The organism is Marisediminicola senii, assembly GCF_011057645.1.
Lineage (GTDB): Bacteria > Actinomycetota > Actinomycetes > Actinomycetales > Microbacteriaceae > Marisediminicola > Marisediminicola senii.
The window spans coordinates 1-57,671 of the sequence record NZ_JAALGE010000007.1 but is presented as its reverse complement, the minus strand read 5'-3'; the positions used below and the strand labels follow the sequence as shown (position 1 = coordinate 57,671).

Genomic DNA, 57,671 nt, shown 5'->3' with positions numbered 1-57,671 from the left:
TGCCGCGAGACCCAGGGACGCTGCACAGGCGCGACGAGGTGCTCGATCATCGGGGTCGATGCCGAGAGTGAACGAGCCTCGTCCACGACTTCGGCGTCGTACCCGGTGGTGCGGGAACTGTGCTGGCTCAGGTGCTCGCGCCACGACCCGACCGTGAACACTTCGACCATGATGCCCGGTCGCTCACGGTCGTCGTAGAGGCTCCAGCGGCGTGCTCCCGTGCGCCGCCGACTCTTCTCGATCCGGCGCATGATCTCGAAGAACCGAGCCCGGTCATCGAGGCCGATCTCGTACCGCACGATCACCATAACGGCTCCGCCCGGGTCGAGCGACTGCTCCCCCACCGTCCGGTCGGTCGAGTCCTCGGTCAGTGGCATGGGGGCGCTGACGCGGCTCTTGTCAGCCGTCGACAGCAGCGGTCGAATCCATAGCAGGACGGCACCGGCCACCAACAACACCGCGCCCGCATACGTCATAGTCGTCTCGACGCCGACCACGCTCGCAAAGGCACCGCTCAGGGTGGCGCCGGCGGCGGTGCCGCCGAACAGGACCAGCTGATAGAAGGAGAGCCCGCGTGCGCGCACCCACGGGGGCAGGAACTTCTGCACCGTACCGTTCAGGGGGGCGATGACCCCGATCCACGCCATGCCGACGACAACCAGTACAGGGAGGACAACCAGTACAGGGAGGATGACAGGAATGAATACCGTGGCAGTGATCGCCCGGAGACCGGCCCCATAGGCCGCGCTGCTCCAGAGCACCAGCCGACTCGTGCCCCACCTCCTCCGCACCCGAGGGATGATGAAGACCCCGCAGACCGAGCCGATGCCCAGCGCGGCGAGTAGCAGTCCGTAGCCGTTCGAGTCGAGCCCGAGTCGTCCGCTGGCCAGGACGGGCAGCAATGCCCAGAGCGCGTTGACCGGAACAATGAAGACGAGCAGCTGCCCGTAAAGCCGGCGCACCACGCCTGCGTTGACAACGTAGCGCAAGCCCGCCCGCGTTGCCGCGCCGAACGGTTCGGGGTCGACCGACGGCTGCCGGTAGCCTCGCCAGAAGGCCAGTACGAAGAGCATTCCCGTGAAACTGGCCGCGTTGAGGGCGAAAACGACAGGGATGCCGAGCATTCCGATGACCACGCCCGCGATGGCCGGGCCGAGGGCTCTCGCCACGTTGACCGCGATCGATGACAATGACGTAGCCCCGACGATCAGGCGCGAGGGTACGATCTCGGGAACGATCGCCTGGTAAGCGGGAAGTTGCACGGCTGCGGCGGCCCCGAGCAGGAAGGTGAGCGCCAGCAGCAGGAACGGAGTCAGCGCGCCTGCGGCTGTCAGCAGAGCGAGGGTGAGCGCGAGGACCACCTGCACCGCTTGCACGCCGATGAGCAGAAGGCGACGGTTCGCGAACTCCCCCAATACGCCCGCGGGTATGCCGAACAGGAGGACAGGGGCCGCTGCCGCGGTGGAGACCAGCGTGATGACCGCCGGCGACGCATCCTGCTCAATCAGGAACCATTGGGCGCCGACGGTCTGCATCCAGCTGCCGATATTGCTGGGGAGCCCCGCGATCCACATTCATCGGAAGAGAAGAACACCCGGTGGCGCGAACGCTCCGACTGCCGGAGCCGCCGCTGCTGCGCATCTGTCGGCCCTGTCAGGGCGGGTCTTTGAGCGGTCGTCACCACGAATACAGAATCCGCGGCGTCGCGCGGTCAGGCCGGCATCGAGATCAGGCCATGCCGTGTCGGGAGCGGAGCTGGGCCTGCTCTGTGTGCGGCTCGTGCCGAGCTGCGGCTGGACTAGGAGCTCACCGAGGCCACCGCCGATTCGATGACGTCGACGACCTCGTCGGGCTTCGCCAGCATGGCGAGGTGCGGTGCGGTGCGTCGACCTCGGACACCGCCTCGAAGTGGGCGCGCTCGTATCCGAACCGCTCGACGTCAGGGTTGACGGTGCGGTCTGCCCGCAACACCAGCCTCCAGCCCGGCCTCGACTCCCACGCGGCAACCGGTGCCGCCTCCTCGAAGGCGACGGCGGCGAGCGGGCGCTGCGCGACGGCCAGCAGTTCTGCGGTCTCGCGGGGTATTTCGCCTGCGTATCCGGAGACGTACACGAGACCGACCACGTTTTCGGCGGCTCCGGCGACAGTGATGACGGCACCTCCGCAGGAACGTCCGACCAGGACCCGAGGGAATATGAAAGGGCCAGCCGACACGGTGATCCGTGCCGTCTGGCCCTCGCGTTGCGCGCCTAGCGGGCGAAGTTGCCCCGGTAGTACTCGAACATCCACCCGACGAGGGCGATGACGGTGAGACCCGCGCCGATGAATGCGATCCAGACACCAACCGCGATCCCGACGAACAACAGGCTTGCACCCGCTGCGAGCACGATGGGCCACCAGCTCCACGGGCTGAAGAACCCCTGCTCGGCGTCGCCGTCATCGATGTTGGAGTCGAGACGGTCCTCGGGCAGTTCCGCGCCCTGTGCCTTGTGCAGGCGGCCAAGGTAGAACGCGATCAGCGCAGCGAGCGTCGATGACAGGAGCAGGCCGATGGACCCGACCCACTCGATGCCCAGCTCGTTCTGCAGCTCACTGGGAGCGTCGGCGTAGTAGACGTACGACCAGATTGTGTACGCGATGGATGCGACCAGGAAGAAGCCACTGAGGACCCAGAAGAGACGTGTGTTGGCGATCATGTGGCGGCTCTACTTCACTGTGTTGTCGGAGGCGTCGTACACCGGGGCATCCGGCGCATCCTTGAGCGGTCCGACTCCCACGGGTACGCCGGCCTCGGGGTGAGCGAGGTCGAAGGCCGGGGACTCGGAGCGGATGCGCGGAATCGAGGTGAAGTTGTGACGCGGCGGCGGGCAGGACGTCGCCCACTCGAGCGAGCGGCCATAGCCCCACGGGTCGTTGACCGTGACGAGGGGTGCGCGGCGGGCGGTGATCCACACGTTGTAGAAGAACGGGATCATCGAGATACCGAGGATCATCGAGCCGACTGTCGACAGCTGGTTCATCCAGGTGAACCCGTCTTCGGGCTGGTAAGTCGCGTAACGACGCGGCATGCCCATGACACCCAGCCAGTGGTGGATGAGGAAGGTCATGTGGAACCCGATGAACAGCGTCCAGAAGTGGATCTTGCCGAGGCGCTCGTCGAGCATGCGTCCGGTGAACTTGGGCCACCAGAAGTAGAACCCGGAGAACATCGCGAACACGACCGTCCCGAACACGACGTAGTGGAAGTGCGCCACCACGAAGTAGGTGTCAGAGACGTGGAAGTCGAGCGGCGGCGAGGAGAGGATGACGCCGGTGAGGCCACCGAAGGTGAAGGTGATCAGGAACCCGATCGCCCACAGCATCGGGGTCTCGAACGTGACGGATCCCCGCCACATGGTGCCGATCCAGTTGAAGATCTTCACACCGGTGGGCACCGCGATGAGCATCGTCATGAGGGCGAAGAACGGCAGCAGCACCGAACCCGTGACGTACATGTGGTGGGCCCACACCGTGACCGACAGTGCCGCGATGGAGATGGTCGCGTAGACGAGGGTCTTGTATCCGAAGATGGGCTTGCGGCTGAAGACCGGGAGCACCTCCGAGATGATTCCGAAGAACGGCAGCGCGATGATGTACACCTCGGGGTGGCCGAAGAACCAGAAAAGGTGCTGCCAGAGGATGGCACCGCCTGCCTCGGGGTTGTAGATATGCGACCCCAGCACCCGGTCGGAGCCGAGGGCGAACAGCGCTGCAGCCAGTACGGGGAACGCCATGATCACGAGGATCGAGGTCACCAGGATGTTCCAGGTGAAGATCGGCATGCGGAACATGGTCATGCCGGGGGCGCGCATCGTGATGATCGTGGTGATGAAGTTGACGGCACCGAGGATGGTTCCGAAACCACTCATCGCGAGGCCGAACACCCAGAGGTTGCCGCCGATGCCGGGAGAGAACGTCGTGGTGGAGAGCGGCGTGTAGGCGAACCAGCCGAACGATGCAGCACCCTGCGGGGTGAGGAACCCGGAGACCGCGATCAGCGATCCGAAGTTGAACAGCCAGTAGGCGAACGCGTTGAGGCGCGGGAACGCGACGTCGGGCGCGCCGATCTGCAGTGGCATGAGCACGTTGGCGAAGCCGGCGAACAGCGGCGTCGCGAACATCAGCAGCATGATCGTGCCGTGCATGGTGAAGAGCTGGTTGTACTGCTCCTTGGTGGCCAGCAGTTCGAGGCCGGGCTCAAAGAGCTGGGCACGAATGACCAGCGCCATCACTCCGCCGAGGCAGAAGTAGATGAACGAGGTGATCAGGTACATGTACCCGATCTTCTTGTGGTCAGTCGACGTCACCCAGTTGACGACGATGTTGCCCTTGCTGATGGGGCGACCGACGTTCGGCTCACTCGATGAGGGACCGGTGGTGGTGGGGCTCTGCGTTGCTGTGCTCATCTGGATGGACCCTTAGTCGGTTTCCGAAGCTTCGGTGCCTGGCTGGTTCTGGTTGACGATGTAGTCCTCGCCCAGCGTGCCGGTCTGGCCGGCATCGACGAGGCTCTGGATGTAGTCGTCGTATTCGTCTTGCTCGACGACCTTGACCTGGAACAGCATCAGCGAGTGGTACTCCCCGCAGAGCTCGGCGCACTTGCCGATGTAGGTGCCGGTCTTGAGGGGCGTGAAGTACATGTAGTTCGTCTTGCCGGGAACCATGTCCTTCTTGTACAGGAAGTCGACGACGAAGAAGGAGTGCAGCACGTCGCGGGTATGGATGTCGATCTGCACCTTCTGGTCTACGGGAAGGTAGAGCACCGGAAGGGTGTCGTAGTTGATGGTCTCGGGGCCATCGGTCTCCTCGGCCTGGATTCCGGGCGAGAAGACGCCGTCGCCGCCCGGGCCCTCGTTGAGGTAGTTGAAGTCCCACGCCCAGCGCTTGCCGTAGACCTCGATGGTGACGTCGGGGTCGCCCGGGTCGCTTTCGATGGCGTCCTGGTCGCGCGCGGTGAAGGCGAAGAAGCCGAGCACCAGGATGAGCGGCACGATCGTGTAGAAGATCTCGATCGGTAGGTTGTAGCGCAGCTGCACGGGGAGGCCGGTCTGGCCCTTGCGGCGGCGGTACGCGATGGCGGCCCAGATGATGAGGCCCCAGGTCAGGATGCCGACCACGAGCAGCACGATCCACGACGTGACCCAGAGGCCGGTGACGCGGTCGGTGTGGTTGGTGACACCGGGCTCGCCCGGCATGAAGCCGCGGAGCTGGGCCTGCGTGCATCCCGCGAGAACGACGACCATGGTCGCGGCAATGGGAATGGTTGCCCATCGTAGACGGCGGTTAGAGCGCACCGGGAACCTTTCGTGGAACTCGCGACTGCATCGAATCACAGTCACTTTGACCGTCTCAGCCTACCCGGAAGGAGGGGCGGGTTCCGACAGGAGGAGGGGGCCGTTCGCTCCCAATCAACCGTAAAAAAGGGAACCGCCCGGAGGCGGTTCCCTTTTCTGTACGTCTGATCGACGAACGCCGTCAGCCAGGTGGTAATCCCGGCCGGGCCAGCGGTTATCCGGCTAGTGGAACGAGTCCCCACACGCGCAGCTTCCGCCGGCGTTCGGGTTGTCGATGGTGAATCCCTGCTTCTGGATGGTGTCTTCGAAGTCGATGCTCGCGCCGTCGAGGTACGGCACGCTCATCTTGTCGACGACGACCTCGACACCGTCGAAGTCGACGGTGGTGTCGCCGTCGAGGAGGCGCTCGTCGAAGTAGAGCTGGTAGATAAGTCCGCTGCATCCGCCCGGCTGCACTGCCACGCGCAGGCGCAGGTCGTCGCGACCCTCCTGCTCGTAGAGGCTTCGGACCTTGGTCGCGGCGGTATCGGTGAGGCTCACGCCGTGGGTGGGGGCTGCGGTCTGGCCGGTGGCCGCCGCGAGCATCTCCTCGCCGGTCGGAACGCCGGTCGTCGAAGAATTGGTGACTGTTGTGTCGGTCATGAGCACTCCCTGCCTCGGTGATTCCTTCGTGAAGTGTAATCCCGCAGCCCGGGAAAACCTTCCCAACCGGTCGCGCTCGACCGGGTGGCGATCAGCGCGGGGACCTGCGGGCCCGTCAGGCGGAGCGCTCGTTGAGCCGGGCGAGGAGCACGGCCTCGGTGAGGACCGCGCGGTGGAATACCCCGAGGTGCAGGGATTCGTTGGGGCTGTGCGCCCGGGTGTCGGGATCTTCTACCCCGGTGACGAGGATCTGCGCGGCGGGGAACTTCTCGACGAGGTCGGAGATGAAGGGGATGGAGCCGCCGATACCGGTTTCGACCGCGGCGGTGCCCCATGCATCCGTCATGCTCTGCTTGGCCTCGGCGACCGCCCAGCCCGAGGTGTCGACCGAGAACGGGTTGCCCTGGTCGACGTCGCTGATCTCGAGGTGCGCACCGAACGGGGCCAACGCTCGCAGGTGCGCCTCGATCGCGGCGTAGGCGGCTGCGGCGGTCTGGCCGGGGGCTACCCGAACGCTGATGCGGACGGACACCGAGGGCAGCAGGGTGTTGGAGGCGTTGGCGACGCTGGGTGCGTCGATGCCGGTGATGGTGATCGCGGGCTTGCTCCACAGCCTGCTCAGGATGGACCCGGAGCCTACCGGCGTGACGCCGTCGAGGAGCCCTGCCTCGTCGCGGAACCTCGCGTCGTCGTAGGGCAGGTCTGCGGCCTCTCCCCCGGTGAGGCCGGCGACCGCCACCGATCCGTCGTCGGCGTACAGCGACGACAGCAGCGTGACCATGGCCATCATGGCGTCGGGGGCCGCGCCGCCGAACATGCCGGAGTGCGAGGCGTGGGCGAGGGTCGAGACGGTGAGGCGGAAGGTCACGTTGCCGCGCAGGCCGACCGTGAGGGCGGGAGTTGCGGTATCCCAGTTGTCGGAGTCGGCGACGACGATCACGTCGGCGGCGAGCTCCGCCTCGTGCTGCTGGAGGAAGTTGGAGAACGACCGCGAGCCGAACTCCTCCTCGCCCTCGATGAACAGGACGAGCCCCAGGTCGAAGTCGGTGCCGACCTCCTCGACGAGAGCACGGATGGCACCGATGTGGGCCATCACTCCCGCCTTGTCGTCGGCCGATCCGCGCCCGTACAGCCGGTCTCCGCGCACGGTCGGCTCGAACGGCGGCGAGTCCCAGTCGGCGTCGTCGCCGGGGGGCTGCACGTCGTGGTGGGCGTACAGCATGATGGTCGGCTTGCCGCCCCGTGCCGCACGGGTGGCGAGCACGGCGGGCTGGCCCATTTCCTCGCTGTCGCCCTGGGGTGCCCTGGATACCTGCACGGAGTCGAACACGCCGAGCCCGTCGGCGAGGGCGGCGACCGCAGCGGCGCTGCGCTCCACGGCCTCGGGGTCGAATGCCGACCACGACACGGAGGGGATGCGCACCAGGCGGGACAGGTCGGCGATGGTCGACGGGAGACCCACCCGCACGGCCTCGGAAAGGGAGGCGAGTAATTCCGGACGTGTGGCTGGCGCAAAAGACATGGAGGTAATCTTAAGCGGACTTCTAAGGCAGGGATTTGATTATGGCCACCTCACCATCCGGCAAGAACGACAAGGTCGTCGTCGAAGACGAAATGGAGCTCGCGGCAGGCAAGGGACGCCCGACGCCCACCCGTCGCGAACGCGAGGCGGCGAACAAGCGCCCGCTCGTGTCGAACGACCGCAAGGCCGCGAACAAGGAGGCGCGCCAGAAGATGGCCGCCGCCCGCGAGAAGGCCCGCATCGGCATGGCGAACGGCGAGGAACGCTATCTCCCGGTCCGTGACCGCGGTGCGCAGCGTCGGTACGTGCGGGACTACATCGATGCGCGGTTCTCGGCCGGCGAGGCCCTCATCCCGCTGATGTTCGTCGTCATTCTCTCGACGTTCGTGCCCCAGACCGCCGTCTACGCGTTCGTCGCCCTGTGGGCCCTGTTCATCATCGCGATCCTCGACTGCGTGATTCTCGGCTTCATTCTCAAGAAGAAGATCGCAGAGCGCTTCGGTGCCGACAACGTGCAGGGCGGCACTCGCTGGTACGCGGCGATGCGTGCGCTGCAGCTGCGACCGATGCGGTTGCCGAAGCCGCAGGTCAAGCGCTGGAAGTACCCGGCCTGATCCCTCAGCGGTGCGGGGTCGCTGCCTAGCGGCGGACGGACCGCAGTTTGAGCAGGCCACGGTTGACCTGGCGGGCCCAGAGCGGCCCGCGGTAGAGGAACCCCGTGTAACCCTGCACCAGCGTGGCGCCGGCGTCGATGCGCTCGGCGACGTCGGCCGCGGTCTCGACTCCCCCGACCGAGATGACGCACACCTCGGCTGGCACGACCGAGCGGATGATGCGCAGCACGTCGAGTGATCGTGTGGCCAGCGGTGCGCCGGACAGCCCGCCCGCGCCGATGCGCTCGACCTCGGTGTCGGCGGTGACGAGGCCTGTGCGGCCGAGGGTGGTGTTCGTGGCGATGATGCCGGGAAGGCCGAGCTCGACGACGAGCGCGGCGATGCGGCGCACCTCGTCGTCGTGCAGGTCGGGGGCGATCTTGACCAGCACCGGGGTGTCCCCCGCCGCATCCCGCACGGCCGCCAGCAACGGGGCGAGCTTGTCGATCTCCTGGAGCCCGCGCAGGCCGGGGGTGTTGGGTGAGCTGACGTTGACCGTGAGGTAGTCGGCCACCGGGGCGAGCAGACGCGTGCTGACGAGGTAGTCGTCGATGGCGTCATCCACGCCGACGATGCGGGACTTGCCGATGTTGGCGCCGATGATGGGGCGGATGCCGCTGGCCATCTGGCGCGCGAGGCGCGGGGCGACCGCGGCTGCCCCATCGTTGTTGAAGCCCATGCGGTTGATGACGGCGCGGTCGGCGACGAGCCGGAACAGGCGGGGCTTCGGGTTGCCCGGCTGCGCGATCGCGGTGACGGTGCCGACCTCGATATGCCCGAATCCGAGGTCGTACAGCCCGCGGATGCCCTCGCCGTTCTTGTCGAAGCCGGCGGCGACCCCGAACGGCGAGTCGAAGCGCAGGCCGAGGGTGTTGACGGCGAGGGAAGCATCCGGCCTGGTCATGCGGCGGAGCACACGTGCGGCGACGGTGCCGGGAATGGCCTGGATGACCCGGAACGCGAGGTGGTGCGCCTGTTCCGGGTCGAGGCGTCGCAGGACCACGGAGAACAGGAGGGGATACACGCTGGGCGGCCTCAGTCGGTCGGCGACGTCTGGTGCTCGACGCGCAGCAGCGTGATCGCGGCCTCGAAGTCGTCGAGGGAGTCGAAGCCCTGGTAGACGCTGGCGAACCGGAGGTAGGCGACCTCGTCGAGTTCGCGCAGCGGGGGCAGGATGGCGAGCCCGATCTCGTTGGCGTCGATCTGCGATGCGCCGGTAGCGCGGATGGTCTCTTCGACCCGCTGGGCGAGCAGCGCGAGGTCGGTGTCGGTGACGGGCCGGCCCTGGCAGGCCTTGCGCACGCCGGTGACGATCTTCTCGCGGCTGAACGGCTCCAGCACGCCGTTGCGCTTGACGACGTTGAGGCTCGCGGTCTCGGTGGTCGTGAAGCGGCGCCCGCATTCCGGGCACTGGCGACGGCGGCGGATCGACATTCCGTCGTCACTGGTGCGCGAATCGACGACGCGCGAATCAGGGTGGCGACAGAACGGACAGAACATGGTGCTCTCAGGATAGGGCAGCCGGCGGCGGCGCGGCGCCGGGGCTACGAGTCGGCGAACCGCGCCGTCACGGCATCGCCGTGTGCTGGCAGGTCCTCGGCGACCGCGAGGCTGACCACGTGGTCGCTGACGTCGCGCAGGGCATCGCGCGTGTAGTGCACGACCTGCTGCGGGCGCAGGAAGGTGAACGCGCCGAGGCCGGATACGAACCTGGCCTGTCCCCCGGTCGGCAGCACGTGGTTCGAGCCCGCGAGGTAGTCGCCGAGGCTCACTGGCGTGTTCGTTCCCATGAAGATCGCGCCGGCGTCCTCGATGCTGTCGAGCATCGCGCCGGGGTCGGCGGTGTGGATCTCGAGGTGCTCGGGGCCGTAGGCGTTGCTGAAGTCGGCGGCGACCCCCATGTCGTCGACGAGCACGATGGCCGACTGGATGCCGTCGAGCGCGATGCGCACGCGGGCGCTGTGGTGGGTGCTGGTCGCGAGTGCGGCGACGGACTCCCGCACGCGCTCGGCGAGCTGTGGCGAGTCGGTGACGAGCACGGCCGCGGCCAGCTCGTCGTGTTCTGCCTGGCTGATGAGGTCGGCGGCGACGATGGATGCGTCGGCCGAGGCATCCGCGATGATGAGGATCTCGGTGGGGCCGGCCTCGGAGTCGATGCCGACCTGGCCGAGCACGGCGCGCTTGGCGGCGGCGACATAGACGTTGCCCGGGCCGGTGACGACCTGCACGGGCTCGAGTCCGAGCGACGGGATGCCGTAGGCGAGGGCTCCGATGGCGCCGGCGCCGCCCATGGCGTAGACCTCGTCGATGCCGAGGAGGCCCGCAGCGCCGAGGATCGTCGGGTGGATGCTGCCGCCGAACTCCTTCTGCGGGGGCGAGACCAGCGCGATCGACGACACGCCGGCGACCTGCGCGGCGACCACGTTCATCACGACGCTCGACGGGTAGACGGCCTTGCCGCCCGGCACGTAGAGGCCGACGCGGCGCACCGGGGTCCAGCGCTGGGTGACGGTGGCGCCCGCACCGAGCTCGGTCACGACCGGCGCGGGAACCTGCGCGCGGGATGCCGCCCTGACCCGGGTGATGGCTTCCTCGAGCGCCGTCCTGACCGCGGGGTCGAGTGCCGCCATGGCGTCGGCGATCGCGGTGGCGTCGACGCGTACGCGCTCGGGGCGGACGCCGTCGAACCGCTCGGCCTGGTCGAGAATCGCCTTCTCGCCCCTGGCGCGCACGTCGGCGATGAGGGCGGTGGCGGCATCCGTCGCCTGCGAGACGTCGGTGTGCGATCGGGGGACTATCGAGAGGAGTTCGCTGCGGGTGGGCGTCTGGCCGCGGAGGTCAATGGTCTGCATCATGGCGCATCAACATTACCGGCGCGCGCACCCTGATCCTGTGAGTGCGCGCACCGCGAGCGGGCGGTGCTGCGCGTCGGCAGCGGGGAAGGCTCAGCTCAAACAGTTGGGCCCGAGCAGCGACTTGAGCTCGCCGAACAGGTCGGCGGTCACGGTGACCGGGAACGGGATCTCGAACAGCCGCGCGGTGTCGCCTTTGATCAGCTTGAGCCGCACCTCGGTGTCGCCCGCGTGCCGGATCAGCGAGTCACTGAGGTTCGTGACCACCTCGGTCGTCGCGCGGTGCTCGGGCATGCTGATGACCAGCGGGCCAGACCCCAGGCTCTGCCCGAGGTCGGGGGTGAACATGCTGACGGCGTGCAGGTTCATTCCGTCGTCGCGCAGGCTCACCCGCCCGCGGATCACCACGACCTGGTCGTTTGCGAGGGCGGGCGAGAACTCCTGGTAGGTCTTGCCGAGGAACATCACGGTGATCTCGCCGCCGAAGTCCTCGATCTGCACGAGCCCGTACTGGTTACCGGAGTTGCGGGCGGTGCGGTGCTGCACGCTCGTGACCAGCCCGGCGACGTTCACCGTCTCGCCATCCATCGACGCATCGCTCGTGAGGATCTCGGCGATGCTCGCCGAGGCGTGCTTGGCGAGCTGCAGTTCGAGGCCGGCCAGCGGATGGTCGGACACGTACAGGCCGAGCATCTCGCGCTCGAAGGCCAGCTTGTCGCGCTTCGACCACTCGGGGCGCTCCGGCACCGCGACCGCGGAGACGGGGTCGTCCCAGAGACTGTCGAAGTCGAACCCGACCTGGCCGTGTGCCTCGTTGCGCTTGACCGAGACCGCCGACTCGACGGCATCTTCATGGATCTCGAGCAGGGCGCGGCGGGTGGAGCCGAGGGAGTCGAACGCCCCGGCCTTGATGAGCGATTCGGCGGTGCGCTTGTTCGCGGCCGTGATGGGCACCTTGGCGAGGAAGTCGTGGAACGACGTGAATGCGCCCTTTTCCTCCCTGGATGCTCGAATCTGGTCGACCACGGCGAAGCCGACGTTGCGCACGGCGCCGAGCCCGAACCGGATGTCATCGCCGACGGCCGCGAAGAAGCCGATTGATTCGTTGACGTCGGGGGCGAGCACCTTGATGCCCATGCGCCTGCACTCGTTGAGGTAGATGGCGAGCTTGTCCTTCGAATCCCCGACGCTGGTGAGGAGCGCCGCCATGTACTCGGCCGGGTAGTGCGCCTTGAGGTAGGCGGTCCAGTACGAGAGCACCCCGTACGCCGCGGAGTGCGCCTTGTTGAAGGCGTAGTCGGAGAAGGGCAGGAGGATGTTCCAGAGCGTCTGCACTGCATCCATCGAATAGCCATTGGCCTGCATGCCGCCGGAGAAGCCCTCGAACTGCTTGTCGAGCTCCGACTTCTTCTTCTTGCCCATCGCGCGGCGCAGGATGTCGGCCTGGCCGAGCGAGAAGCCGGCGAGCTTCTGCGCGATCGACATGACCTGCTCCTGGTACACGATCAGGCCGTAGGTGGTGCCGAGCACGTCGGCGAGGGCCTCGGAGAGCTCGGGGTGGATGTAGTCGACCTCTTGCTGGCCGTTCTTGCGGAACGCGTAGTTGGTGTGCGAGTTCGCGCCCATCGGGCCCGGTCGGTAGAGCGCGCCGACCGCGGAGATGTCCTCGAAGTTGTCTGGCCGCATCAGGCGGAGCAGGGAGCGCATCGGTCCGCCGTCGAACTGGAACACGCCGAGCGTGTCGCCGCGGGCGAGCAGGGCGTAGGTGAGCGGGTCGTCGAGTTCGAGCTCTTCGAGCACCGGGGTCTCGCCGCGGTTGGCCTTGATGTTGTCGAGCGCGTCGTCGATGATCGTGAGGTTGCGCAGCCCGAGGAAGTCCATCTTGATGAGGCCGAGGGCCTCGCACGCCGGGTAGTCGAACTGGGTGACGATCTGGCCGTCCTGCTCCCGCTTCATGATCGGGATAATGTCGAGCAGCGGTTCGGACGACATGATCACGCCCGCGGCGTGCACGCCCCACTGGCGCTTGAGGTTCTCGATGCCGAGGGCGGTGTCGAACACGGTGCGCGCGTCGGGATCGGAGTCGAGCACCGCGCGCACGTCTCCTGCCTCCTTCCAGCGCGGGTGGTCCTTGTCCATGATGCCGGTGAGCGGGATGTCCTTGCCCATGATGGCCGGGGGCATCGCCTTGGTGAGCTTCTCCCCCATACCGTAAGGGAAGCCGAGCACGCGGGACGAGTCCTTGAGAGCCTGCTTCGCCTTGATGGTGCCGTAGGTCACGATCTGCGCGACGCGGTCGTCGCCATACTTGTCGGTGACGTAGCGGATGACCTCGCCGCGGCGACGCTCGTCGAAGTCGACGTCGAAGTCGGGCATCGACACGCGGTCGGGGTTGAGGAAGCGCTCGAAGATCAGCCCGTGGCGGATCGGGTCGAGGTCGGTGATGCCCATCGCGTAGGCCACCATGGAGCCTGCGCCGGAGCCGCGGCCGGGGCCGACCCTGATGCCGTTCTTTCGAGCCCAGCCGATGAAGTCGGCGACGACCAGGAAGTAGCCGGGGAACCCCATCTGCGAGATGACGCCGATCTCGTAGGCCGCGCGCTCGTGCACCTCGTCGGGGATGTCGCCACGGTAGCGGCGGTCGAGGCCGGCCTCGACCTCCTTGGCGAACCAGGTCGCCTCGGTCTCGCCCTCGGGGAGCGGGAACACCGGCATGAAGTTGGCGTTCTCGTCGAATGCCACGTTGCAGCGCTCGGCGATGAGCAGGGTGTTGTCGCACGCCTCGGGGTGGTCGCGGAACAGGTGCCGCATCTGCTCGGCGGTCTTGAGGTAGAACTCGTCGGCGTCGAACTTGAACCGGTTGGGATCGTCGAGGGTGGTGCCGGACTGCACGCAGAGCAGGGCAGCGTGCGAGGTGGCGTCATGCGCGTGGGTGTAGTGCAGGTCGTTGGTGGCGACGAGCGGCAGGTCGAGCTGCTTCGCGAGGCGCAGCAGGTCGCCCATCACGCGGCGCTCGATGCCCAGGCCGTGGTCCATGATCTCGCAGAAGTAGTTCTCGCGGCCGAAGATGTCACGGAAGTCGGATGCCGCCTGCACGGCTTCGTCGTACTGCCCGAGCCGCAGGCGTGTCTGGACCTCGCTGCTGGGGCAGCCCGTGGTGGCGATGAGTCCCTTGGCGTATTCGCCCAGCAGTTCGCGGTCCATTCGGGGCTTGAAGTAGTACCCCTCGAGCGACGCGCGTGACGAGAGGCGGAACAGGTTGTGCATGCCCTCTGTCGACTCCGAGAGCATCGTGAGGTGGGTGTATGAGCCGGCACCCGACACGTCGTCCTGTCCGCCGTTGCCCCAGCGCACGCGGGTCTTGTCGCCGCGCGCGGTGCCGGGCGTGAGGTAGGCCTCGGTGCCAATGATGGGCTTGATGCCGGCGCTGGTGGCCGACTTCCAGAAGTCGTACGCGCCGAACACGTTGCCGTGGTCGGTCATCGCGATGGCGGGCATGCCCTGCTCGGCAGCGGCCTTGACCAGCGGGGTGACCCGCGCCGCGCCATCCAGCATCGAATACTCGCTGTGGACGTGGAGGTGGACGAACGACTTGGTGCTGGCGGGCAATATCTCTCCGACGAACGAGGGTGGGTGGCTCGACTTCCAGCCTACGACTGGGGCGGTGTGATCAGGGTGCGGGTCGGCGCTGGATGCGCGCGTCAGTCGCCGCGCAGCACGTCGAGCGCGTGCTGCAGGTCTGCCGGATATCTCGTGCTGTACCGCACCCGCTCACCGGTGCCGGGGTGCACGAAACCCAGCTCGAGGGCGTGCAGCCACTGCCTGGACAGCCCGAGCCGGGCGGAGATCGACGGGTCGGCCCCATACATCGCGTCGCCGACGCAGGGATGTCGCTGTGCGGCCATGTGCACGCGGATCTGGTGGGTGCGCCCGGTCTCGAGCTGCACGCGCAGCAGCGACGCACTGGGGAATGCCTCGAGGGTCTCGTAGTGCGTGACCGAGTCCTTGCCGCCGGCGACGACCGCGAACTTCCAGCTGGAGCCGGGGTGACGCCCGATGGGCGCGTCGATGGTTCCGGCGAACGGGTCGGGGTGGCCCTGCACGACCGCGTGGTAGACCTTGTCGACCTCGCGGTCGTGGAATGCGCGCTTGAGGGCGCCGTATGCCCGCTCGGACTTCGCGACCACCATGAGGCCGCTGGTTCCGGCGTCGAGGCGGTGCACGATGCCTGCACGCTCGGATGCCCCGGAGGTGGCGACACGGAACCCGGCGCCGGCCAGGGCGCCGAGCACGGTCGGACCCGTCCAGCCGACTGAGGGATGCGCCGCGACGCCGACGGGCTTGTCGATGACGATGATGTCGTCGTCGTCGTGCACGATCGTGAGGTCGGGCACGATGACCGGCACGATGCTCGGCGCGACCTTGTCGGTCCAGGTGACCTCGAGCCAGCTGCCGGCGCTGAGCCGGTCGGACTTGCCGAGCACGGTGCCGTCTGCGGTGACCCCGCCGGCCTCCGCCACCTCGGCGGCGAAGGTGCGCGAGAATCCGAGCAGCTTGGCCAGCGCGGCATCCACCCTGTCGCCGGCGAGGCCGTCGGGTACGGGCAGGCTGCGGGTCTCACTCATCGGGAATCCCCGTGGGTGGCCGTGTCGTCGGCATCGTCGGGGGTGGATGCTGCCGCGGTCGCCGTGGGCCGTGGCACGTCGCGGGTGCCATCGAGGTTGACCCCCCGCAGCGTGAGGATGATGAACAGCCCCATACTCGCGACGATGAACGAGTCGGCGATGTTGAAGATCGCCGGGAAGCCCGCGACCTGAATGAAGTCGACGACGTGGCCGAGGCCAAAGCTCGGTTCGCGGAACAGCCGGTCGGTGAGGTTGCCGACGGTTCCACCGAGCAGCATGCCGAACAGGATGGCCCAGCTCATGGACCGGATGCGACGGGCGAAAATGATGATGAACACGGTGACCGCGGCCGCCGCAATGGAGAAGATCCAGGTGTAGCCGGTGGCGATCGAGAACGCCGCCCCTGGGTTCTCGACGAAGTAGAACTGCAGCACCGTGCCGAGAACCTCCACCGGCTCGCGCAGGGGGAGGTTCTCGACGACGAGGTACTTGGTGAGCTGGTCGAACGCGTAGACACCGATGGCGATCGTCGCGAGCGTGATGAGCGCGCGAACGCTGACGGGGGCTGGTGCGACCGGGGTCGGGCTGGCCGCGGGCGTCGGGTCAGTTTCCGCCAAAACCCTGGCCGTTACTGCCGGTGGAGGAGCTTCCGCTGTCTCCGTCGACCAGGTCCAGCTCGCGGAGCTGGCCTTCGATGTAGCCCTTCAGCTTCTGGCGGTACTCCCGCTCGAAGGTGCGGAGTTCGTCGATGGTCGCCTCGAGCGCGATGCGCTCGTCGTCGAGCTTGGCGAGCTCGACCCGCTTGGTCTCCTCGGCCTCGGTGACGAGGCGGTCGGCGGTGGCCTGCGCTTCGGCAACCAGGCGGTCGGCCTCGGCGCGGCTGTCGCCGACGAGCTTCTCCGCAGTGGATTCCCCCTCCGCGACGGCCTGGTCGGCGGAGGCGCGGCCCTCGGCGATGAGCGAGTCGCGCTTCTGGATACCGTCGCGAACGTGCTCTTCGTGCAGGCGGCGCGCGAGCTGGAGGAGGTTGGTGGTGCTGGCTGCCTCGTCGTCGATGTCGCTCGATGAGCTGGTCGGGGTGACGGTCGGCGCACTGACGGTGGGTGCGGATGCCACGACCGACGGAGCGGATCCGGTCGAGGTGTCGGGTTCCGTGTCGACGTCGGGTTCGACGACCGGCTCCGGCTCGATGGCCGGTTCGGTGTCGGGCTCGGGTTCCGGCTCGACGATGAGCTCGTCGTCGTCCACGACCAGTTCGTCGGCAACCGGCTCGGCGTCGGCGACGGGGATGACCGTGTCGGACCCGGTGCCCCCGGTGCGCTGCAGCTCGCTGATGCGCGACTCGCCCGCGACGAGGCGCTCACGCAGCTCCTCGTTCGCCTGGTTCAGGCGGCGCAGTTCGACGACGACCTCGTCGAGGAAGTCGTCGACTTCGTCCTGGTCGTAGCCCTCGCGGAACTTGGTCGGCTGGAAGCGTTTGTTGACAACGTCTTCGGGGGTCAGAGCCATGGGTCACCTCAGGGTGTTCTGGCCGGGCACTGGCGCGCGCGGCGTGGTTGTCGAAGGGACTGCCGGGATGTACTGCCGGAAGCTCGACGTCAGTCGACGCCTCGGATCAGCGTACAACCCGGGCTGGTGTCACCGGAGCGCCTGCGCGACCGACATCAGGATCAGCACCGCGAGGAACACCACGGTCCAGGCGAGGTCGAGAGCGATGCCCCCCAGGCGGATCGGCGGGATAACGCGCCGAACCGCCCGGATGGGTGGATCCGTGATCGTGAAGACGAACTCCGCGACGATAAGGATGACCCCGGTGGGGCGCCAGTTGCGTGCGAAGGTGCGGGCGAGATCCAGGATGAAGCGGGCCCACATGGAGAGGAAGAACAACAGCAACGCGAAGTACGCGATGGTTGCTACGAGAGAGACGATCACGAAATCGACGTTAGCCCATCGGGGCTGGGCGTCAGTTCTGGGCGAAGAAGGATGCGTCGACCTCGGGCTCGGTCTCGGCCTGGTCTCCGCTCACGACCACGTGCGCGGGCGAGAGCAGGAATACCTGCTTGGTGACGCGCTCGATCTTTCCGTGCAGGCCCTGAGAGAGCCCGCTGGCGAAGTCGATGAGGCGTCGTGCGTCTGGCTCGCTCATCTGCGAGAGGTTGATGATCACCGGCACGCCTTCGCGGAAGCTTTCGGCGATGACCTGGGCGTCCTTGTACTGGCGGGGGTGGACCGTGAGGATTTCATTCATGTCGGCAGCCGATGCATTCTGGGTCGGTGTTGGCGTGGCCCGGCGGAGCGGGGTGACGGGGGCGCGGCCGGCAGCGGTGGCTGCGGGCGCGGTCTGTGCTGCGGGGGCCTGTGCTGCAGCGGCCTGCTGCTGCTGCGGCGCGTTCTTCTGCTGCGCGGACTCGTCGGGTTCGATCTCTTCGTCGGCGAGTCCGAGGTAAACCATGGTCTTGCGAAGCGGGGAAACCATTTCGTGCCTCTCGTGTAAATCTTCAGTGCTCAGATTAACCGGGGTCCGGCCGGTTACCGGTTATTGCAGAACCTATGCGGAGGTGTGTCGCGCCCTCGAGGATGGCCTCGCGGAAGTCGCCCGACATGCCGGCAGAGATGTGTGTCGCGGTGGGGTCGAGGCGGGTCACCCGCTCGGACATGGTGCGGAGCCTGGCGAACGCCGGACGTGCGGGCTCGCCGTCCGGGGCGACCGCCATGACCCCGAGGAGGCGCAGCCCCGGGGTGGAGAGCACCGTCTCTGTCGTGGCTTCGAGCGCGGCATCCGTCACCCCTCCTCGGTCGGGGTTGTCGGTGAGGTTGACCTGCACGAACACGTCGGTTGCCGGGTTCCTGTCAGTCGACTCGAGGGCGGAGATCACCGAGTCGCGGTCGATCGAGTGGATTACCCGCGAGTAGGTCGCCACCTGCCTGGCCTTCTTGCTCTGCAGCTGCCCGACGAAGTGCCAGGTGACCTCCGGCGCCTCGAGCTCGTCGCTCTTGCGCGAGGCCTCCTGGTGCCGGCTCTCGCCGAAGTCCGTGACGCCCAGCGTGACCAGCTCCCGGATGAGGGACAGGGGCTGGAACTTGGTCACCACGATGAGGGTGGTGGACTCCCTGCCCCGCCCGGCCTCGTCGAGGGCATCCTCGATCCCTGCACGCACGGTGTCGAGCCGTGCGTGCAGGGTGGTCGAGTCGCTCACCGGTTACTTGAGGAAATCGGGTACGTCCAGGTCGTCGTCGCCGTCGCGGTCGAAGACCGGGTCGGGAGCGGCGGGGAGCTTGGGCTCTGACCCCCACACGCCGGAGGACGACGAGGTACGCGGCGCGGGGGCCGACGCTGCGGCGGGACGCTCGGAGCTCGCGGCACCGGCACCGGCACCGGCAGAGACCAGGCTCTCGGTGCGGGCGGCGGGACGCTGCTCCACCTTGGCTGCCTTGGCTGCCGTCGGCTCGCCACCGTCGAAGCCCGCGGCGATGACGGTGACTCGCACCTCGTCGCCGAGGGTGTCGTCGATGACGGCACCGAAGATGATGTTCGCCTCCGGGTGCACGGCCTCCTGCACCAGTCGCGCGGCGTCGTTGATCTCGAAGATTCCGAGGTTCGATCCGCCCTGGATGGACAGCAGCACGCCGTGGGCGCCGTCGATGCTCGCCTCGAGCAGCGGGGACGCGACGGCCAGCTCGGCCGCCTTGATGGCACGGTCGGCTCCGCGCGCGGATCCGATACCCATCAGCGCGGAACCCGCACCCTGCATGACCGACTTGACGTCGGCGAAGTCGAGGTTGATGAGACCTGGGGTGGTGATCAGGTCGGTGATGCCCTGCACGCCGGCGAGGAGCACCTGGTCTGCGGTGGCGAATGCCTCGAGGAAGCTGATGCCCCGGTCGCTGATCTCGAGCAGGCGGTCGTTGGGAACGACGATGAGGGTGTCGACCTCGCCCTTGAGCGCGGTGACGCCGATCTCGGCCTGCGCGGCGCGGCGCTTGCCCTCGAAACCGAAGGGGCGCGTGACGACACCGATGGTCAGTGCGCCGATGGACTTCGCGATGCGCGCGACGACGGGTGCGCCACCGGTTCCGGTTCCGCCACCCTCGCCCGCGGTGACGAAGACCATGTCGGCGCCCGCGAGCGCCTCTTCGATCTCTTCTGCGTGGTCTTCGGCTGCGCGGCGACCCACTTCGGGGTCGGCCCCGGCACCGAGTCCCCTGGTCAGTTCGCGACCGACGTCGAGCTTGACGTCGGCGTCGCTCATCAGCAGCGCCTGGGCGTCTGTGTTGATGGCGATGAACTCGACGCCGCGAAGCCCGAGTTCGATCATCCGGTTGACGGCATTGACGCCGCCGCCGCCGATGCCGACGACCTTGATCACGGCTAGGTAGTTCTGGTTTGAGCTCACGTGCGGCCTCCGCTAGTCACCCTAAACCTCAACTAGAGGCTTAAAGTTATACTTGGTATGTATTTACTTGCCTTGAGGTTACGACGCCCGCGGGAGGGTGTTTGACCAGGCGCGCCGCGTGTCGCGAGAAAACGCCGGAAATTTCTTCGCCGAGCTGCGCGACACGCCACCGGGCGAGCGGCCGGGGTCACTGCCAGGTGAACTGGCCGGGCGCCGAGACGTTGTATTCCGTGACGTTCGGGTAGTTCTGGGCCAGGGCGACGGCCAGCACGCGGGCCTTGTAGTCGGAGTCGTCTGCGCTACCCCAGACGATCTGCGCTCCCCCGGTCGACATGGTGAGCCGCACGTCGTCCCGGGTCGCCGCGGTAACGGTGTCTAGTTGCGTCAGGATCGAATCGGGGAGCGCGAGCAGCACCTCGACCGCGGCCTCGAATGCCGGACTGCCGGCATCCTGGCCCGCGATCTCGATGAGCGGCACGCCTGGCATACGTTCCTCTGACCGCTCGATGACGATCCCCGCGGGATCGACCATGGCGAATCCCGACCCCGAGGGAAGGCTGCCGATGGGCTGCCGCTCGACGACGTTGATGATCAGGGTGTTCGGCGGCACGGTCTCGGTGACGTAGCTGCGGATCAACGGGAAGGCACCGAGCTCGCGTTCGAGCTGGTCGAAGTCGATCAGGGCAAGCGGGGTGTCGAGCTGGTCGTCGACGGCGTCGTAAAGCGCGACTTCGTCGATGCGGGACGTTCCCTCGATCTCGATGGTGCGCAGCGCCAGCAGGGGCGAATAGACGGCGACGCCGACGAGGATCGCCATGGTCGCGACCATGCCGAGGGCGACGGACCACCCGATGCGGCGTCGGCGGGAACGACGGGTGAACCGGCGCACCTCGCCGCGCTCGAAGCGGCGGTGCTGGCGGGCGGCGCGCCTGACGTCGCGGCGGGCTGCGCGCTCGTCGCGTTCCGGGGTCGGCTCCGGGGTGACCGGGCCGCGGGGCAGCGTGCTGGGGCGAGCCAGCGTGCTCGGGCGCTCGGGGGAACCCGCGCCGTCGGGGGAACCGGGGCGGGCGGCATCCATCGAACCGGTCGTTCGATCGGACTCGCTAGCCGGTTCTGCGGCGGTGGATCCACGGCGCTTTCGGCCGAAGGGCAGCCCGGGCAGGTCGCCGAAGGAGGGCAGGCCACGGCGGCCACCGCGGGGCTCGTCGTTCTCCGCTGGCCGATCGAACCCGTCGGGGCGCTTCATCGCGGGGCGTCCGTCACTGGGCGCTGTCGGTGGTGTCGGCGGCGGGTGCGCCCTCGGCGGTTCGGTCGGCTGCGCCGGAACCGTTCGCCAGCGCCTCGAGCAACCGGGGAATCACGAGGTAGATGTCGCCGCCGCCCATCGGGATGACGATATCGCCGGTTCGGGCGATGGAGGCGACGTGGGCGACCGCGTCGTCCCAGCCCTCGATGTATGTGCCGCGGGTGGCGTCGTGGAAGCGCGACGAGATGAGCTCCCCGGTGACTCCCGGCTCCGGATCCTGCCGCGCGCCGTAGATGGGCACCACGACGGTGTACTCGGCGAGGTCGCGGAACACGGCAGCGAAGTCGTCGGCGAGCATGCGGGTGCGGCTGTACAGGTGGGGCTGGAAGAGCACGATGAGGCGGCCGTCGGCGGCTGCGCCCCTGGCGGCGGTCAATGCCGCGCGCACCTCGGTCGGGTGGTGCGCGAAGTCGTCGTAGACGCTGACGCCGCGTGCCTCGCCGCGGAACTCGAAGCGTCGCTCGGTGCCGCCGAAGGTCGCGACCGCGTCGAGCGCGGCTCGGGGCTCGTAGCCGAGCCCGGTGAGTACGGCGAAGGCGCCCGCCGCGTTGAGAGCGTTGTGCAGCCCTGGCACGCGCAGGGTGACCGGGTAGTCCTGGCCGCGGTAGGCGATGGTGAAGGACACGCCGGCCGCCGTCGTGATGGAGTGCACGCGCACGTCGGCGTTCGCGGCCTCGCCGAAGGCGACGACGGCCTGGCCGTCGAGGCGCGGGGTGATGCGCACGGCGCCGGGGTCGTCGCTCGAGATGACGACGAATCCGGAGGCGGCGCGGGCAAAGGAGACGAAGGCGTCGTCGAAGGCCTCGGCCGATCCGTAATGGTCGAGGTGGTCGGGGTCGACGTTCGTGATGAGCGCCACGGTCGTGGTGTACAGCTGGAAGGAGCCATCCGACTCGTCTGCCTCGACCACGAACAGGTCGTCTGCACCCGACTCGGCGCTGACGCCGAGCGACCGGATGACGCCGCCGTTGACGAAGCTCGGGTCGGCACCGAGGGCCAGTAGCGCCTCGATGACCATGGCCGACGACGTGGTCTTGCCGTGTGCCCCGGCGACGGCGACGACACGGTCGTTACGGGTGAGCCAGGCGAGGGCCCTGGCGCGGTGAACCACGGGGAGGCCGCGGCGCTTCGCCTCGAGGTACTCGGGGTTGTTCTCGGCGATCGCGCCCGTCACGACGAGGGTGTCTGCGTCGGCGATGTTGCCAGCGTCGTGGCCGATCGCGATGGGTACACCGGAGGCACGCAGGGCCTCGACCGTCTCGGTCGCGCGGATGTCGGAGCCGCTGACGGCGAAACCGGCCGCGGCGAAGAGCCGGGCGATGCCGCTCATGCCTGCACCGCCGATTCCGACGAAGTGCACCCTCCCCGGCTGGTCGGGCATGGTCTGGGAGAAGTCGGACTTGATCACCATCGCTACGCTATCGCCCCCGTCGCGGTGTCTTCGTCACGGTGCGGTCGCCAGGGTGTCGTCGATGAGCGCGACCATGCGGTCGGTGCCGTTGCGTACCCCGGTCGACGATGCGCTCGCGGCCATGCCGGCGAGTCTCGCGCGGTCGCCGAGGATGGGCAGGAGCTTGTCGGCGATCCAGTCGGGGGTGAAGTCGGCGTTGTCGACGATGTGGGCGGCCCTCGCCGCGACGGCGTCGCGCGCGTTGAGCTTCTGCTCGCCGTTGCCGATGCCGAGCGGAACGTAGACCGCAGGGATGGCGAGGGCCGAGAGCTCGCTGACGGTCGACGAACCCGCGCGGGCGAGCACCAGGTCGGCCACCGCGAGGGCGAGGTCCATCCGGTTGCAGTACGGCAGCACGTGGTAGCCGGGCAGGGTCGGGAAGGAGACCGAGGTGCGCTCCCCCGTGATGTGCAGCACCTGCCATCCGGCGCCGAGGATGAGGTGGACGGCCTCGGCCATCACCGCGTTGATGTGCTCGGCCCCGAGGGATCCGCCGGTGACGACGAGGGTCGGCTTGCGGGCGTCGAGTCCGAACTCGGTGCGCGCGGCCGGTGCCTCGCCCCGTCGGTCGAGTTGTTCGATCTCGGACCGCAGCGGCATGCCGACGAACCTTGCCCGCCGCAGCCTGGTGCCACGGAAGGCGACTCCGACCGAGTCGGCGATGAGGCTTCCGAACCGGTTGGCGATCCCGGGGCGGGCGTTGGCCTCGTGCAGCACGATGGGGATCTTCTCGCGCCGGGCGGCGAGATAGGCGGGGGCGGAGACGTATCCGCCGAACCCGACGAGAACGTCGATGCGGTGCTCGACGATGAGGGCGCGGATGCGCGCGACGGTCGCGGCGAACCGGCCGGGGAAGCGCAGCGCCGACAGCGACGGCCGGCGCGGGAATGGCAGCTTGCGTACGACGAGCAGGGGGTAGCCGCGCTCGGGTACGAGACGCGACTCGAGGCCCTCTGCCGTGCCGAGCACGAATACGGCGGCGTCGGGGTCGCGTTCGGTGAGGCGGTCGGCGACCGCGAGCAGGGGGTTCACGTGGCCGGCGGTTCCCCCGCCGGCCAACAGGTAGCGGGTCATGCCCGCGACCCGCGCGTTCCGGCCCAGTTCGCCGTGCCGCGGCTGCCGTCGATCCCGGGTGCGCCAGCGACGGCGGGGCGCTCGCGTGCGAATGACAGCACGATGCCGATACCGAACAGGGTGGTGACGAGGGCGGAGCCGCCGGAGGAGATCAGCGGGAGGGGCACACCGAGCACGGGCAGGACGCCCAGCACGACGGCGATGTTGATGAATGCCTGGCCGATGATCCACACCATGACCGCGCTGGTGGTGATGCGCGCGAACGGGTCGGGGTTGGAGCGGATGATGCGCGAGAACGTGACGGCCAGCACGATGAAGAGCACGAGCACGGTGATCGCGCCGAGCAGGCCGAGCTCCTCGCCGATGATCGCGAAGATGAAGTCGTTGTCTGCTTCTGGCAGCCACGACCACTTGGCCTTGGAGTTGCCGAGGCCGGCACCGAACAGGCCGCCGGAGGCGAGGGCCCACCAGCCGTGCACGGTCTGCCAGCAGAATTGCGCGTAGTCGCTCGCCGAGCTGCAGCCGTCGAGCCAGACGTCGATGCGGTCGCCGCGGGAGTTGCTCGAGAGCGCGAGCAGGGGAACGCTGACGGCGGCGAGTACCACCGGAATGAGCAGGAACCTCAGGCGGACCCCGGCGAAGAACAGCGCCCCACCCACGAGCATCAGCAAGATGATGGCCGTTCCGAGGTCGCCACCGTAGAGCACAAGGCCGATGGCGACGCCCGCGACGGGCACGATCGGCATGGCGAGCTGCCGGAGGTCGTTGATGCGGTCGGCCTTGAGGGTGAGGATGTGCGCCAGCCAGATGGTGAGCGCGACCTTGGTGATCTCCGACGGCTGCACCGAGAGCCCGCCGAGGTCGAGCCAGTTTCGGTTACCTCCCCGGCTCACGCCGAGGCCGGTGAACACGACGAGCAGCTGCAGCGTGACGCCGATGCCGACTGCGGTGCCTGCCCATCGGCGCCAGAACCTGGTGGGCATGCGCGAGGCGATGAGCATGATGGGCACCCCGAGGAGCGCGAACAGGCCCTGCCTGGCGAACCCCGAGAAGAAGTCGTCCGACTCCATGTAGGAGGTGACCGACGATGACGAGAGCACCATGACCAGGCCGAACACCACGAGGAACAGGGTCGTGCCGAGCAGGAGGTAGAAGTTGCCGGTCTCGGCGACGAAGAGCTTCTTGACGGCGATGATGGCCGCCGAACCCGAACCCGAACCCGAACCCGTGCCCGACGGTGCGACGGTCGATGTCGGCGCCACCTGCGGTCCGTCAGTCGTGGTGCGGCGAGTGGGGCGGTGTGGAGTGGTCGTCATCCGGCGCGTCTCCCAACATTTCGTGCACTGCATTGCGAAACCGCCGACCGCGGTCTGCGTAATCGCGGAATTGATCCATGGACGCCGCCGCCGGCGCTAACAGCACCACATCCCCTGGCCCGGCTACGCCCGACGACAGCCTCACGGCTGTCGGCATCACCAGTTCAGTGTCGGTCGTGTCGACCTCGAACAGCGGGAGTTCTGGCGCGTGTCGCGCGAATGCCGCCAGGACTTGCTGCCGGTCGCTTCCGATGATGACGGCCGCGCGCAACCGGGGGGCGACCCTGACCACCAGCGCCCCGAGGTCGGCTCCCTTGAGGAGTCCCCCGACGACCCAGACCACGCGGTCGAATGCCGTGATGGATGCCTCGGCCGCATGCGGATTGGTGGCCTTCGAGTCGTCGACCCACCGGGTGCCGTGCCGGTCGGCCACCGTCTCGGTGCGATGCGAGTCGAGCGTAAAGCGATGCAGGGCATCGCGAACGTGCTGCGGCGAGACGCCGGCGGAGCGGGCGATCGCCGATGCGGCGAGCACGTTCGCGATCATGTGCGGACTACCGAGGCCGCGTGCGTCGAGCACGTCGGTGGTGGTGATCTCGATGGCGCTGGTGTGGCGCTGGTCGAGGAACGCGCGGTCGCAGAGCACGTCTTCGACGAGCCCGAAGTCACTGGGCCCTGGGATGCCGAGGCCGAAGCCGATCGCCCGGCATCCGTCGACCACGTCGGCCTCCTCGACCATCGTCATGGTCGCCGGGTCATCGCGGTTGTACAGGCAGGCGACCCTGGTGCGCTGGTAGATGCTGGCCTTGGCTTGGCGGTAGGCATCGGCCGACCCGTGCCAGTCGAGGTGGTCATCGGCGATGTTCAGGCACACGCTGGTGTGTGCCGAGATCGACTCCGCATAGTGCAGCTGAAAGCTCGACAGCTCGACGACGAGCGCGTCGAAGCCCTCAGGGTCGCGGATCGCGTCGAGCACCGGAATGCCGACGTTGCCGCACGCGATCACGCGCTTGCCACCCGCGCGCATCATCGCGGCCGCCAGCTGCACGGTGGTGGTCTTGCCGTTGGTACCCGTCACGGTGAACCAGTCGGCCACCGGGGTGACCTTGTCGCGCACGCGCCAGGCCAGCTCGACGTCTCCCCACACGGCAACGCCCCGGCCGGTGCACCATGAGACGAGTGGATGCGTCGGCGCGAAGCCCGGCGACACGACGACGAGCTCGGGGTCGAAGTGCTCGAGCTCGCGGGTGCTGTCGGTGTCGGGTGCGGTCACGACCAGGCGTGCCCCGATGACGTCGAGCAGCTCGGCACGGTCGGGATCTGCCCTCCCCGCGATGACGAGCACCTCTGCGCCGAGTTCGACGAGGGTGTCGGCGACGGAGAACCCGGTCACCCCGAGGCCGAGCACGGCGACCCGGAGGCCCGACCAGTCGGCGTGCCAACTGGCGAGCTCCCGCACGTCGGCGGCCGTCCTCACCGGTACAGCCATTCGATGTAGAACAGGCCCACGCCGGTCGAGACGAAGAGGCCGGCGATGATCCAGAACCTGACCACGATGGTGACCTCCGCCCACCCCTTCATCTCGAAGTGGTGGTGCAGCGGGCTCGCCCGCCAGATGCGGCGTCCCTTGGTGGCCTTGAAGTAGATGCGCTGCACGATGACCTGCGAGGTGATCACGAGGAACAGCCCGCCGATGAAGATGAGCAGCAGCTCGGTGCGCGACAGGATGGCGAGGGCCGCGAGGGCACCGCCGATGCCGAACGAACCGGTGTCGCCCATCATGATCGAGGCCGGGGAGGTGTTCCACCACAGGAACCCGATGAGCGACCCGACGATCGCGGCCGCGATGGTCGCGAGGTCGAGGGGGTAGGAGACCTCGTAGCACTTGTAGAGATTGGGCGAGGCGATCGCGAGGTTCGCGAGCTCGACGCAGGACTGGTTGAACTGCCAGAACCCGATCACGACGTAGGAGCCGATGGCCAGCACGGCGGACCCCGCGGCGAGGCCATCGAGCCCGTCGGTGAGGTTGACGGCGTTCGAGACGCTGGTGGTGATGAGCACCACCCAGAGCACGAACACGATGAGGCCGACGGTCGCACCGAACATCACCACGAAGTCGAACGGCAGGTCGCGCACGAACGACACCGCGGTCGAGGCGGGCGTGATTCCCTGAGGGTCTTCGTAGTTCACCGCGAGCAGGGCGAAGATCGTGCCGACGATGACCGACCCGACGATCTTCCACGGGCCGCTGAGCCCGGTGCTGTTTTTGAGCCGCACCTTGAGGAAGTCGTCGATGAATCCGATGGTGGCGAGGCCGACCATCATGAGGATGACGAGGAGTCCAGCGCCCGATGGCCGTTGCTGGCCGGCGAGCTGGCCGACGAAGTACCCCACGATCGACGCGGTGATGAACACCACGCCGCCCATCGACGGGGTGCCGCGCTTGACGACGTGGGTGGTCGGGGTGTCTGCCCGCACGAACTGGCCGAGGTTCAGCCGCCGGAAGGCACGGGCGAACAGCGGGGTGAGCAGCAGGGTGAAGACCATCGAGACGATGGCAGAGACGAGCAGCGCGATCATCGGGTGACCCCTGCCAGGCGGTCGCCGAAGTCGCGGAGTCCCGCCGATGCGGAGGCCTTGACGAGCACCACGTCGCCGGCGCGCAGCTGGTCGCGCAGCACCGCCTCGGCGGCGGCGGCGGTGTCGACGAGCGTCGATTCGCCGTCCCACGATCCCTCGAGGCCTGCGGCGTTGTGCAGGTGGCGGGCCTTCTGGCCGACGACGACGAGCGACGCGATGTTGAGGCGCACCACGAGCTTGCCGAGCGCGTAGTAGTTCTCGTCGATGAATTCGCCGAGCCCGTCGATCTCGCCGAGCACCGCGATGGTGCGGTGGCCGCCGCGGCCGATCTGGGCGAGCGTCTTGAGCGCGGAGCCGACGGTGTCGGTGCTCGCGTCGTGCGCGTCGTTGATGACGGTCACGTCGCCGGGCGCGGAGAGCAGCTCCATGTGCCACGGCGCGAGCGCGGGCACCGTTTCGACGGCGGCGATCGCACTGGCGAGGGGAACTCCGAGCGCGCGGGCGGCGGCCAGCGCGGCGAGGGTGGCCATCACGTGGCGTTCGCCGAGGATGCGCAGTCGCACCGGCAGGCGCTCACCCGAGTCGACCAGGGTGAACGACGACCCCGTGATCGTGTCGTCGAGGTCGACGGCCTGCAGCTGCGCGGAGTCGTCGAGGCCGTACGAGACGGCGTTCGAGCCAGCGGCGGCGACGGTGGATGCGGCGGCGTCATCGTCGGCGTTGACCACGGTGACCGCGGCGACCGGTGCGGACGCCACCTCATCGAGCACGATGGCCACGTCGACCGGGGTGGTCGACGGCGCACCCATCACGAGCATGCCCGTGGTCGCGGCGCCGATGCGGAACCGCGCCTCGACGGATCCCGAGTACATCGAGAGGGTCGCGGCAGGCACGTCGACGTCGCGGAGGATCGCCCTGAGCAGCATGGCGGTCGCGTCGACAGCCGATGCGCGCACGAGATTGTCTCCGCCGACGACGCCCTGCACGTCAGCGAGAGTGAACGACGACACTTACGACCAGCCCGCCTCGCGAAGCGCGTCGCGCGCTTCGTTGCGTGCCGAATACGGCGTGCGTACCCCGCGGATGTCGCGGTAGTCCTGGTGGCCTGGGCCTGCCCAGAGGATGCTGTCGCCTTCCTGGGCGAGGGCGACCGCGACGCGGATCGCCTTCTCGGGAGGGCTGATCTCGTGCAGCTCGGCCTGGTGCTCGGCGAGGCCGGCACCCTCCACGAGCGTCGCGCGGATCGAGGCCGGGTCTTCGAACCGCGGGTGGTGGTCGGTGATCACGAGGATGTCGGATCCCTCCGACGCGATGCGGCCCATCTCGTGCCGCTTGGTGGCGTCGCGGTCGCCGTCGGCGCCGAACACCATGATGACCCGCCCGGTGGTGACGGTGCGCACGGCGGCGAGGGTGTTGAGGAAGGCATCGGGGCTGTGGCCGAAGTCGACGTACACCGTCGGACCGCGGTCCCCGGAGACACGCTCGGTGCGTCCGGGGAGGTAGGCGTCGATGCCGTTCTCGCCCAGCGAGTGGCCGATGGCCTCGAGTTCGAAGCCGGCTTCGACGAGCATGACGATCGCCAGGCCGGCGTTGGCGGCCATGTGCCAGCCGATGACGGGTATGCGGGTGATGAGGGTGCGCCCCTGCGGGCCCGACAGCGAGAACTCGGTATACGCGGCCTGCTCGTCGAGGATCTCGACGACCCATTCCGCATCGGTGCCCGGCGTCGCCGACACCGTGGTCACCGGGATGCGTGACTGCTCGACGACGCGCTGCCCGTACGGTGAGTCCAGCGACACGACGCCGCGGCGACCGCGGTCGGGGTCGAAGAACGCGGCCTTGGCGGCCAGGTACTCCTCCATGTCGGCGTAGTCGTCGAGGTGGTCGTGGCTGAGGTTGGTGAAGGCGACGACGTCGAACATGATGCCGTCGACCCGGTTGCGGCTGAGGGCCTGCGCGCTCACCTCGAGCACGACGGCGCGCACCTCGCTCTCGCGCATGCGGGCGAGGAGGGCGTGCATCTCGCTGGCCTCCGGCGTGGTGAGCCGGCTGACGACGACGAGATCGCCGATGTGGCGCTCCGCGGTAGAGCTGAGGCCGGTGACCAGGCCCAGCTGCCGCAGGATGCCCTCCAGCAGGTATGCGGTGGAGGTCTTGCCGTTGGTGCCGGTGATACCCAGCAGGAGCGGTGGATGCTCCCCCGTGCGGTACACCCAGGCAGACACGTCACCCAGGGCCGAGCGCGGCGACTCGACGAGCACGATGGGCAGGCCGACGTCTGCGGCGAGGGCGGCACCCGCCCGGTCGGTGAGGATCGCCACGGCCCCCGCGTCGCGCGCCTCGGCGGCGAACGCCGCACCGTGGTTGTTCGCGCCGGGAACGCCGACGTAGAGGTCACCCGGCTGCACCTCGGTGGTACGCAGTGTCACTCCGGTGACCTCGACCCCGTCGAGGGAGCCGGTGTAGTCGAGTCCGAACTCCGCGACGAGCCCGTTGAGCGCTCGTGCTGCGGGATGTTCCGGCCTCAGTACCGGGGGCATCAGGGCGTTCACGTGGTCCTCGTTTCTCACCAGGTCGTCGGCAGCTTGGGTGAAGGTGTCGGCGACGGGGTGACGCGATACGTTTTGAGCACCTGCGTCATGATCTTGTTGAATGTCGGGGCCGCGGCTGCCGACGTCTTTATGGTACTTGGCTTCGTGAAGGTCACGACGACGGCGTACTGCGGGTCTTCGGCGGGGGCGAGCCCCGCGATCGAGACGATGCGCTCGCTCGTGTAGCGGCCGTTCTCGGCGATCTCGGCGGTACCGCTCTTCGCGGCTACCCGATAGCCGGGGATGGCCAGGTCGGCCGCGAGGTCTCCCCCGGTGACGACCCCTTCCATCATCTCGACGACGCCGTCGGCTGCCGCTTCGGACACCACCTGGGTGCCCCCGGTAGGTGCGGCGTCGACGACGGTGCCGTCGGGCAGGGTGCACCCGGTGACGAGCGTCAGGGGCAGGCGTTCCCCGCCGTTCCCGAGCGTCTGGTAGATGCTGGCCATCTGCGCGGCGGTCACCGCGACACCCTGGCCGTAGGAGACGTCGTACTTCTGCTGGTCGTCCCAGGTCTCGGCGAGCAGGCCAGCCGACTCGCCCTGGAAATCGACCTCGGTGCGCGATCCGACGCCGAACGCGCGCATGTAGTCGTACCTGGCCTGGTTGGACAGGCCGACGGCCAGCTGCGAGATGCCGACGTTGGACGATTCCTGGATGACGCCGGCCAGGGTCAGCCGCAGTTCGTCGTGTCCGACCGCGTCCCGCACTGTGCTGCCTTCCGGTGACGTCCAGCGGTAGGGCACCGTGACCCGTGACGCGGGGCTGGAGACACCGGAGTCGAGCAGCATCGCGGCGGTCATCGGCTTGAACGTCGAGCCGGGCTCGTACGGCGTGGAGAAGGCGAGGGAGCCGAGGTTGGTCGCGGGGGTTCCGTCGACGTTGTTCGGGTCGACCGAGGGGTAGTCGGCGAGGGCGAGCACCTTGCCGGTCTTGACCTCGGTGACGCTCGCCGTGGCGGATTCGGCACCGATGGCCACCGCCTGCTCGGCGATCATCTGCTGGACGCTCCACTGCAGGTCGGCGTCGATGGTCGTGGTGACCGTTCCGCCCTCGATGGCGGGCTGCGTCGTGACGGTGCTGCCGGGCAGGCGGATGCCGTCGGCCCCGCGTTCGTAGGTCGACGACCCGTTGGTGCTGGCGAGGCAGGAGTCCTCGGTGAACTCGAGGCCGTTCTGCGGGCCCTCGGTTCCGACGAAGCCGATCAGGTTGCCCGCGACGGATCCGTCCGGGTAGATGCGGGCGGGGCGCTCGACCGGGTAGACCCCCGGGATCTCTAGGGCGGTGACGGCCCGCATCTGCTCGGTGGTGACCTTCTGCACGACGTATTCGAAGTCGGATTCGGGGTTCGCGGTGAACGAGCGGAGCACGTCGGCCTGGGTCTGTCCGGTGATCTCGGCGACCTCGGCGGAAGCCTCGGCGAGGGTGACCTCCACGGCGTCGTCACCGTCGCCGCGCTCGAACGACGACGGCACGATGCGGGGCGAGGTGGTGATGTCGTATCGGATGACGCTGCCGGCGAGCACATCGCCCGAGCTGTCGACGATGTCGCCCCGTGCGGCGTAGGTGGTGTCGGAGATCGCGCGCTGGTCGAGGGAGCTCGCGTTGAGTTCGTCTGCGCGGACGATCTGGATGTCGACCAGTCGCACGATGAATACCGAGAACACCGCAATGGTGATGAGCATCGCGAGCGAGAGACGACGGCGTGTCGTGCGAGGTACGGTCACCATGTGGCTCCCCGGGTGTCGATTGCCGTGAGGCGATGGCTTCTGGATGCGATGTCGCTGGCGCGCGGTCCCGCTAGTGAGTCTTGGGAGTCGGAATTCCGGTTGGTGAACTCGACGCTACCGACCCGACGGCACCATCGGCCGTAGGCGCGCCAGTGCCGGTGCCGTCAACCGGTGCGACGGGGCCGGTGTCCTGTCCGTCGACGGTGCCGGCAGCGGGCGCGTCGGTTCCGGTGACCGGAATCGGCGAGGTGGCGTCGGCCGGGGCTTCCACCCCGGCGCCTGCAGCCGCCCCGGCACCGGCTGCTGCACCGGCCGCGGACGGCACGTTGGCGAGCAGCGAGTTGGGGATGAGCGGGCTGCCATCGGGAGCGGTGACCAGGGCGGAACTCTCGGATGCCGCGGTCGGCGTTCCCAGTACGACTCCGTCGGAGAGCCGTAGGTACGCTGCACTCGATCCGGCGACCATGCCGAGTGCCTGCGCCTCGGCTGCGAGGTGCTGGGGGGCGTCGAGGACCTGCAGCTGCTCGACGAGCACCTGCTGGTCGCGGCCCAGTTCGCTCTGCTGCGCCTGGAGTGCCGAGATCTCGTATGCACCCTCTGAGGTGGCGATGGTCAGGAGCAGCTGCGCCGCGAGGATGCCGAACAGCCCGACGACCGACCCGATGGCGGCGAGGAGGCGGGGCCTTGCGCTGCGCTGGGCGCGGGTCGGGGTGACCTCGACGACCGGCTCCGGACGCGACGGGCGACCGAGGAAGGTGGGTGCGGCGGGGTGCCGTGCGGGCAGAGCGCTCATGCGGCCCTCCTGATTCTCTTCGCAGCACGCAGCCGCACGGGTGTTGCTCGGGGATTCTCGGACTTCTCGTCGTCACTGGCCAGTTCCGCCCCGCGGACGAGCAACTGGAACTCCGGCTGGTGTTCCGGCAGCTCTACCGGGAGTCCTTCAGGCGCGCTGGATGAGGACTTCGTGGCAAGGACGCGCTTCACGATGCGATCTTCGAGTGACTGGTACGCGAGAACGACGATACGGCCGTCGACGGCCAATCGGTCGAGCGACGCGGGCATGGCGGTTTCTAATGCGGCGAGTTCTTGATTGACCTCGATGCGGAGGGCCTGGAAGACCCGTTTGGCCGGGTGGCCGTTGCGCTGGATGGCGACCGGCGTGGCGGCGGTGATCAGTTCGACGAGGTCGGCGGACCGTTCGAGCGGGGCGCGGTCGCGGCGTTCGACGATGCGGTCGGCGTATCGTCCGGCGAGCCGCTCCTCGCCATAGTCGCGAAAGATGCGGCGCAGGTCGGCTGCGCTGTAGTCGGCCAGCACCTGCTGCGCGGTGACCGGAGACGTGGCATCCATGCGCATGTCGAGGGGTGCGTCCTTGGAGTAGGAGAAGCCCCGGTCGACCCGGTCGAGCTGGAGGGAGGAGACGCCGAGGTCGAACAGGATGCCGTGCACCTCGTCGATGCCGAGGTCGTCGAGGGCCTCCGCGAAGCGGTCATAGACGGTGTGAACGAGGTGTACGCGATCCCCGAAGCGCGCGAGACGCTGGCCGGCGATCTCGAGCGCATCGGGGTCGCGGTCGAGGCCGACCAGGGTCAGGTCGGGAAAGCGATCGAGGAATGCCTCGGCGTGTCCGGCCATTCCGAGCGTTCCGTCGACGAGGATTGCGCCGTCGTGTTCGAGAGCGGGCGCGAGCAGTTCGACACTGCGGGCGAGCTTGACGGGAGTGTGGATGTCATCGGTCATGATGTTCGGCCTGCTCCTGGATGCTGATCCCCATCCGCTCCTACCTGCCACCGGGGAAGTGTGGCAGGGCGAACATCGGCTGGGGGTCGGCATCGAGGTGCTAGAAGAGCCCGGGGATCACCTCCTCCGTGGTGTCGGCGAAGGCGGCTTCCTGCTCGGTGTAGTAGGTCTCCCACGCGGCGGTGTCCCAGATCTCTGCGCGGTTGCCCGCGCCGATCACCGTGAGGTCGCGGCCGAGTCCCGCGTAGGCGCGGAGCTGGGCGGGGATGGTGACGCGGTGCTGCGCGTCGGGCACCTCGGCGTTCGCTCCGGAGAGGAAGAGCCGGAGGAAGTCACGCGACGTCTTGCTGGTCACCGGCGCCTGGCGGATCTTCTCGTGCATCTCGTCGAACTCACGGGTGCTGAAGACATAGAGGCACCGTTCCTGGCCCCGGGTGATGACCACGCCGGATTCGAGTTCTCCACGGAACTTGGCCGGGAGGATGATGCGGCCCTTGTCGTCGAGCTTCGGGGTGTGGGTACCAAGAAACATAGGTACTCACCCCCTCGATCGCCGGCCCTGTCCAGGTGTCCTCCACTTTACTCCACTTCGCCCCACAATAGATATGCGGCCCCCTCTTCTGGGGTGTCGACGACCCGATATGCGCGACGAATGCAGGCTTTTTCTGGGTGGAGGGCAATTCCGCGCCCGCCGTGTCGCGAAGGGTGCCGTGTGCCGCCCGTGGGTCGTCCGGGCACTAAAAAAGAGCCGGCCCGAGGGCCGGCTCGCTGCACAAAAAAAGAGCCGGCCCGAGGGCCGACTCTTCAGTGGTGCTGGCTGGGAGGGGCTAGTCCCTGCCGTCGCGCCCGTCCTGGCGCTTGTCCCACCGCTCGTTCATGCGGTCCATGAACCCGGTGCGGGGCGATCCGGAGGCGGTCGCCCTGGTCGACGTCGACCCGGCCCGCTCTGCCGCGCTGGGCTCCTCCGGGATTCCGCCCTTGCGGGGCGGTGCGATGGCCAGCAGTGCGCCGACGAACATCAGGATGAATCCCAGGACCCCCACGAGGGGCTGCCTGACGATCACCCCGGTGACGATGACCCCTACCCCGGCTATCGCGACGAGGATCCCGACGACGATAAGGGTGTAGTTGGGCTTGCCCCGGCGGTTGCCCACCGTGGCCACGAAATCTGCATCGTTGTGATAGAGGCCCCGCTCCATCTCTTCGAGCAGTCGCTGCTCGTGCTCAGACAGCGGCATGATGACTCCTTCTACTGCCTCGAGTGCGACGGCTCGAGTGCCACGCAAGATCCCCACAAGTCTATGGTCCCCCGGATGGCTAGGCTAGGCATGTGGCTGAGAGTACGCGGTTAGTTGACCTAGTCCAGGCCGACGTAGACGGGTTCCTCGACGCGCGCGAGCCCCTGTTGACGTCGATCGCCCCGGACCTTGCTCCGTTTGTCGATTACTCGCGGGACCTCCTGCGCGGGGGAAAGCGGTTCAGGGCACTGTTCTGCTACTGGGGATGGCAGGCGTCGAGCGGCCTCGCCCCGACCTCCTCCCCCGGCGATATGACCGACGACGACGGACGGACGGATCCCGATATCCGCGCCGTCGTCAAGGCCGCGAGTGCGCTCGAGATCTTTCACGCGGCCGCGCTCGTGCACGACGACATCATGGACAACTCCGACACCCGGCGCGGGCTCCCGGCCGCGCACAAGCGGTTCCAGGCCCTGCACGCCGACGGCGGATGGACCGGCAGTGACGCGACATTCGGCAACAGTGCTGCCCTGTTGCTCGGCGACCTGCTGCTGAGCTGGAGCGACGAGCTGTTCGACGAGGCCATCCGCATGCTGCCCTCCCCCGCACAGGCGCTGGGGCCCCGCCTCGAGTTCAACCGCATGCGAACCGAGGTCACCGCCGGGCAGTACCTCGACATCCTCGACGAGAGCTCATGGCAGAACCATCCGGAGTCTGCGCTGCTCGACCGTGCCCACCGGGTGATCGTCTACAAGTCGGCCAAGTACAGCATCGAGGCTCCCCTGGCCATCGGCGCAGCCCTCGCCGGCGCGACGCCGGCGCAACTGGATGCCCTGCGCGAATTCGGGCTGCCCCTCGGCATCGCCTACCAGCTGCGAGATGACCTGCTCGGAGTGTTCGGGGACCCCGCGGTCACCGGTAAGCCGGCCGGAGACGACCTGCGCGAGGGCAAGCGCACCGTGCTGATCGCCCTCGCCAGGCAGGAGATGGAGCCCAACGCCCGCACGCTGCTCGACGAGCTGCTGGGTGACGTCGAGCTCACCGAAGAACAGGTGGGGATGCTGCAGGCATCGATCATCGGCAGTGGCGCCGTCGACAGTGTGGAGAAGATCATCGACCATAACGTCACCCGTGCGGTGTCGGCCCTCGACGATGCTCCGATCAGTGAATCCGCCAGGGCACAGTTGCGGCACCTCGCCGACGCGGTCACGCGCCGCTCGGCATAGCGGGCGGCGGCTCAGAAGCCGAGGGCCTGCGCTATCCGGCGCACCTCGGCCTTACGGCCGGCAAGCAGCGCGTCGATCGGCGCCATGTCGAGCATGTCGTCGTCGCTCAGCAGCCAGTTCATCGCCTCGTCGTCGCTGAAGCCACTGTCGGCGAGCAGCACCAGGGTGCCACGCAGTTCGTGCAGGGGCTCGCCATCGCGAATGAAGCGGGCGGGCACCTTGAGCACGCCGTCGATGCGTTGGGCGAGCAGGGCGCGATCCTCGACGAGGCGCCGTACCTTGCTCGGGGTGGTGTCGAGGAGCTCGGCGAGGTCGGGAACGCTGAGCCAGGAGTCGTCTGAAGCTGTAGTCACAGGCCAAGACTGCCAGACACCGGCTCGGCATTCATGCCGGTCAGCGGGGAATTGTTTCGCGTAGGTTAACTCGATTCACATGCGCCACTCTGATTGACACGCGTTGACATCTATGTCAGCGTGGGGAAATCTGCGTCGCATGCGCGGAGACAGTATCAGGGGGATCCGATCCGGTGACTCAGGGCCGGTCGGAACACGTCAGGGGCGCATGCGGCCCCGCCACTATGCAAACGGGGACACGTACATGGCACATCTTCCGCGCAAGAACCCTCGCGAACAGTTGAACAACAGGAGCAGTCGCCTCGGACGGGGCATGCTCTCCACCATTCCGATCGTCCTCGCCGGATCGATGGCAATGAGCCTCACCGGACCCATCGCACCGGCCAGCGCCGAAGATCGCGACGCCGACCGCCACAAGCCGGCCCCCACCGAACAGGGCAAGTCGATCCGTGAGGCACTCGCGGCGGCCCACGCGGCATCCACGGCAGAAGCCACCTCGTCCGGCCAGGCCGCATCCGTCGCCGCAGCACCGGCCTCGTACACCGTCGTCGCCGGCGACACCATCAGCGGGATCGCCGGCCGCTTCGGCATCCCCACCGCATCCGTGCTCGCCATGAACGGCCTCGGCTGGAAGTCGGTCATCCACCCCGGCCAGAAGCTGACGCTGTCGTCCGGTGCGGCAGCGCCCACCGCCGCGGCGCCGGCGCCGACCCCGGCACCCTCCGCCTCCCGCTACACGATCGTCGCCGGCGACACTGTCGCCCGCATCGCCGCGAAGTTCGGCGTACCGACGGCTGCCGTGCTCAGCGCGAACGGCCTCTCCAGCAGCAGCATCATCTACCCGGGCGGAACCCTCGCCATCCCGTCGTCGACCGCGCCCGCCGTCGCGTCGCAGGCGCCGATTGCCGCACGCCCCGCGCCTTCCACGCCCGCCGCGGGCGGTTCGCACACCATCGCCTCCGGCGAGACCATCGCCAGCATCGCCAGCAAGTACGGCGTCACCATCCAGGCGATCCTGTCGGCGAACGGCCTGAGCTGGTCGAGCATCATCTACGGCGGCCGCACCCTCGTCATCCCGAGCGCGGCACCCGCGCCGGTCGCCCCCGCGGCATCCACCGCGGTGGGAGGGAGCATCACCCCGCTGACCGCCGAGATGGCCCGCAATGCCTCCACCATCATCTCGGTCGGCCGCTCGCTCGGGGTCAGCGACTACGGAATCGTCATCGCGCTCTCCGCGGCCATGCAGGAATCCAGCCTGCGCAACATCAACTTCGGCGATCGCGACTCGCTCGGGCTGTTCCAGCAGCGCCCGAGCACCGGATGGGGAACGGCGCCCCAGCTGACCGACCCGGCATACGCATCCCGCCTCTTCTTCGGTGGATCGTCGAACCCGAACAAGGGGTTCACCCGCGGCCTGCTCGATATCCCGAACTGGCAGACACGCACCGTGAACCAGGCTGCGCAGGCCGTGCAGCTCTCCGGACACCCCGATGCGTACGGCAAGTGGGAGACCTCGGCTCGCGCCTGGCTCGCGCAGTTGTCCTGACCCAGCGACCGCTTCGCGGTGTTTTGGACGCCCGTTCACCCGGGGCCTCCCTAGAATCGTCCGGTGACCACGAACACCACTGACCCAATGATCGGCCGTCTCATCGACGGCCGATACCGGGTCAGGTCGCGCATTGCGCGCGGAGGTATGGCCACGGTCTACCTGGCGACAGACCTGCGCCTCGAGCGACGCGTGGCGATCAAAGTGATGCACGGGCACCTCGCCGACGACAGCCAGTACAAGGCGAGGTTCATCCAGGAGGCCCGCTCCGCCGCCCGGCTGGCGCACCCGAATGTCGTGAACGTATACGACCAGGGCCAGGATGCCGACACGGCCTACCTGGTGATGGAGTACCTGCCGGGCATCACCCTGCGCGACCTTCTCGAGGAGCACCGCTTCCTCACCACCGACCAGGCCATCGACATCATGGAGGCCGTGCTCTCCGGCCTCGCCGCCGCGCACAAGAACGGCATCGTGCACCGCGACCTCAAGCCGGAGAACGTTCTGCTGGCCGACGACGGCCGCATCAAGATCAGCGACTTCGGCCTGGCACGCGCAGCGACCGCGCAGACCGCGACCGGCAACGCGCTACTCGGCACCATCGCGTACCTCTCGCCGGAACTCGTGACCCGCGGCGTCGCCGACACGCGCAGCGACATCTACGCGGTGGGCATCATGCTCTACGAGATGCTCGCGGGAGAGCAGCCGTTCAAGGGCGAGCAGCCGTTCCAGATCGCCCACCAGCATGCCAACGACACCGTCGGCGTACCCAGCGCGAAGAATTCGGCGGTGCCGACCGAACTGGACGAACTCGTGCTGTGGGCCACCGCACGCGACCCCGACCAGCGTCCCCGTGACGCCACGACCATGCTCGAGCAGCTGCTCGAGACGCAGGCCGACCTCAAGGCGCAGGGCGCAGACGAGCACGCATCGCAGGCGCAGACCGCGGTCTTTCCGCAGCGCACCATGGTGCTGCCCTCCCCCACCGCCCAGACCACGGCCTACGCCGGGTCCACCGCAGATGCCACGCAGGTGATCCGGCCGCCGGTGCGTCACCGCACGGGCCCGGTCGTCGCCGACAGTACGACGGCCCTCGCTGCCAAGTCGGCGAAGCGCAAGGCGCGGGGCTTCTGGCTGTTCGCCCTCGTGCTGATCCTCGCCGCCCTCGCCGGCGGCACCGGCTGGTACTTCAGCAACGGGCCAGGGGCACTGGTCACGGTCCCGGCCGTGTCCGGTGAGAGCGTGGAGTCGGCACGGCAGATCCTCACCGCCGCGGAGCTCACGGTCGCCGATGCGACGAGGGACGTCACCGATCCGTCGATACCCGCTGGGCAGGTCGTCGGCGTCGACCCGGAGAGCGGCGCGCAACTCGAGCGGGAGGCATCCGTCACCCTGCTCGTCTCCATTGGGCCGGCTCAACTGCCGGTGCCCGCAGTGGCGAGCCTGCCCGAGGGCGACGCTGTCGCGGCGCTGCGGGACGCGCAGTTCACCACGACCGACTCGACCACCGAGTTCAACGGCGACATCGATGAGGGCCTGGTCATCAGGGCGCTGGGTTCCGACGGCACCGACCTCGCCACCGTGCCCACCTACGGCGAACAGCAGCCGGTGACCCTCGTCGTGTCACTGGGCGCGGTTCCCGACGTCGCCGGCATGTCGATCGACGACGCGACCGCGACCCTCGAGAGCGTCGGGCTGATCGCCGAGGAAGGTGCCCGCGACTATAACGAGAGCGTCGACCGCAATGTGGTCGTCGCCGGCGTTCCGCGCACCGACGGTGCGGTGCGCCCCGGCGACACGATCGACCTGCAGATCTCCGACGGTCCGGCCCCGGTCACGGTGCCCGATGTCTCCGGCATGACCAGGGACGACGCCGTGGCCGAACTCGAGGCCCTCGGGCTGACGGTGAGCTACAACCCACTGTTCACGCCCTTCGGCGGTGCGCTCGTCACCGGCACCAATCCCGAGGCAGATGAACTGGTCTCCCGCGGCTCGAACGTCGCGCTGTACCTGCAGCTGCTCGGGTAGCACGCACCCGGGTTCACCGGCGGCTGCCCGGGTTTCACCCCCGGGCAGCTGGTGCGGCGCTACTTCTGCGCGCCGAGCTCCTCGGCTACGAGGAACGCGAGCTCGAGCGACTGCATGTGGTTCAGGCGCGGGTCGCACAGCGACTCGTAGCGGGTGGCGAGGGTGGCCTCGTCGATGTGCTCCGAACCGCCGAGGCACTCGGTGACGTCGTCTCCGGTGAGCTCGATGTGGATGCCGCCGGGGTGGGTGCCTGCCGCACGGTGCGCCTCGAAGAAGCCCTTGACCTCGTCGACGACGTCGTCGAAACGGCGCGTCTTGTAGCCGGACGGCGTGGTGAGGCCGTTGCCGTGCATCGGGTCAGAGATCCATAGCGGCGTCGCGTCGAACTTCTTGATCGCCTCCAGCAGGGGCGGCAGCGCGTCGCGCACCTTGCCTGCACCCATGCGGGAGATGAAGGTCAGCCGCCCCGGCTCGCGGTCGGGGTCGAGCTTGTCGATCAGCCGTTCCATGTCGTCGGGCGACGTGGTGGGCCCGAGCTTGACCCCGATGGGGTTGCGCACCCGCGAGAAGTAGTCGACGTGGGCGCCGTCGAGGTCGCGCGTGCGCTCCCCGATCCACAGGAAGTGCGCCGACGTGTTGACGGGCATGCCGTTGCGGGAGTCGATGCGGGTCATCGGCCGCTCGTAGTCCATCAGCAGGCCCTCGTGCGCGGTGTAGAACTCGACGCGCTTGAGCTCGTCGAAGTCGGCGCCCGCCGCCTCCATGAACTTGATCGCGCGGTCGATGTCGCGGGCCAGCAGTTCGTAGCGGGCGTTGGCGGGGTTGCGGGCGAAGCCCTTGTTCCAGCTGTGCACCTGGCGCAGATCGGCGAACCCGCCCTGGGTGAATGCACGCACGAGATTGAGGGTGGATGCCGCGGTGTGGTACCCCTGCACGAGGCGACGGGGATCCGCTGCCCGCGACTCCGGGGTGAAGTCATAGCCGTTGACGATGTCGCCGCGGTAGGCGGGGAGCGTCACGCCGTCGCGGGTCTCGTTGTCGCTCGACCGCGGCTTCGCGAACTGCCCGGCCATGCGGCCCATCTTGACGACCGGCGTCGACGCGCCGTAGGTGAGGACGACGGCCATCTGCAGCAGGGTCTTGACCCGGTTGCGGATCTGCTCGGCGGTCGCACCGGCGAAGGTCTCTGCACAGTCGCCGCCCTGCAGCACGAAGGCCTCACCGGATGCCGCGGCGGCGAGCCGCGAGCGGAGGATGTCGACCTCGCCAGCGAAGATCAGCGGAGGCAGCGACGCGATCTCGGCGGAAGCGGCACCGACGGCGTCCTTGTCTGGCCAGGCGGGCTGCTGCTTGATGGGGAGGTTCCGCCAGTTGTCGAGCCCGGCCACTACGGCGGCATCGGGCAGGACGACAGTATCTTCGGACGGATCCACCACGGTATTACCTCTTCGCTGCGGCGCGGACGCGAGTCATCCGCGCGGTTCAGGCCGACGAAGCGGCCCCGACAACACTACCGGCTCTGCGTCGGTGGCCAGCCGACCGGTCAGCGTGAGGCCGAGCCGCGCTTCTCCTTGACCGAGGTGGCGTACACATCGGAGTACTCCTGGCCGCTGAGCCGGTTCAGTTCGTACATGATCTCGTCGGTGATCGACCGCAGGATGAAGCGGTCGCCCTCCATACCGTGAAAGCGCGAGAAGTCCAGCGGCTCACCGATCACGATGCCGATGCGCTTGACGCGCGGAAGGCGTTTGCCGATGGGCATGACCGCCTCGGTGTCGATCATCGCGACGGGGATGACGGGAACGTCGCCCTCGAGGATCATGCGGGCCACGCCGGTGCGCCCACGGTAGAGCTTGCCGTCTGGACTGCGGGTGCCCTCCGGGTAGATGCCGAGTACCTCCCCGCGGTTGAGCACGCCGAGCCCGGTGAGCAGCGACGCCTCGGATGCCTTGCCTCCGGAGCGGTCGATGGGCAACATGCCGGCCGCCTTGAGGAAGGTGCGGGTGAACCAGCCCTTGATGCCGGTTCCGGTGTAGTAGTCGCTCTTGGCGAGAAAGCTGATCTGGCGGTCGATCATCAGCGGCAGGAACACCGAGTCGATGAACGAGAGGTGGTTGCTGGCGAGGATCACCCCACCGGTCTTGGGGATGTTCGAGTGCCCGATGACCCACGGCCGGAACGCGGTGCGCAGGATCGGACCGACGATCAGGTTCTTCATGAACCAGTAGAACATCTGCGCACCCTTCGAGAGACCGTGCCAGCATAGCCCGGGGCTGGCGGCACCGGATGCCGTTTGCCGGCCGTCACCGCGAGGTGGAATGCAGCCGCGCCAGGTCGGCCGCACCGACGACACCGGCGTCGTTGCCGAGCTCCGCGACCACGAACCGCGGTTCGGGGTGGAAGCCGCGCGCGGGCAGCGTCGCGAGGAACGACTCGCGCACGGGTTCGAGCAGCAGGTCGCCGGCGATCGCGACTCCCCCGCCGAACACGAACAGCTGCGGGTCGAGCACGGCGCTGAGCGATGCGCACGCCTGCCCGAGCCAGTGCCCGAGCTCCCGCAGGGCGTGGTTCGCCCCGGGGTCGCCCGCGGCAATGAGCGCCCCGACGTCGTCGCCGCGCAGGGTGCCGGTGCGTTCGCGGGCGATGGCGAGCTCGCGCCCGATGCCGCCGGCGTCGGCGATCGCGCCAGCCATCCGCAGCAGCGCTCGGCCGGATCCGTACTGCTCTATACAGCCGCGTGCGCCGCAGCCGCACGGCAGACCATCAGGAACGACCCTGAGGTGCCCGAGCTCTGCCCCGGCACCGAAGCCGCCTCGGAACAGCCGGTCGCGCGAGACGATGGCGCCGCCCACCCCGGTACCGATGGTGAGCATGGTCATGTCGCTCACCTGGCGGCCGGCGCCGAACCGGAACTCCGCCCACCCCGCCGCGTTCGCGTCGTTGTCGATGGTGATGTCGTACGGCAGGCGCGCGGAGAGCCGCTCGCGCAGCGGTTCCTCCCGCCACGGGATGTTCGGGGTGTAGTAGACGATCGACTGGTCGGCGTCGATGAACCCGGGGGCGGCGACACCGACCGCGGAGATCTCGCGGGATCCGGCGAGGCGGGTGACCATCCCGACGACCGCGTCGACGATGGCGTCGGAATCCCTGGCATCGGTGGCGACCCGGTCGTCGGCGAGGATGCGCCCGTCGTCGGAGACGACCGCCCCCGCGATCTTCGTGCCGCCGATGTCGATGCCGATCGCGTGCATGCTGGCCTTCCCGTCGTGTGCCCGCGAATGAGTCTATGGATGCCGCGGCTCGCGCGGCTCGCGGCCGGTGCGCACTCCGCCTGGGCGAATCGCTCTCCCCTGTAGACTGTGCCCATTCTTGCCCCCGGTACCAAAGGAGTTGCCGTGCACCAGTACGACGTACCCGCCATCGTCGATGCGGATCCCGACGCGAACGCGACGGACCTGCTCGAGGGTCGCGTGCGGGAGACGCCCGACCTCCCGCTCTTCGCCATCCCGACCGCGGGCGGAGGATGGCGCGACATCACCGCCTCCGAGTTCCGCTCCCAGGTCGTCGCGCTCGCCAAGGGCTTCGTTGCCGCGGGTATCGAGCCCGGTGACAAGATCGGGCTGATGTGCAAGACCCGCTACGAGTGGACCCTCATCGACTTCGCCGCCTGGTACGCCGGGGCGTTGCTCGTTCCGGTGTACGAGACCTCGTCGCCCAGCCAGGTGCAGTGGAACCTCAGCGACTCGGGCGCAACCGCGATGATCACCGAGACCGCCGACCACTTCGCCCGGTTCGACGAGGTGCTCGCCGATCTCCCCCTCGTCACGAAGGCGTGGCAGGTCGACCTCGGCGACCTCGACAAGCTCGCGGCCAAGGGGCTCGTCGCTGGCATCACCGACGAGGAGATCGAACGGCGTCGCAACATCGCCGTCGGCTCCGACATGGCGACCCTGATCTACACCTCCGGCACGACGGGTCGCCCCAAGGGCTGCATCATCACCCACTCCAACTTCGTCGAACTGTGCCGTAACGCGCAGCGGGCCCTGCCGGAGGTAGTGAGCCCCGGCGCATCCACCCTGCTCTTCATCACCACCGCGCACATCTTCGCCCGCTTCATCGCGATGCTCTGCGTGCACGGCGGGGTGAAGGTCGGCCACCAGCCGGACACCAAGCAGCTGCTGCCGTCGCTCGCCACCTACAAGCCGACCTTCCTGCTCGCGGTGCCGCGGGTGTTCGAGAAGGTCTACAACTCGTCGGAACAGAAAGCCGAGGCGGGCGGCAAGGGAAAGATCTTCCGCGCCGCAGCCGACGTCGCGATCGCGCACTCGAAGGCCGTCGACGCCGGGACCGTGCCCCTCGGCCTCAAGGTCAAGTACGCGCTGTTCGACCGGCTGGTCTACGCCAAGATCCGCGCGGCGATGGGCGGCAACGTGAAGTACGCGGTCTCGGGCTCCGCCCCGCTCGGCCTGCGCCTCGGGCACTTCTACCGCAGCCTCGGCATCACCATCCTCGAGGGCTACGGGCTCACCGAGACCACGGCCCCGATCTCGGTCAACCTGCCCTCGAACTTCGTGATCGGCAAGGTCGGCCCGCCCCTCCCCGGAGTGTCGGTGCGCATCGCCGACGACGGCGAGATCCAGGCGAAGGGCATCAACATCTTCGGCGGCTACTGGCAGAACCCCGAGGCCACCGCCAAGGAGTTCGACGGCGAGTGGTTCAAGACCGGCGACATCGGCACCATCGACGACAACGGCTACCTCGAGATCACCGGTCGCAAGAAGGAGATCCTGGTCACCGCTGGCGGCAAGAACGTCGCCCCGGCGGCGCTGGAGGACCCGATCAGGGCGAACCCGATCATCGGCCAGGTGATCGTGGTGGGCGACCAGAAGCCGTTCATCTCGGCGCTCATCACCCTCGACGACGAGATGCTGCCGGTCTGGCTGAAGAACAACGAAGAGGATCCCGATCAGGGCATCGCCGCGGCATCCACGAATCCCAAGGTGCTCGCAGAGATCCAAAGGGCGGTGGATGCCGCGAACGCGCAGGTATCGCGCGCGGAATCGATCCGCAAGTTCGTGGTGCTGAACACCGACCTCACGGAGGCCAGCGGTCACCTGACCCCGAAGCTGAGTATCAAGCGGAACGTGATCCTGGCCGATTTCGCCGACAGGATCGAGGGCATGTACCTCGGGGCGCCGACGACACAGGGCCAGACGATCGTCGGCTAGCGACGCTCCTCCGCGGATCAGACGGGTGCTAGAACCAGTCTGATTCGCGGATGAGGCGCATCGCCTCGCGCTTGGTCGGCTGGTCGAGCCCGTCGATGTAGAGCTTGCCGTCGAGGTGGTCCAGCTCGTGCTGGATGGCCTGGGCCATCAGTCCCTCGCCGCCGATCTCGACGGGGGTACCGTCGAGGTCGACGCCCGTGGCGCGGGCGTACGGGTAGCGGCTGCGCGGAAAGTAGAACCCGGGAACGGAGAGGCAGCCCTCTTCGACGAGGGCCGGCTCGCCCGACACCTCGGCGAGCACCGGGTTGATGATGTATCCGACGTCGCCGTCGATGTTGTAGCTGAACGCGCGCAGGTTGACGCCGATCTGGCACGCGGCGACGCCGGCGCGGCCGGGAAGGCGCACACTGTCGAGCAGGTCGTCGACAAGGGCGCGGGCGCCGGGGTGCGCCTCGCGGATCGGGTCGGACACCGTCTTGAGCACGGGATCCCCGAACAACCGGATCGCTCGTTCCGTCATGCGCTACCCCTGTCGTTCCTGCGCCTGTCGGATGTCGAAAAGGCCGTCGACCAGCCTACCCCGGCGAGGTTTCATCATTCAGGCACGCCGGGTGCGCGTCAGGCCGGCGTCACCTCGACCAGCAGGTCGCCGACGTCTACCTGCTGGGTGGACTGGATGGCGAGCCGCGCGACGGTACCCGCCACCGGGGAGGTGATGGCTGCCTCCATCTTCATGGCTTCGATCGACGCGACAGTCTGCCCCGCTGCAACGGTGGCGCCCTCGGCGACCTGCAGCGTGACGACGCCCGAGAACGGCGCCGCCACGTGGCCGGGCTTCGAGTGGTCGGCCTTTTCCGATGCGGTGGTGTCGACCTTGATGCCGCGGTCACGGATGAACACCGGGCGCAGCTGCCCGTTGAGCGTGGTCATGACGGTGCGCATGCCCTTCTCGTCGGCGTCACCGATCGCCTCCAGCCCGACGAACAGGCTCACGCCCTTGGCGATCTGCACGGTGTGCTCCTCGCCCTGGCGGAGCCCGTAGAGGTAGTCGGTGGTGTCGACGACGGAGAGGTCGCCGAACATCTCGCGCACCTGCTCGAACTGCTTGGTCGGGGCGGGGAACAGCAGGCGGTTGAGCGTCGCGCGGCGTTCAGTCGAGCCGCCGACGAGCGACGCGGTGTCGGCCTCGCTGACCTCGGCGGGCCCGGTCGCGACGGTGCGGCCCGCGAGCACCTTGCTGCGGAACGGCTCAGGCCATCCGCCGGGCAGGTCGCCCAGTTCGCCCGCCATGAAGCCGATCACCGAGTCGGGGATGTCGTACTTATCGGGGTTCTGCTCGAAGTCGGCCGGGTCGGCGTTCGCCGCGGCCAGCGCGAGGGCGAGGTCACCGACCACCTTCGATGACGGGGTGACCTTGGGCGGGCGGCCGAGCATACGGTTGGCGGCGGCGTAGAGGTCTTCGATTCTCTCGAACTGGTCGGCGAGCCCGAGCGCGATGGCCTGCTGGCGGAGGTTGGAGAGCTGGCCTCCCGGGATCTCGTGGTTGTACACGCGCCCGGTCGGCCCGGTGAGCCCGGACTCGAATGGACGGTACACGTGGCGTACCGCCTCCCAGTACGGTTCGAGGTCGGAGACGGCCTTGAGCGAGAGCCCGGTGTCGCGGTCGGTGTGGGCGAGGGCGGCCACGAGGGCGGAGGCGGAGGGCTGGCTGGTCGTTCCGGCCATCGGGGCGCTCGCGACATCGACCGCGTCTGCCCCGGCCTGGCTCGCGGCGAGCAGGGTGGCGAGCTGGCCGCCCGCGGTGTCGTGGGTGTGCACGTGCACGGGAACGTCGAACCGCGACCGCAGTGCGCTGACCAGGGTGCTGGCGGCGCCCGCGCGGAGCAGCCCGGCCATGTCCTTGATCGCGATGATGTGGGCCCCGGCCGATACCATCTCGTCGGCGAGTCTCAGGTAGTAGTCGAGGGTGTAGAGCGTCTCGGCCGGGTCGAGCAGGTCGGCGGTGTAACAGAGGGCGACCTCGGCGACGGCGTTGCCGGTCTCGAGCACCGAGTCGATGGCGGGGCGCATCTGCTCGACATCGTTGAGCGCATCGAAGATACGGAAGATGTCGACGCCGGACGACGCCGCCTCCTTGACGAAGGCGTCGGTGACCTGGGTTGGGTACGGCGTGTAGCCGACCGTGTTGCGGCCGCGAAGCAGCATCTGGATCGCGACGTTGGGCAGCGCCGCCCGCATCGAGGCGAGCCGTTCCCACGGGTCTTCGCCGAGGAAGCGCAGCGCGACGTCGTAGGTGGCGCCGCCCCAGGCCTCGACCGACAGCAACTCTGGCGTCATCCTGGCCACGTACGGCAGTGCTTCGACGAGGTCCCGCGTGCGCACGCGGGTGGCGAGCAGCGACTGGTGGGCGTCGCGGAAGGTGGTGTCGGTGACCGCCAGCGGGGTCTGGGCGCGGAGGGCTGCGGCGAACCCGGTCGGTCCGAGCTCGAGCAGGCGCTGGCGGGATCCCGCGGGCGCCGGGGTGTCGAGGTCGAGGGTGGGCAGCTTGATGGCCGGGCTGATGACGCCCGCACCGTCGCCGTGGGGCTGGTTGACGGTGACGTCGGCGAGCCAGTTGAGGATCTTGGTTCCGCGGTCCTTCGACAGGTGGGTCTTCACCAGGTTGGGACGCTCGTCGATGAACGAGGTGCTGAGGTCGCCCGCGGCGAATTCCGGGTCGTCGAGCACGGCCTGCAGGAACGGGATATTGGTCGCGACGCCGCGGATGCGGAACTCGGCGAGGCCTCGGCGGGCGCGGCCGATGGCTGCGGCGAAGTCGCGGCCGCGGCAGGTCATCTTGACCAGCATCGAGTCGAAGTGCGGGCTGATCTGGGTGCCGGGGTTGATGGTGCCACCATCGAGACGGATGCCGCCACCACCGGGCGACCGGTAGGTGGTGATCTTTCCGGTGTCGGGGCGGAACCCCGCCGACGGGTCCTCCGTCGTGATGCGGCACTGCAGGGCGGCACCGCGCAGCCGGATGTCACCCTGCTGCAGCCCGAGCTCGGCCAGCGACTGCCCGTAGGCGATGCGCATCTGCGACTGCACGAGGTCGACGTCGGTCACCTCTTCGGTGACGGTGTGCTCCACCTGGATGCGCGGGTTCATCTCGATGAACACGTGCTGTCCCTTGCGCTCCCCCGCGGTGTCGAGCAGGAACTCGACGGTGCCGGCGTTGACGTAGCCGATCGATTTCGCGAACGCGATGGCGTCGCGGTACATGGCCTGCCGGGTGTTGTCGTCGAGGTTCGGCGCCGGGGCGATCTCGACGACCTTCTGGTGTCGGCGCTGCACCGAGCAGTCGCGCTCGAACAGGTGGACCGTCTCCCCCGACGAGTCGGCGAGGATCTGCACCTCGATGTGCCGCGGGCGCACCACGGCCTGCTCGAGGAACATCGTGGGGTCGCCGAACGCACTGTCGGCCTCGCGCATCGCCTCCTCGAGCGATCCGCGCAGCTCGTCGCGGGTCTTGACGAGGCGCATGCCGCGCCCGCCTCCCCCGGCAACGGCCTTCGCAAACAGCGGGAAGCCGATCCCGTCGGCGGCGCTGAGCAGCTCGTCGAGGTCGCGGGAGGCCGGCGTCGACGCGAGCACGGGAACGCCGGCGGCGATGGCGTGCTCCTTGGCGGTGACCTTGTTACCCGCCATCTTGAGCACGTCCTGCCCTGGCCCGATGAAGGTGATGCCGTTCGCGGCGGCGGCCTCCGCGAGCTCGGGGTTCTCGGAGAGGAACCCGTAGCCCGGGTAGATGGCATCGGCGCCGCACTCCAGGGCGACGCGGATGATCTCGCCCACATCGAGGTAGGCGCGCACCGGATGCCCCGGCTCGCCGATCTGGTATGCCTCGTCAGCCTTCAGCCGGTGCAGTGAATTGCGGTCCTCGTGCGGGAACACCGCCACCGTCGACGCGCCCAGTTCGTATGCCGCGCGAAAAGCCCTGATCGCGATCTCGCCGCGGTTGGCCACCAGAATCTTCGTGAACATCAGGTTCCTTCATCGTGATCGACCACAACGTCGACGTTTAGGTGCTTTCAGACTAGTGAAGGTATCGTTTCATCTCGTGCATGTACTCAGCGTCAGCTCCCTGAAGGGGGGCGTGGGAAAGACCACGGTGACGCTCGGACTCGCGTCCGCCGCCTTCGCCAAGGGACTTCGCACCCTCGTGGTCGACCTCGACCCGCAGTCCGATGTCTCGACCGGCATGGATATCGACATCGCCGGCCACCTCAACGTCGCCGACGTGCTCGCTTCTCCCAAGGAGAAGATAGTGCGGTCGGCGATCGCCCCGAGCGGGTGGACGAAGGGTCGGCCAGGCACCGTCGACGTGCTCATCGGCAGCCCGTCGTCCATCAATTTCGACGGCCCGCACCCGAGCATCAAGGACATCTGGAAGCTCGAGGAGGCGCTCGCCCACGTCGAGTCCGACTACGACATCGTGCTCATCGACTGCCCGCCGTCGCTCAACGCCCTCACCCGCACCGCGTGGGCCGCCAGCGACCGCGTCGCCGTGGTCACGGAGCCCGGCCTGTTCTCCGTCGCCGCGGCCGACCGTGCCCTGCGCGCGATCGAGGAGATCCGCCGCGGCCTCTCGCCGCGGCTGCAGCCCCTCGGCATCGTCGTGAACCGCGCGCGGGTGCAGTCGCTCGAGCACCAGTTCCGCATCAAGGAACTGCGCGACATGTTCGGCCCCCTCGTACTCAGCCCGCACCTTCCGGAGCGCACGTCGCTGCAGCAGGCCCAGGGGGCGGCGAAGCCCCTGCACATGTGGCCTGGTGACAACGCGCAGGAGATGTCGCGCAACTTCGACCAGCTGCTGCTTCGCGTGATGCGCGCGGCCCGCATGGAAGACCCGCAGCCCGCCGCGACCGCAGCGCAGTAGGCCAGGCCCCCGCTCCGCGGGCCGAAAGGCGAGCGGTGGTACAAGCAGGCGGCGCTGGGGCCAGCTGTAGCACGGCCCATCTGTCACGGCCCATCTGTAGGCCGGGGATGCTAGAGACCGGTGGATGCTGCCGCTCAGCTGGCCTTGTTCGAGCGACGCACCGCGAGCTCGTCGGCCACGTCGGGCAGCTGCGCGTCGATGTCGACCAGGGTGGACTCCACCTCACGCAGCACCTTGCCGATGGCGATGCCGAAGACACCCTGGCCACGGCTGACGAGGTCGATGACCTCGTCGTCGGAGGTGCACAGGTAGACGCTCGCGCCGTCGCTCATCAGCGTGGTCTGTGCGAGGTCGTTGACGCCGGCCTCGCGCAGCTGGTTGACCGCGGTGCGGATCTGCTGCAGCGAGATGCCGGTGTCGAGGAGGCGCTTGACGAGCTTGAGCACGAGGATGTCGCGAAAGCCGTAGAGGCGCTGCGATCCGGAGCCGGCTGCTCCGCGCACGGTCGGTTCGACGAGCTCGGTGCGGGCCCAGTAGTCGAGCTGGCGGTAGCTGATCCCGGCGGCGCGGGCGGCGACGGCGCCGCGGTAGCCGGAGGCGTCATCGAGGTCGGGCAGACCGTCGGTGAAGAGTAGTTCCATGTCGTAGCGAGGATCCTCGCTGCGGCTGCTCACTTCACTCATGCGATTGCTCTCTGCCTCTCGGCATGTTGTTCGCGGTCCGCGGCTGCGTCCCCACCAGCAGGTCAACGCTACCCAGACCGGGAGGCCGGGGCAATGACATCCGCTCGAACGGCTGCGGCGTGTCGCGCCCAGGCCGTGCGGAGCTAATTGTCGAGCCGTCCGAGGGCGGACCGGATGAGGCTCGAGCGCACGATCTCGAGCTGGCCCGCGATCTCGCGGGCGAGTTCGAGCGCCTTCGCGCGGCTCGACGCGTCGTTGCGGCGGGTCACCGGCATCAGCGCGTTCTCGATCAGGCCGAGTTCCCGCTCGGCGGCGACCCGGAAGGTGCGCAGGTGCCGCGGCTCGATACCGGACTTCTGCAGTTCGACGAGCGACCTCAACACGTTGACTGCGTCGTCCCCGTAGTACTCGGAGGCGACGATCAGCGACGAGGAGACCGCGTCATTGAGCAGCTGTGGGGTGGCCCCCGCCTCCTTGATCAGTTCTTCGCGGGGCAGCCGCCGCTCGGTGGAGAGGATCGATGGCACGGACGACGCGCCACCCGGCAGTTGCGGCTGCCTGCCGGCATCCAAGTCGTCGAGGTATTCCTTGATGACCTTGAGCGGCAGGTAGTGCTCCCGCTGGAGGGTGAGCACGAAGCGCAGGCGTTCAAGGTCGGACGGTGAGAACTTGCGGTAGCCGGACTCGGTGCGCGACGGGCAGATGAGCTTGCGCTCCTCGAGGAACCGCAGCTTCGACGGGGTGAGGTCGGGAAAGTCGACCGTCATGCGGGCGAGGACCTGCCCGATGCTCAGCAGCGTGGTGGGGCCGGGCGCTCTCGCCTGGCCCGCAGTCGCCGCCACTACGCGAACGCCTGGGTCGCGAGGTCGGCCCGGGAGGCGTAGAAGGTGAGACGGAACTTGCCGACCTGTACTTCGGCGCCGTCGCTCAGCATGGCGCTGTCGACGCGGATGCCGTCGAAGTAGGTGCCGTTCAGCGACCCGAGGTCGCGCAGCTCGAACGCGGTGCCGGTGCGGTGGAACTCGGTATGCCGACGAGACACGGTGACGTCGTCGAGGAAGATGTCTGCGTCGCTGTGGCGGCCGACCGTCGTGACGTCGGCATCGAGCAGGAACCGGGCCCCGCTGTTCGGGCCGCGGCGCACGATCAGTAGCGCGGAGCCGGAGGGGAGGGCCGCAATGGCCTGCTGCTCTTCGACGGAGACCTCACCGGTGAGGGCCGCTACCTGGGCCGCGAACTCACTCGTGAAGTGCGCACTGGTGTCGGTCGATTCGTACTGGGCACCCGCCCCGTTACCCACCGGGTTCGCGTCGGCCTCATGCTCGTGCGACAGATCAGCCATCGTGAACCTCCTTTAGGGTCCCAGCGTATCTGATGACGCGGCGTGGTCGTCTCGCGATGAGCGGATCACGCGGGAGGTTTGCACGAGGTAGATCGCGCCCGCCCACCAGTACAGGAATGCGCCCCACAGCGCGAACGCCCATCCCACCGGGTCGGTCACCGGGCTGACGTTCGGGAAGGCCTCGCCGATCATCAGGATGGGCAGCGCGTAGAACAGGCAGAACGTGGCGACCTTGCCGAGGTGGTGCACGGGAAGTGGCCCGAACCCGTGGTTAGCGAGCACCACCCCGAGCACCAGGAGCACCACGTCGCGCCCGACGATCGCGGCGACGAGCCACCACGGCACGACCTCCCGCGCGGCCAGTCCGAACAGCGTCGCGAAGATGAACAGGCGATCGGCGGCCGGGTCGAGCAGCTGGCCCAGTCGGGACATCTGGTCGAACCGACGGGCGATCACGCCGTCGAGGTAATCGGTGACACTCGAGACCACCAGCACGAGCAGGGCGAGGGCATCTTCGCCCGACAGGATGAGGCCGAGGAACACCGGCACCAGCGCAAGCCGGAGGAAACTCAGGCAATTGGGCACCGTGAGGATGCGATTGCTCACGTTCTGCGACCTGTTCGACTCCACGCTGCCCGAGTCTATAGAGCACGTACCCGACCCCCGGAAACCGGCGCCGGGCGCGGACATTCCGCTTCTCGTCGGGACTTCTGCTCCCCAGCCTGCGTCGTGGCCGTCCCCCCGAAGTGGGGAGTGTCCAGAAAGTGAACTCTCCATAGACTTTGTGAGCAGACCAGTCAGCGGGCGTACCCAATCCCGCCGACGCGTGAGCCTGATGGCCACCGGTCGCGAGAACAGAACAACTCCCCCCGAAACACCTTGACCCGTACCCGAAGCGAGTCATCACCATCCAGCCAGTGCACTCCCCCGTGCCCTGCCTCGCGCTTCAGGTAGCTCCCCGTCGAGGACGCAATCACCTGTCCCCCGAATCGCAGGCACCCCTATGGCATTACCCATCTCTTCACCGCGGCACCGGCCGGCCATCGCGCCGCTGCGCCTCGTGGAAGACCCCTCAGCGGGTTCCTCGCTGAGCGTGGTCCCGGGGTCGGCGACGCTCCCGGAATGGGCGTCGTCGTACCGGCGCAGGCTCATCGCCACCGATACCGCGGTCATCGTGCTCTCGGTGACGGGTGCCTTCGCCGCACGGTTCTGGTGGGGCGCCACACCGCTGCAGTTCGGCGAGATCGTCGCCCACTACCTGGTCATCACCGCGGTGATCATGACGTCGTGGCTCGTCGCGCTCACCGTGTACCGGTCACGCGAGCAGCGCCTCATGGGTGCGGGCGTCGCGGAATACCGCAGGGTCGCCGCCGCGAGCTTCGTCGCCTTCGGGCTGCTGGCCATCGCGTTCCAGATCCTCGAGATCGACGTCGCACGCGGCTTCTTCGTGCTCGCCCTCCCGCTCGGCGTGCTGGCCCTGCTCGCCGGGCGCTGGTCGTGGCGCAACTGGCTGAACCGACGTCGCTCGCACGGCGACTACCGTTCCCGCACCCTCGTGGTCGGCGAGCGCGCCGACGTGGAATTCGTCACCCGCCAGATGGAGCGGCAGCCGAACTCCGCGTACGAGATCGTGGGCGCCGCCATCGACGGTGACATGCAGTCCCCCGTCAGCCTCGCCTCCCGCTCGATTCCCGTGGTGTCGAGCCATGCCGACGTCGCCAGGGCGGCTGCGCGCATGAACGTCGACGCCGTCATCGTCGCGGGGCACCCGTCGGGCGGCAGCCACTACATCCGCGACCTCGGCTGGGATCTCGAGGGCACCGCAGCCGAGCTGATCGTGGCCTCGCGCCTGACCAATGTGGCCGGCCCCCGCATCCATTTCCGTCCCGTCGAGGGCCTGCCCCTGATGCATGTCGAGCTGCCGCAGTACGAGGGCGGCAAGCACGTGCTCAAGCGCGCCCTCGACGTCGTCGGGTCGGCCGCCGGGCTGGTGCTGCTGCTTCCGCTGATGGTCGTCATCGCGGTGCTGGTGCGCCTCGACAGCGACGGCCCGGTGCTGTTCCGGCAGGAACGCGTCGGCCGCGGCGGCGCAGCGTTCTCGATACTGAAGTTCCGTTCGATGGTGTCGACCGCCGAAGACGACCTCGCCGGCCTGCTCGACCAGAACCAGGGCGCCGGCGTGCTGTTCAAGATGCAGAACGACCCCCGCGTCACGCGGATCGGGCGCGTGCTGCGCCGGTACTCGCTCGACGAGCTACCTCAGCTGTGGAACGTGCTCATAGGCGACATGAGCCTGGTCGGCCCCCGCCCGCCGCTGCGACGCGAAGTCGCCGACTACGAGAGCCGCGTGCACCGCCGGCTCTACATCAAGCCGGGCATTACCGGAATGTGGCAGGTCAACGGGCGTTCCACGCTCGACTGGGACGAGAGCGTTCGGCTCGACCTGTATTACGTGGAGAACTGGTCGATCACCGGTGACCTCGTCATCCTCTGGCGCACCCTGCGCGTGCTGCGGCAGTCAGTGGGTGCCTGGTGATTCCCACCTCCCCCTCCCGCGGCGTTCCCCGCGCCGCCACCCCCATGAACCCATCACCGCAGGCCTCCCCCGGGGCCGTCCCCACCCCGTCCACCCGACGACGAAAGGTATCCCCCATGCCGACCGCAGACCACCCCAGCTGGAACAGGAAAGCAGGACGACCCTTGCGCATCGCGATGGTCGGAACCCGGGGAGTACCCGCCGCCTACGGGGGATTCGAGACCGCCGTCGAAGAGATCGGCCAGCGCCTCGTCGCCTCCGGGCACCAGATCATGGTGTACTGCCGCACCACGGGAGACGACCAGCCGAAGAAGGAACACCTCGGCATGTCGCTCGTGCACCTGCCCGCCGTGCGGTCGAAGACCCTCGAGACGCTCAGCCACACCTTCCTCTCGATCCTCCACCTGGTCGTCCACCAGCGCCCCGACATGGTGTTCCTGTTCAATGCGGCGAACTCGCCGTTCCTGCCGCTGCTGCGCATGTTCCGCATCCCGGTCGCCGTTCACGTCGACGGGTTGGAATGGAAGCGCGGCAAGTGGGGCAAGACCGGCCGCCGCTACTACAAGGTCGCCGAGCAGCTCGCCGTGCAGTGGGCGGACGCCCTCATCGCCGACGCCCAGGGCATCGCCGACTACTACACCGAAAAGTTCCAGACCGACACCGACCTCATCACCTACGGCACCAAGATCATCACCGACCCCGCCGCCGACCGCATCGCCGAGCTCGGACTCACCGCCGGCCAGTACCACCTGGTCGTCGCGCGGTTCGAGCCGGAGAACCACGTCGACGTGATCGTCGACGGATACAGCGCCAGCGATGCGAAGCTCCCCCTCGTCGTGGTCGGCTCCGCGCCGTACTCCGCCGAATACACCGACCGCATCGCGGCCGTCGCCGCGGCGGATCCGCGCATCCGCATGCTCGGCGGCGTGTGGGACCAGGAGCTCCTGGACCAGCTCTACGCCAACGCCCTGACCTACCTGCACGGGCACTCGGTGGGCGGCACGAACCCGTCGCTGCTGCGCGCCATGGGCGCCGGCACCTCAGTGATCGCCTGGGACGTCAACTTCAACCGCGAGGTCGTCTCCGAGGCGGCCTATTTCTCCAGCCCGTCCGACGTCACCGCCCTGGTGAACGAAGCCGAGGCCGAGCCGGAGTGGCACCACCGCCACGGGGCAGCACTGCGCGTGCGCGCCGCCGCCGTCTACAACTGGGAGACCGTGACCGACGGCTACGAGCAGCTTGCGAACCGTCTCGCCCACGGCCACACCGTGCCCGCCACCCGCACCGGCGAGCCGACCACGGCAGACCGCCACCTCGCCGCCGCGGGCACGCAGAGGGAGCGCTACGTTGCATAACCCGACAGCCACCCAGGCACAGCATGGCGCCCGCGCCGTCCACGACACCCGAGCCACTGCCGAGAGCTACACCGACACCGTGCGCCGGCTCTCCTCCGCGCAGAAGAAAGCCGCCCCCGGCGCCCCGGCGTACTCGATCCTCGTGAACCGGCCGGCCGGCCGACTGCTCGCGGCCGCCGCGTACCGCGCCGGACTCACACCCAACATGGTGACCGGCATCAGCGCCCTGTTCACCTTCACCGGGATCGCCTGCATCGCCCTGGCCGAGCCGACCTGGGTCACCGGCATCGTCGTGTGGCTGCTCCTCGCCGTCGGCTACGCCTTCGACTCCGCCGACGGACAGGTCGCCCGCCTGCGCGGTGGCGGCTCCCGCGCCGGGGAGTGGCTCGACCACGTCGTCGACTCGGTCAAGATCGTCAGCCTGCACCTCGCGGTACTCATCTCGATGTTCCGGTTCTTCGACCTGCCCGACGGCTGGCTTCTGGTGCCGATCGCGTTTGCCATCGTCGCGACCGGGCAGTTCTTCGCGATGATCCTCAATGACCAGCTCAAGGCCGTGCACCGGGCGACCACGGGCGTCACGGTGCGACCGCGTACCTCCGCGAGCCTCGGGCGTTCCCTGCTCGTGCTGCCAACCGACTACGGCATCCTGTGCCTGGCGTTCGTGCTGCTCGGCGCCCCCGCCGTGTTCCTCGCGGCGTACTCCGTGCTGCTGCTGGGCAACGCCGGGTACTTCGCGCTGGCCTCGGTCAAGTGGTTCCGCGACATGGTGTCGCTCGATGCCGTGCCGCGCGACGAGGTGCCTGCTGACGTCGTGACCGGTGCCGCCCTGCGCGTGCCCGCCGACGCCGCGCGTGGGGCTGGCGTTCGATGACCGACACCACACCGGGCGACGGCACCGAGCTGCCGGTCGACCCGCACCGCCCCCGCATCGCGTGGTGGGTGACCGCCGGCGCCGTGCTGCTCATCGTGATCGTCGTCGTGGCCATCGCCCTGGGGGTTCCCCGCACCGACGGCGATGATTCCGAGCCGACGGCCGGCAGCGCATCGCCGAGTGCGACGGCATCGGTCGAGCCGACCGCGTCGCCCGCACCGTCGGAGGAAGAGCCCGGGGCATCGACGGTGCCCGACGCCGAGGCATCCACCCCGGTCGACGACGCCGACGATGCGGTGAGCGACGGCTCCGGCGAGCGCCCGGCCCCGACCACGGTGGCCATCGACGATACGGCAGCCCTGGGCAACGGCGCCGAGGTGCGCATCGACCGCCTCGAATCCGTCCGGGGAGAGGCGGTCGCGCCCGGGGAGCACGCCGGGGGCGCCCCCCCCGTCGCCCCCCCCACAGTCAAAACGACCGCCGAGAGCATCGACACCCGCCCCACCGCAGCCGCACGCCACCTCAGCGCCGGGCCC

Annotated in this window: 50 protein-coding genes and 1 pseudogene (1 of these 51 running past the window's edge); 10 read left to right on the top strand and 41 right to left on the bottom strand. The window is 68.4% G+C overall.

Going from position 1 to position 57,671, the window contains the following annotated elements; genetic code table 11:
- From G5S38_RS04840 to G5S38_RS04810, 7 genes are all read right to left on the bottom strand, one after another.
- Positions 1 to 1,574: the 5' portion of an MFS transporter gene (locus G5S38_RS04840; RefSeq protein ID WP_165065133.1), read on the bottom strand. The gene continues 22 nt to the left of window position 1, outside the view; 1,574 of the gene's 1,596 nt are visible here — the first part of the coding sequence; the start codon lies at positions 1,572 to 1,574; its stop codon lies off the left edge, out of view.
- 232 nt (positions 1,575 to 1,806) lie between these two features.
- Positions 1,807 to 2,124, bottom strand: a complete 318-nt coding sequence (locus G5S38_RS04835; RefSeq protein WP_165065129.1) for a hypothetical protein — start codon at positions 2,122 to 2,124, stop codon at positions 1,807 to 1,809.
- Positions 2,125 to 2,249: 125 nt separating this feature from the next.
- Entirely contained in the window at positions 2,250 to 2,696 is a 447-nt protein-coding gene (locus G5S38_RS04830; RefSeq protein ID WP_165065125.1) for a cytochrome c oxidase subunit 4, read from the bottom strand.
- A gap of 9 nt (positions 2,697 to 2,705) precedes the next feature.
- A complete protein-coding gene (gene ctaD, locus G5S38_RS04825; RefSeq protein WP_165065122.1) occupies positions 2,706 to 4,445 on the bottom strand; it encodes an aa3-type cytochrome oxidase subunit I in 1,740 nt (579 codons plus the stop codon).
- A gap of 12 nt (positions 4,446 to 4,457) precedes the next feature.
- The gene (gene ctaC, locus G5S38_RS04820) at positions 4,458 to 5,333 is read right to left on the bottom strand and encodes an aa3-type cytochrome oxidase subunit II (RefSeq protein WP_456237989.1); all 876 of its coding nucleotides are present in this window, start codon (positions 5,331 to 5,333) and stop codon (positions 4,458 to 4,460) included.
- A gap of 222 nt (positions 5,334 to 5,555) precedes the next feature.
- Positions 5,556 to 5,918 (bottom strand): iron-sulfur cluster insertion protein ErpA, encoded by a 363-nt coding sequence (gene erpA / locus G5S38_RS04815; protein WP_201276582.1) that lies wholly within the window; start codon positions 5,916 to 5,918, stop codon positions 5,556 to 5,558.
- Positions 5,919 to 6,090: 172 nt separating this feature from the next.
- On the bottom strand, positions 6,091 to 7,497 hold the full coding sequence (locus G5S38_RS04810; RefSeq protein WP_165065113.1) for a dipeptidase: 1,407 nt from the start codon (positions 7,495 to 7,497) through the stop codon (positions 6,091 to 6,093).
- Positions 7,498 to 7,538: 41 nt separating this feature from the next.
- Between G5S38_RS04810 and G5S38_RS04805 the strand changes: the two genes are divergently transcribed.
- A complete protein-coding gene (locus tag G5S38_RS04805) occupies positions 7,539 to 8,111 on the top strand; it encodes a DUF3043 domain-containing protein (RefSeq protein ID WP_165065110.1) in 573 nt (190 codons plus the stop codon).
- Between the two features lie 25 nt (positions 8,112 to 8,136).
- Here the strand turns inward: G5S38_RS04805 and G5S38_RS04800 are convergent, their stop codons facing one another.
- The 24 genes from G5S38_RS04800 to G5S38_RS04685 form a co-directional block, all read right to left on the bottom strand.
- Entirely contained in the window at positions 8,137 to 9,174 is a 1,038-nt protein-coding gene (locus G5S38_RS04800) for a quinone-dependent dihydroorotate dehydrogenase (protein WP_165065107.1), read from the bottom strand.
- Positions 9,175 to 9,185: 11 nt separating this feature from the next.
- Complete coding sequence (nrdR, locus tag G5S38_RS04795; RefSeq protein ID WP_165065104.1) at positions 9,186 to 9,650, bottom strand: transcriptional regulator NrdR; 465 nt, start codon at positions 9,648 to 9,650, stop codon at positions 9,186 to 9,188.
- Positions 9,651 to 9,694: 44 nt separating this feature from the next.
- Positions 9,695 to 11,005: a histidinol dehydrogenase gene (gene hisD, locus G5S38_RS04790; RefSeq protein ID WP_165065101.1), complete on the bottom strand. Its 1,311-nt coding sequence runs from the start codon at positions 11,003 to 11,005 to the stop codon at positions 9,695 to 9,697.
- A gap of 90 nt (positions 11,006 to 11,095) precedes the next feature.
- The gene (gene dnaE / locus G5S38_RS04785) at positions 11,096 to 14,611 is read right to left on the bottom strand and encodes a DNA polymerase III subunit alpha (RefSeq protein WP_165065097.1); all 3,516 of its coding nucleotides are present in this window, start codon (positions 14,609 to 14,611) and stop codon (positions 11,096 to 11,098) included.
- Between the two features lie 92 nt (positions 14,612 to 14,703).
- A complete protein-coding gene (locus G5S38_RS04780; protein WP_165065094.1) occupies positions 14,704 to 15,627 on the bottom strand; it encodes an RluA family pseudouridine synthase in 924 nt (307 codons plus the stop codon).
- Positions 15,624 to 16,244 carry a signal peptidase II gene (gene lspA / locus G5S38_RS04775; RefSeq protein WP_235928900.1) on the bottom strand — a complete coding sequence of 207 codons (621 nt, stop codon included), beginning with the start codon at positions 16,242 to 16,244 and terminating at the stop codon, positions 15,624 to 15,626. The genes G5S38_RS04780 and lspA overlap by 4 nt, the downstream gene beginning before the upstream one ends.
- Positions 16,231 to 17,136 carry a DivIVA domain-containing protein gene (locus G5S38_RS04770; protein WP_165065091.1) on the bottom strand — a complete coding sequence of 302 codons (906 nt, stop codon included), beginning with the start codon at positions 17,134 to 17,136 and terminating at the stop codon, positions 16,231 to 16,233. The genes lspA and G5S38_RS04770 overlap by 14 nt, the downstream gene beginning before the upstream one ends.
- A gap of 129 nt (positions 17,137 to 17,265) precedes the next feature.
- Positions 17,266 to 17,559, bottom strand: a complete 294-nt coding sequence (locus G5S38_RS04765) for a YggT family protein (RefSeq protein WP_328796220.1) — start codon at positions 17,557 to 17,559, stop codon at positions 17,266 to 17,268.
- Positions 17,560 to 17,590: 31 nt separating this feature from the next.
- The gene (locus tag G5S38_RS04760) at positions 17,591 to 18,103 is read right to left on the bottom strand and encodes a cell division protein SepF (protein ID WP_165065088.1); all 513 of its coding nucleotides are present in this window, start codon (positions 18,101 to 18,103) and stop codon (positions 17,591 to 17,593) included.
- Positions 18,104 to 18,137: 34 nt separating this feature from the next.
- On the bottom strand, positions 18,138 to 18,824 hold the full coding sequence (locus G5S38_RS04755) for a YggS family pyridoxal phosphate-dependent enzyme (protein ID WP_235928899.1): 687 nt from the start codon (positions 18,822 to 18,824) through the stop codon (positions 18,138 to 18,140).
- A gap of 3 nt (positions 18,825 to 18,827) precedes the next feature.
- Complete coding sequence (ftsZ, locus tag G5S38_RS04750) at positions 18,828 to 20,021, bottom strand: cell division protein FtsZ (RefSeq protein WP_165065085.1); 1,194 nt, start codon at positions 20,019 to 20,021, stop codon at positions 18,828 to 18,830.
- A gap of 187 nt (positions 20,022 to 20,208) precedes the next feature.
- The gene (locus G5S38_RS04745; protein WP_201276577.1) at positions 20,209 to 21,267 is read right to left on the bottom strand and encodes an FtsQ-type POTRA domain-containing protein; all 1,059 of its coding nucleotides are present in this window, start codon (positions 21,265 to 21,267) and stop codon (positions 20,209 to 20,211) included.
- 13 nt (positions 21,268 to 21,280) lie between these two features.
- Positions 21,281 to 22,735, bottom strand: coding sequence for a UDP-N-acetylmuramate--L-alanine ligase (murC, locus tag G5S38_RS04740; RefSeq protein WP_407943826.1), 1,455 nt, complete (start codon positions 22,733 to 22,735; stop codon positions 21,281 to 21,283).
- A 36-nt stretch (positions 22,736 to 22,771) separates the two neighbouring features.
- Positions 22,772 to 23,851: a UDP-N-acetylglucosamine--N-acetylmuramyl-(pentapeptide) pyrophosphoryl-undecaprenol N-acetylglucosamine transferase gene (locus G5S38_RS04735; protein ID WP_165065079.1), complete on the bottom strand. Its 1,080-nt coding sequence runs from the start codon at positions 23,849 to 23,851 to the stop codon at positions 22,772 to 22,774.
- Positions 23,848 to 25,167: a putative lipid II flippase FtsW gene (gene ftsW, locus G5S38_RS04730; protein ID WP_165065076.1), complete on the bottom strand. Its 1,320-nt coding sequence runs from the start codon at positions 25,165 to 25,167 to the stop codon at positions 23,848 to 23,850. Before ftsW ends, G5S38_RS04735 begins: the two co-directional genes overlap by 4 nt.
- Entirely contained in the window at positions 25,124 to 26,656 is a 1,533-nt protein-coding gene (murD, locus tag G5S38_RS04725; RefSeq protein ID WP_165065073.1) for a UDP-N-acetylmuramoyl-L-alanine--D-glutamate ligase, read from the bottom strand. Before murD ends, ftsW begins: the two co-directional genes overlap by 44 nt.
- A complete protein-coding gene (mraY, locus tag G5S38_RS04720) occupies positions 26,641 to 27,747 on the bottom strand; it encodes a phospho-N-acetylmuramoyl-pentapeptide-transferase (protein WP_165065070.1) in 1,107 nt (368 codons plus the stop codon). The genes murD and mraY overlap by 16 nt, the downstream gene beginning before the upstream one ends.
- Positions 27,744 to 28,757, bottom strand: a complete 1,014-nt coding sequence (locus G5S38_RS04715; RefSeq protein WP_165065067.1) for a glutamate ligase domain-containing protein — start codon at positions 28,755 to 28,757, stop codon at positions 27,744 to 27,746. Before G5S38_RS04715 ends, mraY begins: the two co-directional genes overlap by 4 nt.
- Complete coding sequence (locus tag G5S38_RS04710; RefSeq protein WP_165065218.1) at positions 28,758 to 30,287, bottom strand: Mur ligase family protein; 1,530 nt, start codon at positions 30,285 to 30,287, stop codon at positions 28,758 to 28,760. It abuts the gene before it with no gap.
- 26 nt (positions 30,288 to 30,313) lie between these two features.
- Positions 30,314 to 32,068, bottom strand: coding sequence for a peptidoglycan D,D-transpeptidase FtsI family protein (locus tag G5S38_RS04705; RefSeq protein WP_165065064.1), 1,755 nt, complete (start codon positions 32,066 to 32,068; stop codon positions 30,314 to 30,316).
- A 70-nt stretch (positions 32,069 to 32,138) separates the two neighbouring features.
- Positions 32,139 to 32,861 (bottom strand): hypothetical protein, encoded by a 723-nt coding sequence (locus G5S38_RS04700; protein ID WP_165065061.1) that lies wholly within the window; start codon positions 32,859 to 32,861, stop codon positions 32,139 to 32,141.
- The gene (gene rsmH, locus G5S38_RS04695; protein WP_201276580.1) at positions 32,858 to 33,811 is read right to left on the bottom strand and encodes a 16S rRNA (cytosine(1402)-N(4))-methyltransferase RsmH; all 954 of its coding nucleotides are present in this window, start codon (positions 33,809 to 33,811) and stop codon (positions 32,858 to 32,860) included. The genes G5S38_RS04700 and rsmH overlap by 4 nt, the downstream gene beginning before the upstream one ends.
- A gap of 97 nt (positions 33,812 to 33,908) precedes the next feature.
- Positions 33,909 to 34,340, bottom strand: a complete 432-nt coding sequence (mraZ, locus tag G5S38_RS04690; RefSeq protein WP_165065054.1) for a division/cell wall cluster transcriptional repressor MraZ — start codon at positions 34,338 to 34,340, stop codon at positions 33,909 to 33,911.
- A gap of 295 nt (positions 34,341 to 34,635) precedes the next feature.
- Positions 34,636 to 35,094, bottom strand: a complete 459-nt coding sequence (locus tag G5S38_RS04685; protein WP_235928897.1) for a DUF3040 domain-containing protein — start codon at positions 35,092 to 35,094, stop codon at positions 34,636 to 34,638.
- 44 nt (positions 35,095 to 35,138) lie between these two features.
- Between G5S38_RS04685 and G5S38_RS04680 the strand changes: the two genes are divergently transcribed.
- Positions 35,139 to 36,272, top strand: a complete 1,134-nt coding sequence (locus G5S38_RS04680) for a polyprenyl synthetase family protein (RefSeq protein ID WP_165065051.1) — start codon at positions 35,139 to 35,141, stop codon at positions 36,270 to 36,272.
- Between the two features lie 11 nt (positions 36,273 to 36,283).
- Here G5S38_RS04680 and G5S38_RS04675 read toward each other — a convergent pair whose 3' ends face one another.
- A complete protein-coding gene (locus tag G5S38_RS04675) occupies positions 36,284 to 36,625 on the bottom strand; it encodes an Rv2175c family DNA-binding protein (RefSeq protein WP_165065048.1) in 342 nt (113 codons plus the stop codon).
- 313 nt (positions 36,626 to 36,938) lie between these two features.
- On the opposite strand from G5S38_RS04675, the gene G5S38_RS04670 reads away from it, so the two are divergent.
- Positions 36,939 to 38,171: a muramidase family protein gene (locus G5S38_RS04670; RefSeq protein WP_165065045.1), complete on the top strand. Its 1,233-nt coding sequence runs from the start codon at positions 36,939 to 36,941 to the stop codon at positions 38,169 to 38,171.
- An 87-nt stretch (positions 38,172 to 38,258) separates the two neighbouring features.
- A complete protein-coding gene (gene pknB / locus G5S38_RS04665) occupies positions 38,259 to 40,199 on the top strand; it encodes a Stk1 family PASTA domain-containing Ser/Thr kinase (protein ID WP_456237990.1) in 1,941 nt (646 codons plus the stop codon).
- Between the two features lie 59 nt (positions 40,200 to 40,258).
- On the opposite strand, the gene G5S38_RS04660 is transcribed toward pknB, so the two are convergent.
- The 3 genes from G5S38_RS04660 to G5S38_RS04650 form a co-directional block, all read right to left on the bottom strand.
- Positions 40,259 to 41,635, bottom strand: a complete 1,377-nt coding sequence (locus tag G5S38_RS04660; protein ID WP_165065039.1) for a class II 3-deoxy-7-phosphoheptulonate synthase — start codon at positions 41,633 to 41,635, stop codon at positions 40,259 to 40,261.
- A gap of 107 nt (positions 41,636 to 41,742) precedes the next feature.
- Complete coding sequence (locus G5S38_RS04655; protein WP_165065036.1) at positions 41,743 to 42,432, bottom strand: lysophospholipid acyltransferase family protein; 690 nt, start codon at positions 42,430 to 42,432, stop codon at positions 41,743 to 41,745.
- 70 nt (positions 42,433 to 42,502) lie between these two features.
- Positions 42,503 to 43,450, bottom strand: a complete 948-nt coding sequence (locus G5S38_RS04650; RefSeq protein ID WP_165065033.1) for an ROK family glucokinase — start codon at positions 43,448 to 43,450, stop codon at positions 42,503 to 42,505.
- Positions 43,451 to 43,594: 144 nt separating this feature from the next.
- On the opposite strand from G5S38_RS04650, the gene G5S38_RS04645 reads away from it, so the two are divergent.
- Complete coding sequence (locus G5S38_RS04645) at positions 43,595 to 45,427, top strand: AMP-dependent synthetase/ligase (RefSeq protein WP_165065030.1); 1,833 nt, start codon at positions 43,595 to 43,597, stop codon at positions 45,425 to 45,427.
- A 28-nt stretch (positions 45,428 to 45,455) separates the two neighbouring features.
- Here G5S38_RS04645 and G5S38_RS04640 read toward each other — a convergent pair whose 3' ends face one another.
- Positions 45,456 to 45,947, bottom strand: coding sequence for a peptide deformylase (locus G5S38_RS04640; protein ID WP_165065027.1), 492 nt, complete (start codon positions 45,945 to 45,947; stop codon positions 45,456 to 45,458).
- 98 nt (positions 45,948 to 46,045) lie between these two features.
- A complete protein-coding gene (locus G5S38_RS04635) occupies positions 46,046 to 49,450 on the bottom strand; it encodes a pyruvate carboxylase (RefSeq protein WP_165065024.1) in 3,405 nt (1,134 codons plus the stop codon).
- A gap of 76 nt (positions 49,451 to 49,526) precedes the next feature.
- Here G5S38_RS04635 and G5S38_RS04630 point away from each other — a divergent pair, with 76 nt between their 5' ends.
- On the top strand, positions 49,527 to 50,345 hold the full coding sequence (locus G5S38_RS04630) for a ParA family protein (RefSeq protein WP_165065021.1): 819 nt from the start codon (positions 49,527 to 49,529) through the stop codon (positions 50,343 to 50,345).
- Between the two features lie 134 nt (positions 50,346 to 50,479).
- On the opposite strand, the gene G5S38_RS04625 is transcribed toward G5S38_RS04630, so the two are convergent.
- The 4 genes from G5S38_RS04625 to G5S38_RS04610 all read right to left on the bottom strand — a co-directional run bounded on the left by G5S38_RS04625 (position 50,480) and on the right by G5S38_RS04610 (position 53,000).
- Positions 50,480 to 51,028, bottom strand: a complete 549-nt coding sequence (locus tag G5S38_RS04625; RefSeq protein ID WP_165065018.1) for a MerR family transcriptional regulator — start codon at positions 51,026 to 51,028, stop codon at positions 50,480 to 50,482.
- Between the two features lie 143 nt (positions 51,029 to 51,171).
- Positions 51,172 to 51,870 (bottom strand): transcriptional regulator FtsR, encoded by a 699-nt coding sequence (gene ftsR / locus G5S38_RS04620; RefSeq protein WP_165065013.1) that lies wholly within the window; start codon positions 51,868 to 51,870, stop codon positions 51,172 to 51,174.
- Positions 51,870 to 52,370: an FHA domain-containing protein gene (locus G5S38_RS04615; RefSeq protein ID WP_165065009.1), complete on the bottom strand. Its 501-nt coding sequence runs from the start codon at positions 52,368 to 52,370 to the stop codon at positions 51,870 to 51,872. Before G5S38_RS04615 ends, ftsR begins: the two co-directional genes overlap by 1 nt.
- Before the next feature lie 12 nt (positions 52,371 to 52,382).
- Positions 52,383 to 53,000: a CDP-alcohol phosphatidyltransferase family protein gene (locus G5S38_RS04610; protein WP_235928896.1), complete on the bottom strand. Its 618-nt coding sequence runs from the start codon at positions 52,998 to 53,000 to the stop codon at positions 52,383 to 52,385.
- 373 nt (positions 53,001 to 53,373) lie between these two features.
- Here G5S38_RS04610 and G5S38_RS04605 point away from each other — a divergent pair, with 373 nt between their 5' ends.
- The 4 genes and pseudogenes from G5S38_RS04605 to G5S38_RS04590 all read left to right on the top strand — a co-directional run.
- Positions 53,374 to 54,906, top strand: coding sequence for a sugar transferase (locus G5S38_RS04605; protein WP_165065003.1), 1,533 nt, complete (start codon positions 53,374 to 53,376; stop codon positions 54,904 to 54,906).
- A gap of 116 nt (positions 54,907 to 55,022) precedes the next feature.
- Positions 55,023 to 56,261, top strand: coding sequence for a DUF1972 domain-containing protein (locus tag G5S38_RS04600; protein ID WP_201276576.1), 1,239 nt, complete (start codon positions 55,023 to 55,025; stop codon positions 56,259 to 56,261).
- Entirely contained in the window at positions 56,254 to 57,135 is an 882-nt protein-coding gene (locus tag G5S38_RS04595; RefSeq protein ID WP_165065000.1) for a CDP-alcohol phosphatidyltransferase family protein, read from the top strand. Before G5S38_RS04600 ends, G5S38_RS04595 begins: the two co-directional genes overlap by 8 nt.
- A pseudogene (locus G5S38_RS04590) lies at positions 57,132 to 57,671 on the top strand (hypothetical protein); the annotation flags it as partial. The gene G5S38_RS04595 and the pseudogene G5S38_RS04590, both read left to right, overlap by 4 nt.

What these genes read in the sequence shown, in the direction of transcription:
- G5S38_RS04830 (WP_165065125.1), bottom strand. Translation starts at nt 2,696, where the DNA reads ATGATCGCCAACACACGTCTCTTCTGGGTCCTCAGTGGCTTCTTCCTG.
- ctaD (WP_165065122.1), bottom strand. Translation starts at nt 4,445, where the DNA reads ATGAGCACAGCAACGCAGAGCCCCACCACCACCGGTCCCTCATCGAGT.
- erpA (WP_201276582.1), bottom strand. Translation starts at nt 5,918, where the DNA reads ATGCTCGCGGCGGCCACCGGCCAGACCGCAGCCCCCACCCACGGCGTG.
- G5S38_RS04810 (WP_165065113.1), bottom strand. Translation starts at nt 7,497, where the DNA reads ATGTCTTTTGCGCCAGCCACACGTCCGGAATTACTCGCCTCCCTTTCC.
- G5S38_RS04805 (WP_165065110.1), top strand. Translation starts at nt 7,539, where the DNA reads ATGGCCACCTCACCATCCGGCAAGAACGACAAGGTCGTCGTCGAAGAC.
- nrdR (WP_165065104.1), bottom strand. Translation starts at nt 9,650, where the DNA reads ATGTTCTGTCCGTTCTGTCGCCACCCTGATTCGCGCGTCGTCGATTCG.
- hisD (WP_165065101.1), bottom strand. Translation starts at nt 11,005, where the DNA reads ATGATGCAGACCATTGACCTCCGCGGCCAGACGCCCACCCGCAGCGAA.
- G5S38_RS04780 (WP_165065094.1), bottom strand. Translation starts at nt 15,627, where the DNA reads ATGAGTGAGACCCGCAGCCTGCCCGTACCCGACGGCCTCGCCGGCGAC.
- G5S38_RS04770 (WP_165065091.1), bottom strand. Translation starts at nt 17,136, where the DNA reads ATGGCTCTGACCCCCGAAGACGTTGTCAACAAACGCTTCCAGCCGACC.
- G5S38_RS04760 (WP_165065088.1), bottom strand. Translation starts at nt 18,103, where the DNA reads ATGGTTTCCCCGCTTCGCAAGACCATGGTTTACCTCGGACTCGCCGAC.
- G5S38_RS04745 (WP_201276577.1), bottom strand. Translation starts at nt 21,267, where the DNA reads ATGAAGCGCCCCGACGGGTTCGATCGGCCAGCGGAGAACGACGAGCCC.
- G5S38_RS04735 (WP_165065079.1), bottom strand. Translation starts at nt 23,851, where the DNA reads ATGACCCGCTACCTGTTGGCCGGCGGGGGAACCGCCGGCCACGTGAAC.
- ftsW (WP_165065076.1), bottom strand. Translation starts at nt 25,167, where the DNA reads ATGACGACCACTCCACACCGCCCCACTCGCCGCACCACGACTGACGGA.
- murD (WP_165065073.1), bottom strand. Translation starts at nt 26,656, where the DNA reads ATGGCTGTACCGGTGAGGACGGCCGCCGACGTGCGGGAGCTCGCCAGT.
- mraY (WP_165065070.1), bottom strand. Translation starts at nt 27,747, where the DNA reads ATGATCGCGCTGCTCGTCTCTGCCATCGTCTCGATGGTCTTCACCCTG.
- G5S38_RS04710 (WP_165065218.1), bottom strand. Translation starts at nt 30,287, where the DNA reads ATGCCCCCGGTACTGAGGCCGGAACATCCCGCAGCACGAGCGCTCAAC.
- G5S38_RS04705 (WP_165065064.1), bottom strand. Translation starts at nt 32,068, where the DNA reads ATGGTGACCGTACCTCGCACGACACGCCGTCGTCTCTCGCTCGCGATG.
- G5S38_RS04700 (WP_165065061.1), bottom strand. Translation starts at nt 32,861, where the DNA reads ATGAGCGCTCTGCCCGCACGGCACCCCGCCGCACCCACCTTCCTCGGT.
- mraZ (WP_165065054.1), bottom strand. Translation starts at nt 34,340, where the DNA reads ATGTTTCTTGGTACCCACACCCCGAAGCTCGACGACAAGGGCCGCATC.
- G5S38_RS04670 (WP_165065045.1), top strand. Translation starts at nt 36,939, where the DNA reads ATGCTCTCCACCATTCCGATCGTCCTCGCCGGATCGATGGCAATGAGC.
- pknB (WP_456237990.1), top strand. Translation starts at nt 38,259, where the DNA reads ATGATCGGCCGTCTCATCGACGGCCGATACCGGGTCAGGTCGCGCATT.
- G5S38_RS04655 (WP_165065036.1), bottom strand. Translation starts at nt 42,432, where the DNA reads ATGTTCTACTGGTTCATGAAGAACCTGATCGTCGGTCCGATCCTGCGC.
- G5S38_RS04650 (WP_165065033.1), bottom strand. Translation starts at nt 43,450, where the DNA reads ATGCACGCGATCGGCATCGACATCGGCGGCACGAAGATCGCGGGGGCG.
- G5S38_RS04640 (WP_165065027.1), bottom strand. Translation starts at nt 45,947, where the DNA reads ATGACGGAACGAGCGATCCGGTTGTTCGGGGATCCCGTGCTCAAGACG.
- G5S38_RS04635 (WP_165065024.1), bottom strand. Translation starts at nt 49,450, where the DNA reads ATGTTCACGAAGATTCTGGTGGCCAACCGCGGCGAGATCGCGATCAGG.
- G5S38_RS04625 (WP_165065018.1), bottom strand. Translation starts at nt 51,028, where the DNA reads ATGAGTGAAGTGAGCAGCCGCAGCGAGGATCCTCGCTACGACATGGAA.
- G5S38_RS04615 (WP_165065009.1), bottom strand. Translation starts at nt 52,370, where the DNA reads ATGGCTGATCTGTCGCACGAGCATGAGGCCGACGCGAACCCGGTGGGT.
- G5S38_RS04605 (WP_165065003.1), top strand. Translation starts at nt 53,374, where the DNA reads ATGGCATTACCCATCTCTTCACCGCGGCACCGGCCGGCCATCGCGCCG.
- G5S38_RS04600 (WP_201276576.1), top strand. Translation starts at nt 55,023, where the DNA reads ATGCCGACCGCAGACCACCCCAGCTGGAACAGGAAAGCAGGACGACCC.